The 57671-nt window shown below is 34.2% G+C and carries 52 protein-coding genes (2 of these 52 cut by a window edge); 16 read left to right on the top strand and 36 right to left on the bottom strand.

The features are described 5' to 3' along the window. From proB to rpsO, 6 genes are all read right to left on the bottom strand, one after another. Positions 1–616 carry the 5' portion of a glutamate 5-kinase gene (proB, locus tag QMA06_RS09570; RefSeq protein WP_290206618.1) on the bottom strand. 164 nt of this gene lie to the left of the window's left edge, so the window shows 616 of its 780 coding nt (coding positions 1–616); its start codon is at positions 614–616; its stop codon lies off the left edge, out of view. Between the two features lie 141 nt (positions 617–757). After that, positions 758–1564 carry a pyrroline-5-carboxylate reductase gene (gene proC / locus QMA06_RS09565; protein WP_290206617.1) on the bottom strand — a complete coding sequence of 269 codons (807 nt, stop codon included), beginning with the start codon at positions 1562–1564 and terminating at the stop codon, positions 758–760. 443 nt (positions 1565–2007) lie between these two features. Further along, positions 2008–3429 (bottom strand): glycosyltransferase, encoded by a 1422-nt coding sequence (locus tag QMA06_RS09560; protein ID WP_290206616.1) that lies wholly within the window; start codon positions 3427–3429, stop codon positions 2008–2010. A 254-nt stretch (positions 3430–3683) separates the two neighbouring features. Further along, positions 3684–4379, bottom strand: a complete 696-nt coding sequence (locus QMA06_RS09555) for a hypothetical protein (protein WP_290206615.1) — start codon at positions 4377–4379, stop codon at positions 3684–3686. Positions 4380–4549: 170 nt separating this feature from the next. Further along, positions 4550–6811 (bottom strand): polyribonucleotide nucleotidyltransferase, encoded by a 2262-nt coding sequence (locus QMA06_RS09550; protein ID WP_290206614.1) that lies wholly within the window; start codon positions 6809–6811, stop codon positions 4550–4552. A 212-nt stretch (positions 6812–7023) separates the two neighbouring features. Continuing rightward, positions 7024–7293, bottom strand: coding sequence for a 30S ribosomal protein S15 (gene rpsO / locus QMA06_RS09545; RefSeq protein ID WP_290206613.1), 270 nt, complete (start codon positions 7291–7293; stop codon positions 7024–7026). A 194-nt stretch (positions 7294–7487) separates the two neighbouring features. Between rpsO and QMA06_RS09540 the strand changes: the two genes are divergently transcribed. Together QMA06_RS09540 and QMA06_RS09535 are read left to right on the top strand one after the other, a co-directional pair. Then, complete coding sequence (locus tag QMA06_RS09540; RefSeq protein ID WP_290206612.1) at positions 7488–8600, top strand: sensor histidine kinase; 1113 nt, start codon at positions 7488–7490, stop codon at positions 8598–8600. A gap of 108 nt (positions 8601–8708) precedes the next feature. Beyond that, positions 8709–9851 carry a sensor histidine kinase gene (locus QMA06_RS09535; RefSeq protein ID WP_290206611.1) on the top strand — a complete coding sequence of 381 codons (1143 nt, stop codon included), beginning with the start codon at positions 8709–8711 and terminating at the stop codon, positions 9849–9851. Positions 9852–9867: 16 nt separating this feature from the next. On the opposite strand, the gene accD is transcribed toward QMA06_RS09535, so the two are convergent. From accD to tamL, 3 genes are all read right to left on the bottom strand, one after another. Then, positions 9868–10725, bottom strand: coding sequence for an acetyl-CoA carboxylase, carboxyltransferase subunit beta (gene accD / locus QMA06_RS09530; RefSeq protein ID WP_290206610.1), 858 nt, complete (start codon positions 10723–10725; stop codon positions 9868–9870). A 251-nt stretch (positions 10726–10976) separates the two neighbouring features. Beyond that, entirely contained in the window at positions 10977–12044 is a 1068-nt protein-coding gene (fbaA, locus tag QMA06_RS09525) for a class II fructose-bisphosphate aldolase (RefSeq protein WP_290206609.1), read from the bottom strand. Positions 12045–12339: 295 nt separating this feature from the next. Beyond that, complete coding sequence (tamL, locus tag QMA06_RS09520; RefSeq protein ID WP_456119804.1) at positions 12340–14865, bottom strand: translocation and assembly module lipoprotein TamL; 2526 nt, start codon at positions 14863–14865, stop codon at positions 12340–12342. 226 nt (positions 14866–15091) lie between these two features. Here tamL and QMA06_RS09515 point away from each other — a divergent pair, with 226 nt between their 5' ends. Next, entirely contained in the window at positions 15092–15826 is a 735-nt protein-coding gene (locus tag QMA06_RS09515; RefSeq protein ID WP_290206633.1) for a TrmH family RNA methyltransferase, read from the top strand. Here QMA06_RS09515 and porT read toward each other — a convergent pair. Both porT and ubiE read right to left on the bottom strand, forming a co-directional pair. Then, on the bottom strand, positions 15813–16529 hold the full coding sequence (gene porT, locus QMA06_RS09510) for a type IX secretion/gliding motility protein PorT/SprT (protein WP_290206607.1): 717 nt from the start codon (positions 16527–16529) through the stop codon (positions 15813–15815). The two genes, QMA06_RS09515 and porT, sit on opposite strands and share 14 nt — an antisense overlap. Before the next feature lies 1 nt (position 16530). Next, positions 16531–17262 (bottom strand): bifunctional demethylmenaquinone methyltransferase/2-methoxy-6-polyprenyl-1,4-benzoquinol methylase UbiE, encoded by a 732-nt coding sequence (gene ubiE / locus QMA06_RS09505; RefSeq protein WP_290206606.1) that lies wholly within the window; start codon positions 17260–17262, stop codon positions 16531–16533. Positions 17263–17535: 273 nt separating this feature from the next. On the opposite strand from ubiE, the gene trkA reads away from it, so the two are divergent. Next, positions 17536–18885 (top strand): Trk system potassium transporter TrkA, encoded by a 1350-nt coding sequence (trkA, locus tag QMA06_RS09500; RefSeq protein WP_290206605.1) that lies wholly within the window; start codon positions 17536–17538, stop codon positions 18883–18885. Positions 18886–18900: 15 nt separating this feature from the next. Further along, positions 18901–20403: a TrkH family potassium uptake protein gene (locus tag QMA06_RS09495; protein WP_290206604.1), complete on the top strand. Its 1503-nt coding sequence runs from the start codon at positions 18901–18903 to the stop codon at positions 20401–20403. A gap of 4 nt (positions 20404–20407) precedes the next feature. Here QMA06_RS09495 and QMA06_RS09490 read toward each other — a convergent pair whose 3' ends face one another. Further along, positions 20408–20515, bottom strand: coding sequence for a type II toxin-antitoxin system YoeB family toxin (locus QMA06_RS09490; protein ID WP_290206603.1), 108 nt, complete (start codon positions 20513–20515; stop codon positions 20408–20410). A gap of 278 nt (positions 20516–20793) precedes the next feature. Between QMA06_RS09490 and QMA06_RS09485 the strand changes: the two genes are divergently transcribed. Both QMA06_RS09485 and QMA06_RS09480 read left to right on the top strand, forming a co-directional pair. Beyond that, positions 20794–21399 (top strand): hypothetical protein, encoded by a 606-nt coding sequence (locus QMA06_RS09485; protein ID WP_290206602.1) that lies wholly within the window; start codon positions 20794–20796, stop codon positions 21397–21399. 553 nt (positions 21400–21952) lie between these two features. After that, a complete protein-coding gene (locus QMA06_RS09480; RefSeq protein WP_290206600.1) occupies positions 21953–22237 on the top strand; it encodes a hypothetical protein in 285 nt (94 codons plus the stop codon). A gap of 70 nt (positions 22238–22307) precedes the next feature. Here QMA06_RS09480 and QMA06_RS09475 read toward each other — a convergent pair whose 3' ends face one another. After that, positions 22308–23492 (bottom strand): pyridoxal phosphate-dependent aminotransferase, encoded by a 1185-nt coding sequence (locus QMA06_RS09475; protein WP_290206599.1) that lies wholly within the window; start codon positions 23490–23492, stop codon positions 22308–22310. Positions 23493–23524: 32 nt separating this feature from the next. After that, positions 23525–24622: a fatty acid desaturase family protein gene (locus QMA06_RS09470; protein ID WP_290206598.1), complete on the bottom strand. Its 1098-nt coding sequence runs from the start codon at positions 24620–24622 to the stop codon at positions 23525–23527. A gap of 147 nt (positions 24623–24769) precedes the next feature. Here QMA06_RS09470 and rsmG point away from each other — a divergent pair, with 147 nt between their 5' ends. Then, entirely contained in the window at positions 24770–25396 is a 627-nt protein-coding gene (gene rsmG / locus QMA06_RS09465; protein WP_290206597.1) for a 16S rRNA (guanine(527)-N(7))-methyltransferase RsmG, read from the top strand. A gap of 356 nt (positions 25397–25752) precedes the next feature. Here rsmG and QMA06_RS09460 read toward each other — a convergent pair whose 3' ends face one another. The 4 genes from QMA06_RS09460 to QMA06_RS09445 form a co-directional block, all read right to left on the bottom strand. Beyond that, complete coding sequence (locus tag QMA06_RS09460) at positions 25753–27690, bottom strand: T9SS-dependent choice-of-anchor J family protein (protein ID WP_290206596.1); 1938 nt, start codon at positions 27688–27690, stop codon at positions 25753–25755. A 287-nt stretch (positions 27691–27977) separates the two neighbouring features. Beyond that, positions 27978–28709 (bottom strand): T9SS type A sorting domain-containing protein, encoded by a 732-nt coding sequence (locus QMA06_RS09455; RefSeq protein WP_290206595.1) that lies wholly within the window; start codon positions 28707–28709, stop codon positions 27978–27980. An 82-nt stretch (positions 28710–28791) separates the two neighbouring features. Next, positions 28792–30441, bottom strand: coding sequence for a DUF6029 family protein (locus QMA06_RS09450; RefSeq protein WP_290206594.1), 1650 nt, complete (start codon positions 30439–30441; stop codon positions 28792–28794). Positions 30442–30481: 40 nt separating this feature from the next. Further along, positions 30482–30967 carry a TlpA family protein disulfide reductase gene (locus QMA06_RS09445; protein WP_290206593.1) on the bottom strand — a complete coding sequence of 162 codons (486 nt, stop codon included), beginning with the start codon at positions 30965–30967 and terminating at the stop codon, positions 30482–30484. A 204-nt stretch (positions 30968–31171) separates the two neighbouring features. Here QMA06_RS09445 and QMA06_RS09440 point away from each other — a divergent pair, with 204 nt between their 5' ends. After that, on the top strand, positions 31172–32227 hold the full coding sequence (locus tag QMA06_RS09440) for an Omp28-related outer membrane protein (protein WP_290206592.1): 1056 nt from the start codon (positions 31172–31174) through the stop codon (positions 32225–32227). Between the two features lie 79 nt (positions 32228–32306). Here the strand turns inward: QMA06_RS09440 and QMA06_RS09435 are convergent, their stop codons facing one another. Next, positions 32307–33977 (bottom strand): T9SS type A sorting domain-containing protein, encoded by a 1671-nt coding sequence (locus QMA06_RS09435; protein WP_290206591.1) that lies wholly within the window; start codon positions 33975–33977, stop codon positions 32307–32309. Between the two features lie 148 nt (positions 33978–34125). Beyond that, positions 34126–35751, bottom strand: coding sequence for an L-glutamate gamma-semialdehyde dehydrogenase (pruA, locus tag QMA06_RS09430; RefSeq protein WP_290206590.1), 1626 nt, complete (start codon positions 35749–35751; stop codon positions 34126–34128). 143 nt (positions 35752–35894) lie between these two features. On the opposite strand from pruA, the gene QMA06_RS09425 reads away from it, so the two are divergent. Further along, positions 35895–36902 (top strand): DUF6695 family protein, encoded by a 1008-nt coding sequence (locus QMA06_RS09425; protein ID WP_290206589.1) that lies wholly within the window; start codon positions 35895–35897, stop codon positions 36900–36902. Here QMA06_RS09425 and apaG read toward each other — a convergent pair. The 3 genes from apaG to QMA06_RS09410 form a co-directional block, all read right to left on the bottom strand. Then, positions 36899–37285, bottom strand: coding sequence for a Co2+/Mg2+ efflux protein ApaG (gene apaG, locus QMA06_RS09420; protein ID WP_290206588.1), 387 nt, complete (start codon positions 37283–37285; stop codon positions 36899–36901). The genes QMA06_RS09425 and apaG overlap by 4 nt on opposite strands. Positions 37286–37345: 60 nt before the next feature. After that, entirely contained in the window at positions 37346–38722 is a 1377-nt protein-coding gene (locus tag QMA06_RS09415; RefSeq protein WP_290206587.1) for a pyridoxal phosphate-dependent decarboxylase family protein, read from the bottom strand. Between the two features lie 69 nt (positions 38723–38791). After that, positions 38792–40048 carry a type IX secretion system plug protein gene (locus tag QMA06_RS09410; protein WP_290206586.1) on the bottom strand — a complete coding sequence of 419 codons (1257 nt, stop codon included), beginning with the start codon at positions 40046–40048 and terminating at the stop codon, positions 38792–38794. Positions 40049–40208: 160 nt separating this feature from the next. Here QMA06_RS09410 and QMA06_RS09405 point away from each other — a divergent pair, with 160 nt between their 5' ends. From QMA06_RS09405 to nqrF, 6 genes are all read left to right on the top strand, one after another. Continuing rightward, positions 40209–41561, top strand: coding sequence for a Na(+)-translocating NADH-quinone reductase subunit A (locus QMA06_RS09405; RefSeq protein ID WP_290206585.1), 1353 nt, complete (start codon positions 40209–40211; stop codon positions 41559–41561). Then, positions 41561–42766: an NADH:ubiquinone reductase (Na(+)-transporting) subunit B gene (locus QMA06_RS09400; protein ID WP_290206584.1), complete on the top strand. Its 1206-nt coding sequence runs from the start codon at positions 41561–41563 to the stop codon at positions 42764–42766. Before QMA06_RS09405 ends, QMA06_RS09400 begins: the two co-directional genes overlap by 1 nt. 2 nt (positions 42767–42768) lie before the next feature. Then, positions 42769–43515 (top strand): Na(+)-translocating NADH-quinone reductase subunit C, encoded by a 747-nt coding sequence (locus QMA06_RS09395; protein ID WP_290206583.1) that lies wholly within the window; start codon positions 42769–42771, stop codon positions 43513–43515. 8 nt (positions 43516–43523) lie between these two features. Continuing rightward, the gene (locus QMA06_RS09390; RefSeq protein ID WP_290206582.1) at positions 43524–44168 is read left to right on the top strand and encodes an NADH:ubiquinone reductase (Na(+)-transporting) subunit D; all 645 of its coding nucleotides are present in this window, start codon (positions 43524–43526) and stop codon (positions 44166–44168) included. Between the two features lie 84 nt (positions 44169–44252). After that, positions 44253–44993, top strand: a complete 741-nt coding sequence (nqrE, locus tag QMA06_RS09385) for an NADH:ubiquinone reductase (Na(+)-transporting) subunit E (protein WP_290206581.1) — start codon at positions 44253–44255, stop codon at positions 44991–44993. A gap of 12 nt (positions 44994–45005) precedes the next feature. Further along, a complete protein-coding gene (nqrF, locus tag QMA06_RS09380; protein ID WP_290206580.1) occupies positions 45006–46319 on the top strand; it encodes an NADH:ubiquinone reductase (Na(+)-transporting) subunit F in 1314 nt (437 codons plus the stop codon). Between the two features lie 112 nt (positions 46320–46431). Here nqrF and QMA06_RS09375 read toward each other — a convergent pair whose 3' ends face one another. From QMA06_RS09375 to QMA06_RS09315, 13 genes are all read right to left on the bottom strand, one after another. Continuing rightward, positions 46432–46875 (bottom strand): Na(+)-translocating NADH-quinone reductase subunit F, encoded by a 444-nt coding sequence (locus QMA06_RS09375; RefSeq protein ID WP_290206579.1) that lies wholly within the window; start codon positions 46873–46875, stop codon positions 46432–46434. 313 nt (positions 46876–47188) lie between these two features. Beyond that, positions 47189–47332 carry a hypothetical protein gene (locus QMA06_RS16480; protein ID WP_318036597.1) on the bottom strand — a complete coding sequence of 48 codons (144 nt, stop codon included), beginning with the start codon at positions 47330–47332 and terminating at the stop codon, positions 47189–47191. Then, positions 47325–48815, bottom strand: coding sequence for a PAS domain-containing sensor histidine kinase (locus QMA06_RS09365; RefSeq protein ID WP_290206578.1), 1491 nt, complete (start codon positions 48813–48815; stop codon positions 47325–47327). The genes QMA06_RS16480 and QMA06_RS09365 overlap by 8 nt, the downstream gene beginning before the upstream one ends. A gap of 114 nt (positions 48816–48929) precedes the next feature. Further along, positions 48930–49313 carry a cupin domain-containing protein gene (locus QMA06_RS09360; RefSeq protein ID WP_290206577.1) on the bottom strand — a complete coding sequence of 128 codons (384 nt, stop codon included), beginning with the start codon at positions 49311–49313 and terminating at the stop codon, positions 48930–48932. Positions 49314–49454: 141 nt separating this feature from the next. Further along, a complete protein-coding gene (locus QMA06_RS09355) occupies positions 49455–49898 on the bottom strand; it encodes a nuclear transport factor 2 family protein (RefSeq protein ID WP_290206576.1) in 444 nt (147 codons plus the stop codon). 65 nt (positions 49899–49963) lie between these two features. Continuing rightward, positions 49964–50470: a RidA family protein gene (locus tag QMA06_RS09350; RefSeq protein WP_290206575.1), complete on the bottom strand. Its 507-nt coding sequence runs from the start codon at positions 50468–50470 to the stop codon at positions 49964–49966. A 10-nt stretch (positions 50471–50480) separates the two neighbouring features. Beyond that, a complete protein-coding gene (locus QMA06_RS09345; protein ID WP_290206574.1) occupies positions 50481–51488 on the bottom strand; it encodes a nuclear transport factor 2 family protein in 1008 nt (335 codons plus the stop codon). A gap of 114 nt (positions 51489–51602) precedes the next feature. After that, on the bottom strand, positions 51603–52541 hold the full coding sequence (locus QMA06_RS09340) for a nuclear transport factor 2 family protein (RefSeq protein WP_290206573.1): 939 nt from the start codon (positions 52539–52541) through the stop codon (positions 51603–51605). 91 nt (positions 52542–52632) lie between these two features. After that, positions 52633–53571 (bottom strand): NAD-dependent epimerase/dehydratase family protein, encoded by a 939-nt coding sequence (locus QMA06_RS09335; protein ID WP_290206572.1) that lies wholly within the window; start codon positions 53569–53571, stop codon positions 52633–52635. A 90-nt stretch (positions 53572–53661) separates the two neighbouring features. After that, a complete protein-coding gene (locus QMA06_RS09330) occupies positions 53662–54177 on the bottom strand; it encodes a nuclear transport factor 2 family protein (protein ID WP_290206571.1) in 516 nt (171 codons plus the stop codon). Positions 54178–54241: 64 nt separating this feature from the next. Beyond that, positions 54242–55039 (bottom strand): hypothetical protein, encoded by a 798-nt coding sequence (locus QMA06_RS09325; protein WP_290206570.1) that lies wholly within the window; start codon positions 55037–55039, stop codon positions 54242–54244. Between the two features lie 208 nt (positions 55040–55247). Then, positions 55248–55994: a LytR/AlgR family response regulator transcription factor gene (locus QMA06_RS09320; RefSeq protein WP_290206569.1), complete on the bottom strand. Its 747-nt coding sequence runs from the start codon at positions 55992–55994 to the stop codon at positions 55248–55250. After that, a protein-coding gene (locus tag QMA06_RS09315) for a tetratricopeptide repeat-containing sensor histidine kinase (protein ID WP_290206568.1) crosses the window boundary here: on the bottom strand, positions 55994–57671 show its 3' portion. Its footprint extends 266 nt past the window's final position; 1678 of the gene's 1944 nt are visible here — the last part of the coding sequence; its start codon lies off the right edge, out of view; it ends in the stop codon at positions 55994–55996. The genes QMA06_RS09320 and QMA06_RS09315 overlap by 1 nt, the downstream gene beginning before the upstream one ends.

The raw sequence follows: 57671 nt of genomic DNA, 5'->3' as shown, positions 1-57671 counted from the left end.
TATTTGAAGCTTGTACATATTGTTCTACATTTTGATTGGTTTTAACTTCAAAAAGCATTTTAGAATCAACATCATCAGGGTGACCTGTGTAGAGGCCGTCCGTATCAGAAAGTATGATCAATCGGTCTGCATCCACGAGTTCGGCAACCAAACTTGCTAACTCATCATTATCTGAAAACATAGACATCGATAATGATACCGCATCGTCTTCATTGGCAATAGGGATGACTCCTTCCGATAATAAACCTTCATAACAATTAATCATGTTCTGTCGATGTTTCCCAGTATCGAAATCGCGTTTTGTAGCTAAAATTTGAGCACATCGCATCCCATAATCATGGAAAATACTATAATAGTGGCGCATCATCCGTGGCTGTCCCACTGCGGAATACACCTGCCTTCTTATAGATTTATCTGCTATGTCTGTATCTCCAAGAACTTCCATGCCGGCAATTGCGGAACCTGATGATACTAATACCACCATTATTTCTTCCTCATACAGTACAGAAATTTGACGTACTAATTCCCTGAGGACCGGTCCTAAAATTCTATTGTCTTTATTTGTTAATACGTTGGTGCCTACTTTTACGACCACACGTTTAATATTTTTATTCATTTAGTTGTTTTTCAATCTTCAATAATATATGATATTGAAGATTTTAATTAAATAATTGTAAAGGGTGCTTTTCCTTAATAATGGTGTCAATACAGCAGTATGTTTACATAAGGCATTGACAAAATAGTATGGCCTTATAGCTTAGTCTTCTTTGCCTAATTCTACCGCACGATCGAATGCCGCATACGCCGCATCTTGAATCAATTGTTTTACATTATTATCTTCCATAGAATCTATAGCGGCTTGGGTTGTACCTCCTTTTGAAGCCACTTTATCTATCCACGATTTTGGGGAGATATTATTTTGGTTAAACAGTTCTATGGCTCCCTCAAATGTGCTGCTGACTAAAACTTTAGAATCATAATCAGAAAAGCCCATTTTTAGAGCTGCCTCTAACATGGATTGCATGAAGTAAAATACATAAGCTGGCCCACTACCAGAAATGCCAGTAGAGGCATCTATAAATTTTTCGGTATTGACGTGAATAGAGGTTCCTGTAGTGTCTAATAAATTTCGGACCATAATTAATTCTACTTTTGATACGGCATCAGACTCAGTATAAGAAGTCACACCTTTACCCACTTGAGCTGGTAAATTTGGCATCGTTCTAATCACTTTTTTTACGTTTAATTTTTCTTGTATGGTATCAATAGTAACGCCAGCCATTAAGGAAACAAAAATCTGACTATCATTTATTAGCGGTTGCATCTTTTCAAATAAATTCTCAATATGATAAGGTTTCACGGCAATAAAAACGATATCAGCCTTAGGTAAGCAGTCATCTAAATTTTCGAAGACATTAAATCTTCCATCCTTATTAAGACTTTCAATTTTTTTTGGATCGGTATCATAAATTCTTAGTTTATGCTTACTGAGCAATGGTGATTCTGCCATGCCTTCAGAATAGGTTAAGCCCATATTACCGGCTCCAATTACTAATACTCTCATGTGATTTATATTATTTTTTAATTGTCGTATGTCGACTGTTCTTAAACTTTTATTATGTGATTTATATTAATTTGACAAAACATGTAAAGCATCATTGACGAGCTTCACAAGTATAAAACATCATCGTCATTACATTACTAGAAACATTGTGATGATGTCGCATTATGTCACCTCAATTACCACAAGGACTATACGGAAGTGCCAAAATAAACAGTGGATTTTGAGAATTATGGTATTGTGAAATTATTATGCTAATCGTTATGAAACTGAAAGAATAAGCGTAGGTAATGTAAGAAAATGAAAATATGTAAAAATGAGAAAAGTGGATAAACTGACAGCCTGTCGGTGACATATTGAGTATTTAAACAAAAAAAACCTATCAAATTTACATCTGATAGGTTTATGATTCAATTAATAAGTGTAACTTCTCCTAATGGATTTTTCTAGCCTCGTGTTAACCAGCCTCTTCTGCTAGCCGTTGCAATGGCATATGGTGTAATCCAAAATAAGGCAAAAGTATATAAGATACTATAAGAGTAGGCCCAGATACCTTCTGTAGTTTTATATTGGCTTGCAAAAAATAACACAGAAAAGGTAGATATAATTAATATACTAACTAGTGTAGAACCTAGAAATAATAGGGGATGTATTAAAACGAAAAACAACATAGAAATTAATAAAGGATAACTCATTACTATTTTTAAGAATTGACTAATGAATAATAATCGCGTACCTGTTTTTCCTTTACTTCTAAAGTTAGTAAATACATATTTACCCATTTCAAGATTCTCTCTAACATTACTTCGTCCCCAACGAATAAACATTTTATATAAACCTAAATATTGTTCTGGTACATTAGTATACGCTACGGCGTTTTTCTGAAACAATACGTGTTTACCTTGTTTTAATATCATATTAGTCATAGCTCTATCTTCACCAATATCTGATGCTTTTCCCATAAAAGTTTGGTTAATCCATTCTGGTAAACACGCATGGACAGCCGTACTTCTGTAAGCAGCTAATGCCCCAGGGGTACATAACACAGAATTTAGGTTACTTTCTGCAGAACGTACAAATTCAAAACTTAATACGAAGCTTACATCTAACATTTTAGGAAGTATTTCCTTTTTGTTATTTAAAACCCTGATATTTCCGGCCACCGCGCCACAGTTTTCATCTTTAATAAAAGGACTTACTAAATTTCTGAGTGTATCTTCGGTAACAATAGAATCACTATCGACAGTGATATAAATATCTCCAGTTCCTAAATTAAAACCACGATACAGGGCATGTCGCTTTCCTTGATTTTTTGGTTGTTGGTAAATTTCTAAACGATCACCTAATTTGTCTTTGGCATCTAGCATCCAATCCCACGTATCATCTTTACTTCCATCATCAATAGAAATCACCTGAATTTTATGGTCTGGATAATTACTGTTATCCAAACTCATCAGTGTATCCCATACTTGTTTACCTTCGTTATAAGCAGGAACGATGACCGTAACGGTCGGTAACTCTGCATCTGAAACTGAGGCGACAGGCTTATATCTATAATAATTATACGCTTTATATATAAAAAATGCGGCTTTAAACGCCAGTAAACTTGACGCCACACCAACAAATAGATAGCCTAAAGTGCTACTTTTTTTGAAAGCACTAAATTGTTCTAAATCATTGAAAAAGACTGAGAAAAAATAGATACCCATTAATAATAGCAAAAATGAACTAAGTAATACAACTTTATTGTAAGGACTTTCAGTTATAGATTTACCCTTTAGAAATAGACTAAAATGGGTTGATAATTTTTTTGTATGCTTCTTAGAGTTTGACAAGAAGTTTTTTGAGGAAGTTGTTTTTGATGCCATATATCTTATTTAATAGATTGATTAACTAAAACAGATGTACGTTGATCATTAGATTTTAGATTTTTTTTAATTTTTATTTAACATTGTAAGAATTAGCTTAAATCTATTCACGTTCTAATTTTTAATGTAGTATATAATTTGATTATGAAAGCTTTAGCTTTAAATTTTGGGATACAAAATACTCTAAACTAAAAATATTGATTTAGGGTGTTATAATTGAAATGGAATTAAAAAGTGATTTTATATCTAATTGCTCAATCATAATCAGTATTAAAAATAATAGTCCTATTAGTTTGCTTGAAATCTATTAACTTTTCGTGGGAATAAAGTTGCCCATTAGCATCCATATCATATTTTTCAAGAAATATACCATTAGGTAAATTCCTCTCTTTTTTCCAATAGTGATAAGCGGTTACATTGCTGAAAATAGGTTGGTGAAATGAAGTTCCATTTTTAATGATGACATATTGGGCGCCCAGTTTTTTTCTTTTGATTTTTCGTGATTTAAAAAGTTCTAACTCATACTTGCAATGAACGTCTCCATTGATTATAGTATCTGATACTTTATTAAAGCCATGACTTTTTATTTGATTTCTGGAACGAATTGAGGCATAAATTTTATGTTTACTTTGAATGTTGAGAATTTTGGCAGTATGCAAATCAGATTTTAAGAAGGTGGCATTAGAATAGATGCCGTTTCGATCTGTAAAAACCAATCTGTAATGCAAACTGTCTTCTTCCGTTATTACAGCTTGATAATTGTTTTGCTTTGAGTTGGTTAAATAATATTTTGATATGGTCGTATCTATTTGTCTGTATTGGCGATCTTTTATTTTTATTAAATCCTTATAAAATATATGTTCGGTCTCTATAAAATAATCAAATTCATAGTGTTCTTGGGAAAAACAGTAGGTTGAAAGTAATAGAAATGTTACCAGTTTTAGGGTCATCGATTGTATAATTGAGTTATCATCAACGTAAGTTAATTAAATTTAAACTTTCTATAAAGAGCGGATCTTACTAATCTTTTCTCGCTAAGGCAGAAATACTGAATTCCAAAACACAAAAAAAGCCCAACATCACTGTCGGGCTTTTCCATATATTTAGATTCAAAAAGAAATTAATCCTCCTTCTTTTCTTCTCTAGGTTTTCTGTCGTCTCTGCGATTATTACGTCCACGATTATCACGCCCACGATTATCTCTTCCTTTGTTGTCTCTAACGCGATTATTATCTCGAGGTGGTCTTTCTTTAAAACCTTCTGGTTTTGGTAACAACGCTTTTCGGGAAACTTTCTCTTTACGTGTTCTAGAATCAATGCCAAAGTACTTCACATCAAAAACATCTCCCATGTTTACCACATCAGATACATTTTCTGTACGTTCCCAAGCTAATTCACTGACATGTAATAACACTTCATTACCTGGAGCGTCCATATATTCTACCACAGCACCAAAATCTAGCATCTTAATGACTTTTACTTCGTAAGCGCTACCAACTTCTGGTTTAAACATTAACGCGTCGATTTTAGCCTCAACAGCATTAATACCGGTTTTTCCAACACCTAAAATTTCAACAATACCTTCTTCTGTAACAGGGTCTTCATTGATAACGATAGTGGTATCAGTTTCTTTTTGTAATTCTTGAATCACTTTACCACCTGGGCCAATTAAAGCACCAATGAATTCGTTTGGAATACGTCTGGTGATCATAGTTGGTGCATGCTCTTTAACTTCGGCATTAGGTTGTGCAATGGTATCAGTCAATTTCTCTAAAATGTGTAAACGACCTTCACGAGCTTGATTTAAAGCATTCACTAGAATTTCGTAAGATAAACCTTTGACTTTAATATCCATTTGGCAGGCGGTAATACCATCTGCAGTTCCGGTTACTTTAAAATCCATATCTCCTAAATGATCTTCATCTCCTAAAATATCAGATAGTACAGCATATTTTCCAGAGTCTCCATCAGAAATTAATCCCATAGCAATCCCAGAAACTGGTTTTTTCATTTGTACACCAGCATCCATCATGGCCATAGTTCCTGCACAAACAGTAGCCATTGACGAGGATCCGTTACTTTCTAAAACTTCAGAAACCACACGTACAGTGTAAGGGCAATCGTCTGGTACCATACCTTTTAATGCACGCTGTGCTAAGTTACCATGACCAACTTCTCTACGAGAGGTTCCACGGATTGGTCTTGCTTCACCAGTACAAAACGGTGGGAAGTTATAGTGTAAATAGAAACGCTCTTCTCCTTCTTGAGATGGCATATCTATTTGGTTAGCATCTCTAGAGGTACCTAAAGTCACCGTTGCTAGTGCTTGCGTTTCTCCACGTGTAAATACAGAAGATCCGTGTGTTGATGGTAAGTAATCTACCTCACACCAAATTGGTCTAATTTCAGTAGTTTTTCTACCATCTAAACGTAAACCTTCATTTAAGGTTAAATCTCTAATGGCTGCTTTTTCAGCTTTACGGTAATAGTCAGAAACTAAGCCACCATAATCTGCTAATTCGTCTTCAGAAAAAGTAGCTTTAATATCTTCTTTTATTTGTTGAAAAGCGGCGCTTCTCTCGTGCTTTGCAGAACCTGCTTTAGCAATAGCATACACTTTATCGTAAGCCATATCATGCACTTTTTTCTCTAAATCTGCGTCAGCACGTTCAGGTTCGTATTCACGTACAGCTTTTTTTCCAAAAGCTTCTGCTAATTTTACCTGAGCAGCACATTGCACTTTAATATGCTCGTGTGCAAACTTAATAGCGTCTGCCATTTCTTCTTCAGAAATTTCGTCCATTTCACCTTCAACCATCATTACAGAATCTGCAGATGCTCCAATCATCATATCGATGTCAGACGCTTCTAACTGTGCAAAAGTTGGGTTAATGATAAATTCTCCATTAATACGTCCAACTCTGGCTTCAGAGATTGCACATTCAAACGGGAAATCTGATAACTGGATAGCTGCCGAAGCTGCTAAACCTGCCATGGCATCTGGCATAACTTCTGGGTCGTGAGACATTAATTGTATCATAACCTGAGTTTCCGCATGGTAATCTTTTGGGAATAATGGACGTAATACGCGATCCACTAAACGCATTGTTAAAACTTCTCCATCACTTGGTCTTGCTTCTCGTTTAAAGAAACCTCCAGGATAACGACCTGCAGCTGCAAATTTTTCTCTGTAATCTACCGTTAATGGTAAGAAGTTGACATCTTTTTGTTCGTAATTGGAAACAACTGTACATAATAACATACATTTTCCAGATTGTACAACAACGCTTCCGTGCGCTTGTTTTGCTAATTTTCCGGTCTCGATAGAAATTTCTCTACCATCACCAAGGTCAATGACCTCTCTAAAAACTTTTGGAATCATATTTTTTTAATTCTTATACCAACATGCCGTGCACATCAGTACTGTTAAACAATGGTCGTTGTGTTGTTGTGTGTAGTTGTTGTATGACTTATTGAGTCGTGACCAATGAAAAACTATATTTAGCTTCTTCAATTTTGGGTGTTATACTCGTCCAAAAAACCGAGTTGTATATATCAAAAAACCACGCTGTTAGGCGTGGTCTTATGTTGAGATTATTTTCTTAATCCTAATTCTTTCACTATTGCACGATATCTTAAGACATCTTTCTTAGTTAAATAGTCTAATAAAGAACGACGCTTACCAACTAACTTTACTAACGAGCGCTCTGTGTTATAATCTTTACGATTATTTTTTAAGTGCTCAGTAAGGTGATTAATTCTTGCTGTAAATAAGGCAATTTGTCCTTCAGCAGAACCGGTATCTTTTGCGTTTTTACCGTGTTTTTTAAAAAGTTTCTCTTTTTCTTTTTGATCTAAATACATGCTAATATTATTGTAAATGATTTTTATGTACACGAAAGCCTTTCTTTCGAGCGGCAAATATACTATTTTTTTGTGATTTGATTTTTTTTTTGTAACTTTTTGAAGTTAAATATAACTGTAACCAGTATTTACCACGTTTTTCACCCTGACTAAATAATAGCTTTCAATAGATATATCCTTATAACTCTAACGAAATGAAAGTGTCAAACCATCTGCGAAATTTCTCTAACGCTTACGACGTTTTAGAACGTACTTTTAACAATACGTACAATGGCATAGCTATTGTAAATTTAGATGGAAATTGGTTGAAGGTCAACGAAAGTGTTTGTGATGTTTTTGGCTATACAAGATGGGAACTTTTTAATATGGATATTGACAATATTGTCTATGTTGAAGATTTGGGAGTGCATGAGCAAAAATTTGAAAAACTCATTAACGGTGAAATTGATAAGTACCGTGTAAAGCAACGGTATTTCCATAAAGATGGGTCAATTATTTGGATGGTAATCTCTGTGTCTTTGGTTTATTTTAAAGAAGGCAGACCACACATGATTTGGCAATTTAATGATATTACTAAGAGACAAAAAAGCCAAGATAAATTAAACCTTATGCATAGAGTGGCTAAGGAGCAAAATGAAAGGTTAACGTCGTTTGCCAATATAGTGACCCATAATCTTAGAACGCATTCAGGTAATCTTGTAGCCATCACTGAATTTTTGGAAGACGATTTTTCTGAGTTACACGACAATGATTACTTTATACTACTAAAAAAAGCACTCCAAAATTTACAAGTTACAGTATCTCATCTAACAGAAGTAGCTAAAATTAAAGAAATTGATGACGCTAAGATGCAAGCACTTAATCTTTTTGATTATACGGAAAAAGCAACTTATAACATCATTGCCATAGCACAAAATGCACAAGCCGTAATATACAATCAAATTGATGAAGATATTTGCGTTAAAGGTGTGCCAGCATATCTAGATAGCATTATTTTGAATTTTCTTACCAATGCTATAAAATATAAATCAGATAAACGAACACCCATTATTGAGTTAAGTTCTCAAATTAAAGGGGATTTCGTGGTTCTAAAAATAAAAGATAATGGCTTGGGAATAGATTTGGACAAGTTTGGAGATACCATATTTCATATGTATAAAACATTTCATAATAATAAAGACGCCATTGGGATTGGATTATTTATTACTAAAAATCAAATAGAATCCTTAGGCGGCAAGATTGAAGTGGAAAGTGAAGTTGATGTCGGCACCGAATTCTCGGTCTATTTTAAGAAGGTTGAATGTTAGTTTTTACGCTTATTATTGAAGTGACCTATTATGCTAACATAATATGTGATAGAGTTAAAATTTATAATTAGGTATAATTATTTTTGTATACAAAACAGACATTGCCATATGCCAAAACATATTGAACGTTTTAAAACAAAACTTTTTCAGAATATATTTAACCATGCTAATGGAGGCATTGCCATTGTAAGTACAGAAGGAAAATGGATAAAAATTAATAAAAGTATCGTTAATTTTTTGGGCTATGAGGAGGATGAACTGTATGAAATGAATTTTCAGGACATAACGCATCGTGATGATTTGGAGATAGATTTAAAATATATGCACCAATTAATGCGTGGTGAAATAAATAATTACCAAATTGAAAAACGGTATTTTCACAAAAAAGGCTTTGTGGTATGGGCACTATTATCGGTGTCGCTTTTTAAAGATGAACAGGGTAAACCAAAGTATTTTATAGCCCAAATTACCGATATATCTGATCAAAAATCAGCGTCATATCAAATGGAAGGCTTAATGAGCGTTGTTAAAGAACAGAATGAAAAATTAAAAGATTTCGCGCATATCGCTACGCACGATATACGTACACACGTTGGCAATCTCAGTTCAATTATAGAATTTCTAGAAGAGGATTTGGAAGAAACGTTAACGGCAAATGAAAACTTTACAATGTTAAAGGATTCTTTAAGAAATCTTACAGAAACGATTGAGCATCTTAATTTAATTAGAATAAATAAATCGCGAAATGTGAATAGATTAAGAACATTATCGCTTTATCAATATGTTGAAAATTCTATATATAATGTTAGTGCTCTACTAAAAAAAGAGAACGGACAGATAATAAATAAAATAGATAAGAATCTTCAAATTAAAGGTATTGAAGCTTATCTGGATAGTATTATCCTCAATTTTCTCACGAATGCATTAAAATATAAATCCGAAAAACGATTACCTGTCATAGAACTCACCAATGTTATTGACGATGATAGTGTTGTGCTAAAAATTAAAGATAACGGTTTGGGTATAGATCTCAATTCTAATTCTGAAAAATTATTTACATTAAACGGAACGTTTCATGAACATCAAGATTCGAGAGGAATAGGCCTTTATATTACCAAAAATCATATAGAAAGTATGGGTGGTAAAATAGAAGTTGAAAGCAAAGTAGGCGAAGGGACTTGTTTTTCTATTTACTTTTTAAAGGCGCAAGATGTTAGTTTGAAAGAAGACAATAAAAAAGTGGTCGTTTAGACCACTTTTTTTTATGTTAAGCCCTAATGGGCTGATTTTTTATTAAGTCGATATATAAATTGACTTTATTTTTTAAATCTTTACGATGGGTTATAAAATCCAAAAAGCCATGTTCTAATAAGAATTCAGAAGTTTGAAATCCTTCTGGTAATTCCTTACCTGTAGTATCGCGAACAATTCTTGGTCCAGCAAATCCGATAAGCGCACCAGGCTCTGCGATATTAATATCTCCTAACATAGCAAAGGAAGCTGTTGTACCACCTGTAGTTGGGTCTGTACATAATGAAATATATGGAATACCAGCATCTGCTAATTGCGCTAATTTTACCGATGTTTTGGCTAATTGCATTAACGATAGTGCAGCCTCCATCATACGCGCACCACCCGATTTACTAATAATCATTAAAGGGGTCTTCTTTTTTAAAGCGTAATCTGCGGCTCTTGCAATTTTTTCACCAACAACAGAACCCATGGAGCCGCCAATAAAACTAAAATCCATACAAGCAATAACTAAATCTTCTCCATTAGATTTGCCTACAGCGGTTCTTACCGCATCTTTTAAGTTTGTTTTCGCTTGGGCCGCCTTTAAACGGTCAGGGTATTTTTTAGTGTCTTCAAATTTAAGTGGATCTTTAGACGTTAAATTAGGGTCTAATTCTTTGTATTTATTATCATCAAATAGAATCTGAAAATATTCATTACTACCAATTCTTACGTGATAGCCATCTTCAGGACTTACATAAAAATTCTGCTCTAATTCTTTAGTGTCAATTATTTTTCCTGTAGGCGATTTGTACCATAGCCCTTTGGGAGTATCTTTCTTTTCTTCTGTTGAGGTATGGATACCTTTTTCTTTTCGTTTAAACCAAGCCATATATATTTACGAATTTAACCCGTTGACCGTGTCTCTGGGCAGGTTTATAATTATAGATTTTTAAATCTAAAATCAGATGTTTTTAGTTAATTATAATTTGCAATTGCAAAGGGTACAAACTTACTGTTTTATTAAATATAACTCAAAAAATGCGAAAAATATCTTAAAACACTAATTTAATAAACAAAAGAAAGCCCATTAAAACTTTGATTATAAGCTCTAATGGGTTTCTAAAAGTTGTGCTGAAATTCCTATAACGTATCTACGTTATTTAAATCTTCGAAAGCTTTTTTCAATCGCTCTACAAACGATTCTTCTCCTTTGCGTAACCAAACACGTGGGTCATAATACTTTTTGTTAGGAACATCCTCACCATCTGGATTTCCAATTTGCGATTGTAGGTAGTCCTTTTTATCTTGTACATAATCTCTAACACCACTTAAAAAAGCGTATTGTAAATCGGTATCGATATTCATTTTAATAACCCCGTAGCTTATTCCTTCTCTTATTTCTTCAACTGTAGAACCAGATCCGCCGTGAAAAACAAAATCGATATGGTTGTGCTCAACACCATATTTTTTTGAAATATGGTCTTGCGAATTTTTAAGAATTTTAGGAGTTAATTTTACATTACCAGGCTTATATACACCGTGTACATTTCCAAAAGCTGCAGCAATGGTAAACTGATCGCTAACTTTGCTTAATTCTTCATAAGCATAAGCAACTTCTTCTGGTTGCGTATATAATTTAGAGTCGTCAACATCGGTGTTATCAACACCATCTTCTTCTCCACCTGTAATACCAAGTTCTATCTCTAGTGTCATACCCATTTTGCTCATGCGCTCAAGGTATTTTTTACAGATTTCAATGTTTTCTTCAATTGGTTCTTCAGATAAATCAATCATATGAGAACTATAGAGCGATTTTCCTGTTTCTTTAAAATGCTGTTCACTAGCATCCAATAAACCGTCTATCCAAGGTAATAATTTCTTAGCACAATGATCGGTATGCAAAATAACAGGTACACCATAAGCCTCTGCCATTTGATGCACATGTTTAGCACCTGCAATGGCACCTTGTATAGCAGCTTTTTGCCCATCATTGCTTAGACCTTTTCCGGCATTAAATTGTGCACCACCATTTGAAAATTGAATTATAACAGGTGCGTGTAAATCTCTTGCGGTTTCTAAAACACCATTTATAGTATTTGAACCGATAACATTTACGGCTGGTAAGGCAAAGCCTTTTTCTTTAGCATAATTGAAAATATTCTGAACTTCTTTTCCTGTAGCAACCCCAGGTTTAATATTATGACTCATAACTTGTAAGTTTAAAAATTTAAGTATCAAAAATACGCAATTTTTCAGTATTTATAACCTCTAATCTATGATAAAATACCGAAAACGTTATCGGTAATATTACAATTTTAAGCGGGGTTTGCGTGACAAATTCTAGCGGGTGTTTTAGGGGTAGTAAAACTATTTCTAATGGCTTCCGGCACGGGAATATTTATGTAATATGAAAAATAAAGGTCCTAAGAAACGATTCAAATTATAGAAGATACCTGTGCTTCTCTAAAACACAAGACAAAATAAAACGTAATGAATTCTGAATTTAAAATGGATAGTTGATACCAATATTATATACGGCATTTCTAAAATTATAATCTCTAAACCAACGATTGTCTATGTTTTGTGACGGATCGTATGTTTTAAAACCTACATCAAATCGTAATACAAAGAAATCAAAATCGTAGCGTAAACCAAAGCCAGAGCCTATAGCTATATCTTTAAGCGCGTTAAAATTAGACAAGGTCGCTGCATCGTCTTCAACATTATCTAAAACATTCCAAATGTTGCCAGCATCAGCAAATATGGCTCCATGAAACGCTCCAAATAAACTAAAACGCTGTTCGGCACTTAAATGAAGTTTAAAATTAGCCTCATTAAACTCATTCGTTGTCTTAGAACTGCCTGGCCCTAAATTATAGGCTCTCCAGGCTCTATTATCGTTTGGTCCACCAGCAAAGAAGCTCTCGGCAAATGGAATGCTATTAGAATTTCCGTACGGAATAGCGACACCTGCATAACTACGAAAGGCAAATACATTTTTTCTTCCCAAGTCAATATATTTCACATAGTCGACTTCTGCTTTAATATATTGCGAAAAGGCGACTCCAAATATTTCGTAATCTCCAGAGTCATTTTTAGTTAACCCGATAACGTTAGACAAGTTCGATAATAAATTACCGGCTAGTTCTATTCTCCATTTAAAAACAGAGAAATCATTATCAAAAATACTGTTGCGTTTATCTATTTTATAATCGAAACTTGTGGAAAAAATAAGGTTATTTTCGGTAAGTCGTTCTTTGCGTTCGTCTATATTATTTACGATTAAATAATCATCATCATTAGAGGATAAACTGGTATTGCCAGATAAGACATCGCCAATAAATGAATCGGCTGGCGCATAGCGATTTGTGCCTAATGCATTATCGAATAAAATAGCATCGCTATCTATGTAATTTATATCGCGAGCAATAGCATTTAACCGTGAGAAAGAGTTTTGGTACACCCCAAAATAATTGCTGGTATTTAGATTTTTAACAAAATTAACGTTGAATAATTCTAAAGTATTGGTCACTGTTTTTGAAGGAAACCAATTATAACTAAAAACACCTGAAAGCGATTGTTTATCTAACCCAATATTTTGCTGACTCGTAGCAGAGAGATTAATTGCTGTACTCGGTGACATATATTTCGGAATTATTTTATCCGTATTAAACGGACTGAATAATCTAGGGATGGTTAATCGAATATTGCCTCCAAATTCATTGATATCAAAAAAGGCTGCATCCGGATCGCTTGGACTTTCTGATGCTCCAATTGCTGCAATGCCTGATAATTCTAAGGTTTCCGCACCTCTAAAAATATTTCTAATTTTTAATCCAGTACTAAAAGAAAAACCAATGGTTTGAATATTGCTCGTGTAAACCTCGGGATCAAAACTTAAACCGTATTTCTTTTTAGGTTCCAAAAAAATATTTGCGGTAAGCGTGGTATCTTCAGGATTTTCAACAAAATCGATATTTGGATATCTAAACATTTTTAAATCATTTAGATATCTCGAAGTTCTGCTCTGTGCTAATGCACTAAAGGTGTCGTTTTTGTTTATAAAAATAGCATCCGTCAACGCTTTTGGTCTAAACCTTAATTTTCCCTTACTGTATAAATTAAAATTTCTATAAGTGGTCGTATCTGTAATTGGTTTATTACGGTTGTCAAAATTATCGTCTGTAAAAATATTGACCTCTCTTATTTTAAAAATTTTAAATGGTGTTGTCGTAGTAGAATCGTCACCTCTTATAGTTCTGTTGGCTATAATTACATCCGTATGTACTTTATGGTTGGTGTTAATCGTATCCATTTCAAACCGAATGTAATCTTGTCCAAAATAATAAAAGCCGGCATTACGTAAGTAATTATTTATACGTTCGCGTTCGGTTTCATAATTCTGTTCGTCGTATTGTTCTCCTGTTTTTAATAATGAGTTTTGACTAAATTTAGCATACAGTGAATCTATAGCCGGACTACTTATAATGGGATTAATTGAATCTAAAATATAAGGCGCGTGTTTTTTAACTTTATAATATACTTGGGCCAATTTGTTTGAATCGGTCTCTACATCATAAACTATTTCATTATTAAACCATCCTTTACTATAATAGTATTTTCGGAGATTATTAGCGGTTTTAATGGTTTTATCTTCATCATATATAACTGGCGGTTCACCGGTGCGTTTTAACCAAGCATTGAAATTACGACGCGATTCCATCAACTTATCAAATTGTTTTTTAGATAATAAAGCCGTTTTACGTTTTACTTTAGCAGAATCACTTAACACATTGGCATATAATATAGAATCTATGTTTGGTCTGGCCAGATTATATATATGAAGTTTTAATGGAAAGCCTAGAAACTTACGCATGCCCGAATTGGTCCGTTGCGCAATAATATTGTTGATGCGTTCATCGGTTACTTTCTGGCCATCTTCTAAAATGGTGTTGCTTGTAATGAGATGTTCGTCGGCCTTAACACGTTTTACCACATTACAGGAGCTTAACAGAAAGAAACATACCAAAAACAAGACATAACGGCGCGTCGATTTGCAATTGGCATTGAGAAATAAAGTGACGTGTGACGAATTCAAAAAAAGCGCTCTTATTTAATTATTAATAAGACAAAAATAATACCATTTCCGCTATCGAAATAGAATAGTCTATTTAATTTTAAATTGAGGTATAAAACTGGATTAAGCGAAAATAGGTTTACTTTGTGTTTTTATATGACGTGTAAAGATGAATTCAATAATATCAAAGAATCGAATAAAGTTAATTAAAAGTTTAGGTCAAAAAAAAGGCAGACAACAAAACGGTTTGTTTATAGTTGAAGGCATAAAGGGAATTTCAGAATTTTTAAAATCCGACTATAAATTAAAAAGTCTGTACACAACTGAATTGATTTTTGACGCACCAACAGCTTTAATTCAAGAGATTTCAGAAATTGAATTAAAAAAAATATCAAGTCTCAAAAATCCAAATACAGCTTTAGCCATTTTCTACATCCCAAAACCTAAACCTTATCAATCCAATGGTTTAATAGTGGCTTTAGATGATGTAAGAGATCCAGGAAATTTAGGAACTATAATAAGACTTTGCGACTGGTATGGCATTAAAAGTTTAATTTGTAGTCACAATACTGTAGATTGTTATAATGCAAAAGTGGTACAAGCCACCATGGGCTCGTTAACGCGAGTTAATGTTCAATATTTAGATCTAGAAAGTTATTTAGATAGTTGTGAAAACGATGTTTTCGGCACATTTTTAATGGGAGAGAATGTTTATACATCCGATTTACCTGCACAGGGAATAATCGTATTAGGAAATGAGGCTAACGGTATTTCTGAAGCTATTGAGACAAGGGTGACCAGGAAAGTGACTATTCCTCAATTCGGCGAAATTAAAGAAACAGAAAGTTTGAATGTTGCCAATGCGACAGCAATTTTACTAAGTGAATTTAAGCGTAGAACTATTGAAAGGTAAAATTAATAAATACACCTCTAGTCTGCATTTTTGATATATTGCCTGTCCAAGGACTATTTGGGTTTGCATCTTTAATGATTTCATCATTCATAGCAAATACACCACGAATAGACGGTGTAAATTTAAAATAGAGTAGGTACAAATCGATACCAAAACCAAGTTCGTAGAAGTATGTGTTTTTAGACATCCTAAATTCCCCAGAACTATTATCGTTAGGATTATCTTGATTACTAGAAAGATTTAACGCCGCCGATACACCTCCAACAATAAAAGGCTTAAAATTATTTATGCGCTTTGTGGATACTTTTAATAGTAAAGGGATATGGACATACGTTGATTTAACTTCTCTTAGCAAATCAGAATCGTTATATTCAAAACCTTCAAAATAACTTTCATCATACTGTAAGTTTCTAGTGGTAAAGAACACTCCAGGCTCTAGTCTTAAATTTAGATAATCATTAATACGCATGTCTCCCACAAGACCTAAATGAAACCCAAACGACTTTTCAACTTGGATATCTTTTAAGTCTTCGTTATAATCAAAGTTAAAGTCGTATTGATTAAAGCCAATAAAATATCCCCATGTTAACAACTTTTTGTCAATATTATCAATGGAGTTAGTGACTTTCTCTTTGGTAAAAAGCTGAGCAGAAACGTTTTGAAACGTAAATAAAAATGCTAAAACATATAGTGTTTTCCTCATACTATGATTTGGATGCTGTGTAAATAGTAGCCACCCCTAAAGTTTGTGGCATGTCTCTGACATTAATAAACCCAATTTTTCTCAAAATATTGTTCAAAGCGTCGCCATAAGGAAAAACGGAAGCCGATTCGCTCAAATAATCGTACGCTACTTTATCTTTAGAAAAGAGTTTTCCTATTGTGGGCATAATTAATTTACAATGGATATTGTAGCCGGCTTTATATATTGGGTTTGTCGGTACAGAGGTTTCTAAGATAACAAAAATACCGTTGGGCTTTAGCACTCTTAATATTTCTGCAAGGCCTTTTTCTAGATTTTCAAAATTACGAACACCAAAAGCCACGGTTATGGCATCAAAAGTATGGTCTTCAAATGGCAAATCTTCAGAATCTCCAATAATCATAGAAATAACGCCATCTAATTTTTTGCCTTTAATTTTTTGGCGTCCCACTTCTAGCATACCATCACTAATGTCTAATCCGATAATTTCTTTCGCATTAGTTGAAGTTAAACTTATGGCAAGATCACCCGTGCCAGTGGCAATATCTAAGATGTTTTCTGGATTTTTTTCAGCTACTAATTTTACAACCTTATTTCTCCATTTTACATCAATACCAAAAGAAATCACGCGGTTTAGACCATCGTATTCTTTAGAAATAGTATCGAACATTTTAGTCACCTGAACCTTTTTAGATTGGTTGCTATCTTTATATGGATTTACTTTTTCGGCCATAGAAATTTTTTGGCAAAAATACATGAATTTTTTCATTTGAAAATTTCACGAAGAAATGAAAATAAGACAACCACCCCTATTATGAATTATAAAGTAGAGCTAAATCTATTGAAAATAAAATCTTAAGTTTGCAGAATTAGTAATTGACTAAGTTACTATTCATTAATACTGGAGGGACTTTAAATGCCTTAGGTGTTTAAAGTTAAAACTACTTAAGGCACTCATTAACTAGTAACTTATCCATATATTTGCAGTCTTATTCTAAAGCAAATAATGAAAATAATTATCGCAGGTGCAGGTGAAGTAGGATTTCATTTGGCGAAACTCTTATCATACGAATCTCAAGAAATAACTTTAATAGATACCAAAAAGGATAGTTTAGGATATGCTGGTGAACACTTAGATATTAGAACTATAAAAGGTGATGCAACATCAATAGCGATTCTTAGAGACGCTCGTATAGATACTGCCGCACTTTTTATAGCAGTAACCTCCTCAGAAACTACAAATATTACAGCTTGCGTATTAGCAAAACAGCTCGGGGCGAAACGAACAATTGCGCGAATTTCTAATACTGAGTTTATAGATAATAAGGAAACGGTTGGATTTTCAAAATTTGGTATTGACGAATTAATTTCGCCTGAATCCTTAGCGGCTTCAGAAATTGAATTATTATTAAATCAATATGGATTTAATGACACCTATCAATTTGAAGGTGGAGCTTTAACTATGCTGGGTTTACGTTTATCTAGAACAGCCACATTTGTAGATAAAACTGTAAAGGAGGCTGCAGAAATATATCCTGAGTTACATTTTATCCCGATAGCAATTCAACGTTTAGGTACACAATACACTATAATACCTAGAGGGGATACTATTTTTAAAGAAGGGGATAAAGTGGTTTTTATGACTTCTAAAGGTGGTGATGATGAATTGTTTGAGTTATCCGGAAAAGTTAAAGTACATATCAAGGATATAATGATCCTTGGAGGCAGTAAAATTGGCTATAAAACCGCCAAAGATCTTTGTGCCAGTAAATTTAATGTGAAACTTGTAGAAAGTAAACGTAATACGGCCGAAGATTTAGCCGAAGATTTACCAAATGCATTGGTGATTTGTGGAGATGGTAGAAATGTAGAAATATTAGACGAAGAAAATATTTCGGATATGGATGCTTTTATAGCTGTAACTGGTAATTCTGAAACCAATATTATGTCTTGTCTTTTAGCCAAATCAAAAGGAGTAAAGAAAACAATTGCGCTGGTAGAGAATATGGACTATTACCAATTATCGCAATCCATAGGCATAGATACGTTAATTAATAAAAAATTATTAGCGGCTAATAATATCTTTAGATATATACGAAAAGGAGAGGTTGTCGCCATGACAAAGTTAACCAACATGAATGCCGAACTTTTAGAGTTTGTAGTAAAACCTAATTCTAAAATCACCAATAAAGAAATTAAAGATTTAAAATTTCCGCGTTCAGCTATTTTCGGAGGAGTGATTAGAGATGGTGAGGGATTAATTCCGTTAGGTGACTTTAAAATTGATGCAGGAGATAGGGTTGTGGTTTGTTGTTTACCACGTTCGATCTCGGAAGTTGAAGCATTTTTCTCTTAATAGTTAACAGATCGTATGTCTCGTATAAAACTCAATTATAGAATTATCTTTCATTTTTTTGGACTGCTATTACTGTTCAACGGAGGTTTTATGCTCATTGCGACTTTAATAAGCCTAATCTATAAAGACGGAGTCACATTTCGATTATTCTTAGCCGGATTGGCAACCCTATTAATAGGTGGGATAGCCATGTATAAAACGAAGGACCACCGGAAAGAAATGAACAAACGCGAAGGCTATATTGTGGTCGCTTTTGGTTGGGTGGTAATGTCACTTACTGGAACATTGCCATATATTGCTTCAGGAGCTATTCCGTCGTTTACGGATGCCTTCTTTGAAACCATGTCTGGGTATACTACAACTGGCGCAAGTATTTTGAATGACATCGAAATTATTCCAAAAGGCGTGTTGTTCTGGCGAAGTACAACCCATTGGATTGGTGGAATGGGGATTATTGTATTGGCCATCGCGATTTTACCTTTATTAGGTGTAGGAGGCATGCAATTATTTGCAGCCGAAGCACCTGGTCCTGGAGGCGATAAATTGCATCCAAGAATTACGGATACAGCAAAACGTTTGTGGTTGATTTATGTAGGTTATACCGCTGCAGAGACGATTCTCTTGCAAATTGCAGGCATGTCTTTCTTCGATGCTATTAACCATGCATTGAGTACATTGTCCACTGGAGGGTTTTCTACTAAAAATGCGAGTGTGGCCCATTGGAATGACAATCCCGCCATACAATACATTATCATGTTCTTCATGTTTCTAGCGGGTACTAACTTTGTATTAAGTTATTATTTGTTTAAAGGCAAAGTATCTAAAATATTGATGGACGAAGAGTTTAAATTGTATTTCAAGTTTATTGCTGTGTTTACCATTATTGCTGTCGTTCTAATTTACTTTAGGTCAGACCCGTCGTTGTCTTCAATTGACCATCCTATGGTTTTAGGGGAAGGAGAAAGTGCTCTAAGACATGGATTATTCCAAGTGTTAAGTGTTATTACAACTACTGGTTTTGTAACTGCAGATTATACATTGTGGACCCCATTTTTAACGGTTTTCTTTTTTGGATTGATGTTTTTAGGGGGCTCTGCAGGTAGTACTTCTGGTGGTGTAAAAGTGATGCGACAACTTATTTTAATAAAAAACAGTTTCTTGGAGTTTAAACGTGCCTTGCATCCCAATGCTATTATTCCTGTTCGTTACAACGGAAAATCGGTATCAAAAGATATTGTATTTAATGTTTTAGGATTTTTTATTCTATACATGTTGTCATTTATTGTAGGTGCTTTGGTATTTTCTATGTTTCAAATGGATTTTACATCCGCTATTGGGCTTTCTGCATCAAGTTTAGGAAACGTTGGACCGGCCTTGGGTGATTTTGGACCTGTAAATAATTATGCAGCATTACCTCCATTAGGAAAATGGTGGGCGTCTTTTTTAATGCTTATTGGTCGATTGGAATTGTTTACGGTTCTGATTTTGTTAACACCTTTCTTTTGGAGAAATCGGTAGATTTTTACTTTCCATAATGATAGCGGCAAGCTGCAATAAAAACCTGTTCTAGTTCGTATTTATAAACTAATCTATGTTCTGTTGTAATGCGCCTAGACCAATAACCTTGCAAACCCCCTTTAAGAGCTTAGCCTATTTAATTGAGTATCAGGATCTTTAGTGATGTTGAGTAATTTATTGCTAGGATTAATTATTGAAGTTAGTGTTAATCTCGTTATAATAAAAGCGATGTTATTAATCATAGAAAGAGTTTGCGCGTAACGTTTTTTGAGCATAAGTCTTCACAGATTATAAAATGATAATTTCATTATTTGAATAAATATGGCGCCGTAATGAATTATTGTTTCGCAAAAATGAGTTATGTTCAACGACTCAATAAATTAAAAAACAATGAATAAAAAATTAATTACTTCAACGCTATTTATTCTTTATGCCATATGTGCAATTGCTCAACAAGATTCTCAAATTGATGTCGACGAATTCCGAAATAATGGATATTTCAATATTACTAAGTTAGGATATATATCGGTGAATGATGCCAGTAGTGAAACTTTCGCTGTTGGAGAAGGTGTCATTTTAACTAAACTTCCTTCTGACAGAGCTAATGCAATTAGTTTCCATACTATCAATGGTTATTTTTTTAATCCTTACTTATCAGCGGGCATAGGTGTCGGTTTAGATGGTTATCATAACCCAAATTATAATACGCTGCCAATTTATCTAGATGTTAGAGGGTATTTGACCGATGGTCTTGGTAGTCCGTATGTTTATTTGAATTATGGAACTTTAATAAAAATCCAAAATGGTCCTCGAAATGGGAATATATTCAATATTGGATTAGGGTATAAAATTCCATTAAATGATAATAGATTTGTTATTGTTAGCGATATAGGATATAGCTATAAGGCAGTTAGTAATGATGGAAAATCAATTAATGATTCTGAAAGTTATGCTATGCTAAAGGGAATGGTATTGAGTCTCGGAGTAATTTTTTAGCTGATTAAAATTAATTTCATCATTTTTTTAGAATTTTTTAAATTTATCTAGCCTATATTATTACTGAGGTTTTGAGTGTAAATGGCTTGAAGTTAAGACTATAGTTGAAACACAGCTTGTAACATTTTTAATTGTTTTGCGTCTTACTTGTATAACCAATTAAATATATCAATCAGGGAATTAGCATTAAACTCATCTTTATAATCCGTACCAGAACCCATTGCGGTTTCTCATTTTACAACTAACGGCTTATTAAATTCTAATTACAAATCAATTGTAAAACGGAATTTTAAACCATCATCTTCAACATCTGTATTTGACATTAGACAAAGATTAAAAGCGTCTCAATTGCATATCGTCAATCCTACAGCGGTCATTTTAAAATTAGCCGTATTTGTCATGGTTTTTGTGGTTTTGTTCTAAAATAGACTGGGATTATATTCTGAACGTTCAACTGGCACAATTATTTGTGCCTTTTAGTACTACAATAACATTATCAATTTATGTTGATGCGATTTCATTATACGCTTTAATCTCTTAAAACTTAGAAACTATGTCTGCAAGTGCAATGATTACCAGTGTTAGAAATAATTTAAACTTACTTTCTAAGCGTAGAAAACTCAAGAACAGATTAAGTAGTAATAGTTTTGGAAACAGAACGGAATACAATTTTCCTAAAGCTACTACTAAGCAGATTAAAGCAATTGGGAAACGATTACAAGAAGAGCGGAAAATTAGAATGCTGAAAGTCATATTGTTGACGGCTATTCTGTTTTTAGTAATTCTAGGTGTTTTTGCTTATTCGGCAGATGGAATTGTTGAATTGATATCGTACTAAAAATCAAAAGACCTCACAAGTTTTTAAAACCTGTGAGGTCTGTGTTTATAGAAACATAATTAGTTTTATACTAACCCAACACCGTCTTAATACGTCTAATAGCTTCCTTTATCTCATCCTGAGAAGCCGCATAAGAAATTCTAATACAATCTGGATTTCCAAAGGCTTCACCTGTAACCGTAGCAACCAAAGCTTCTTCTAACAAGAATAAAGAAAAATCGGATGCGTTATTAATAGTTTTTCCTTTGATGGTTTTTCCAAAATAAGCCGAGACATTTGGGAATACATAAAACGCCCCTTCCGGTTCATTGGTTTTAAAACCTTCAATCTCACTTAATAAATTCAAGATTAGTTGACGTCTTTCCTTAAATTCGTCAACCATATATTTAATCTTTGATGGCTCTGCTTCTAAAGCCGTTATCACAGCACGTTGTGCAATACAATTTGCACCACTAGTTATTTGTCCTTGCATTTTATTACAAGCTCTAGCAATCCAATCTGGTGCTCCGATATAGCCAATTCTCCAACCCGTCATGGCGAACGCTTTAGAAACGCCATTTACAGTAACCGTTCTGTCGTACATATCATCAAATTCAGCCATACTAAAATGCCCACCTCTAAAATTGATATGTTCGTAAATTTCATCGGAAACCACATAGATATTAGGATGTTTTTGTAAAACATCTGCCAATGCTCTTAACTCGTCTTTACTATAAACAGAACCACTTGGATTACAGGGTGAGCTGTACCAAATCATTTTTGTTTTTGGAGTAATGGCGGCTTCTAATTGCTCGGCCGTCATTTTAAAATCGGTATCAATAGACGTTTGTACTTCCACCGGAACACCCTCACTCAATTTTACAATATCGCTATAGCTCACCCAATACGGACAAGGTAAAATAACTTCGTCTCCAGGATTGAGCATGACAGCAGCAACATTGGCTAACGCTTGTTTAGCACCTGTTGACACAACAATTTGTGGTAAGGTGTAGTTGAGGTTATTGTCGCGCTTAAATTTAGTGATAATAGCTTCTTTTAACTCAACATACCCATCAACAGGTGTATAACCATTATAATTTTGATTAATAGCTTCTATAGCAGCTTCTTTAATAAAATCTGGTGTATTAAAGTCGGGTTCTCCTAAACTTAATCCAATAATATCTTTACCTTCTGCTCTTAATTCTCTGGCTTTTGCTGCCATGGCGAGCGTGGCTGATGTGGCTAGGTTGTTAATTCTATCCGATAGTTGATTCATGTGGTAGTGGTGTTATTTTTTTCGAAATAGCATTATGCCATGTTTGGCTTCATACCCAATTGCTTTAATTGTTGATAGTGTTCAGCTATAGCTGTCCAAATTGAATTATATTCATTATATGGTAAACTAAATTCATGCGCAGTTTCTCTTACTATTTGTGCAATATGTTTATAATGAACGTGACTTATATTAGAAAACAAGTGATGTTCAACTTGCCTGTTTAAGCCACCAGTATAAAATTCTACTATCCAACTTTTTGGTGAAAAATTAGACGTGGTAAAGAGTTGGTGAATGGCCCAAGTGTTTTTCATGGTGCCATTTTGGTCAGGTAATGGCATTTCTGTATTAGGCATTACATGTGCCAGTTGAAAGATAACGCTCAGAATAATTCCGGCTGTGTAATGCATAATTAAAAATCCGATTAAAACTTGCCACCAAGCATAACCTAAAACTAAGGGTAAAACAACCCAAATAGAATAGTAAATGATTTTACCAATAATTAATTTTGTCCACTGTGTTGCAGGATTAGGGAAATCTCCATAAGATAATTTCCTTTTAAGATACTGATAGGTTTGCTTAAAATCTGTGGTTACAGCCCAATTAACTGTTAGTAATCCGTATAATAAAAACGCATAAAATCTTTGGTACTTATGGATTTTTAACCATTGCGAATGTTTTGAGAAACGGATAATTCTTCCAGCGTCAATATCTTCATCATGGCCTTGGATATTCGTATAAGTATGATGTAAAACATTGTGTTGTACTTTCCAGTTATAATCATTACCAGCTAAAATATGAATGCTACTGCCCATAAGCTTATTTACCCATTTTTTACTTGAAAAAGAACCATGATTGGCGTCGTGCATAACATTCATACCAACGCCAGCCATGCCGATACCTATAACCATCATAGATATAATCAGTAACCAGCCAGGTAAATTATCTACGGTCAATAACAACACTAAAGGTCCGAGTAATAATGTAAACATTATTATAGCCTTTACATAGAGTTTCCAGTTTCCTGTTTTTTTAATATTATTTTCTTTAAAGTAATTATTAACGCGTTTATTTAAGGTTCTGAAGAACTTTGCAGAATCATTTCTTGAGAATTTTACGGTTTGTTGTGCCATAGTCTAAGGTATTATTAAATGTTATAACGTAAGGGATTGAAATTCATTATAACATTGGCAAAGATAGTTAATAATTAAAATGAGCATATGAGAATATGGTAAAAATAGTCATATTAAAATTAAGTATTTTTGTCCAAAAGACTAATTATGGAACTTATCCTAAAATATTTCCCCAACCTAACTGAAAATCAAATTAAACAGTTTGAAAGCTTAGAGGGCTTATACAAAGATTGGAATAGTAAAATTAACGTTATCTCGCGTAAAGATATTGATGAATTGTATTTAAGACATGTGTTACATTCTTTAGGAATTGCGAAAGTTATTGACTTTGAGGATACGACTTCAATACTAGATGTTGGTACGGGAGGTGGGTTTCCAGGCGTACCATTAGCCATCTTATTTCCCCAATGTCAATTTCATTTGGTAGATAGCATTAATAAAAAACTAAAAGTTATTAATGCGGTCTGCGAAAGTATTGAATTAACTAATGTGAAAACTACACATAGTCGGGTTGAAGCAATCGATGACACTTTCGATTTTATTGTGAGCAGAGCCGTAACAACCATGCCCGAATTTACCACTTGGGTAAAAGGAAAAATTGCCAAAACCCAGAAAAACGACCTAAAGAATGGTATTCTCTATTTAAAAGGAGGCGATTTAACCGAAGAATTAAAAAATTACAAAACGGTTAAAGCCTACTTATTATCCGATTATTTTGAAGAATCATTTTTCGACACCAAAAAGGTGATTCATTTACCTCTAAAATATAAATAGAAGACCCTATTTATTATAAGATTTACCGAAACGAAACCATAAAGATGGTATAGCTTTTTTCGTATACCAATGAATCAAATAGAACGTTTGTTTCGTATAAATAGAGCAAATGATAAATTGACTCTTACTCTTAAAGGTCATGAAGGTGCAGTGATATTCTTTTTCTAAGAAAATATAGAACAAGGTTACACAACTAATCATATTAATAAGTTAAACTTTTTATATGGATTAGGTAACACCCGAATCATTGTATTAGAAATTTATTCGAAACATTTTTAAAATAAAAAAACCGTGTTGATAAGTTTCAACACGGTTTTTACGTAAAATAAGAATTACAATTAATGATGTATCATCATTTAAATTTTTGTAAACTTAATTGTTTGGCCATTATTAAAGGTCAAAAAGTACATGCCGTTAGTTAAATGTCTCACATTAATCATGTCATCATTAGATACTGTTCCTTGACTTAATTTGGCTCCCAACATATTATATAATGAATAATTTTCGGAAGATGTTAATCCAGATATTTGAATAAAATCTGAAGTAGGATTAGGATATAATTTTACCGCCATCAATGGAGAATAATCCTCGACAGAAAGTGTAGAATTCAAGTTAATATCATCTAGCCATAAATTATTGCCATAAGCAGAAGTGCCTTTAAATCGGATAATTACGTCCTCTGATTCGTCAAAAGCAGATAAATCAATAGTATTATTAGACCAACCGGCTGCGGATCCCCCAGTAGGAATGAATTGATCGGTTGAAGCTGCTAAAGTAGCTAATGTCGATCCGCCTTGGTCAAATACTGTAGACCATGTAGCACCACAATCTGTAGACACTTGTACTGCCAGTCTATCATTTTCATTTTGATATTGTCGATAAGCGTGGTTAAAGGTTAGTGTAGAACTCGTACCTAAATTCAATTTATGGAAAATAAGATTCATTTCTCCGCTTGCAACAGCGTAAAATCTAAATAAAAGGCTACGGTTAGAGGTTCCGAAACCACCAATTTGTCCGACGTTAAAAGTAGGACCGTCTACTATACCAAATAAATCTTGTGTAATGGACGCATCTGCATCAAACAAAGCGCTCGCTAAATTACGGGTATAACCAGAATTAGCAGGCAATGTAGCATTCTCCATGCCTTCTAACAATGGAGCAGGAACTGCAGTCATATTTAATTTTTGATAAACATTATTAGACATGTCCATAAGCGCTTGGCTAACCCAATTATCGGTTCCGTTTACTGAGATAATTTCACTATTTATGGTATTAGTCCCACCATTAAGAGTTATAATTGGAAATGCGATTAATGTAGATTGACCATTATCTAAGCTGCCATTAAATGTTTGTTGAATTGGAGTGCCGCCGTTAATACTGTACTGTGCAACAACTTCTGTTACAATTGTACTGTCGTCATTGTTTGTAAATTCAATACCAGGTGTCAATGAATAATCGCAAAAGCCAGGATCTGCGGCAGAAGCGGATGATGCAGTAACTAAAAATGCTCCCGGTATAGTTGTAATATCAGATTTTTCCGTTTTTGCTGCTTGGTGTATGACTTTTGTAGCATTATTTTGGATGTAAATCGCAAAACTTACTTCTCTCTTATCTCTTAAATAAGAAGGTAAGCTTGTAATGGTAAAGTTAAAATTTGTTGAAGAATTTGCAGCAATAGTTCCAAGCGGTGCACCTGTAGTTGCATTCGCATTACCTGTAGAAGCATTGTACATTTGTCTCATAACATATTCAAATGAAGTTTCACCATTTGAACCTGGTGCAGAGGGATAAGTCACTTCATTTTCTACCATACTAACATAAATTTTATCCGCACTAGAGATTGCAGAATCGGTAACATTAGCGACGTCAATATTAACCGTTATTTCGTTCGGACTGATCCAGGTTTGTGTTGCCGTTATGCTATAAGGTGTCATTTGCGATGCGGCATTAGTAAGCGTTGCACTAGTTACAATGGTGTTAGGGAAATCAGTTGGGCCACCATTTAAACTGGTCGCTGGAACGCCATTAAAATTGTAATAACTTACACGAGCGCCTGGACCTGTTGGGAATTGAGCATTCATAGGGTCTACTCCAGGCCAAGAAGTCTGATGTGAAATACGAACATAATTATCTTCACCAAAAATATCGAGCGTATTTTTAAGTATGGGGTTTTGTCCAGCACATGGTGCACAAGAGGCTTGAGTAAAATGCTCAATCATTGGGGTTTTTTGAACTTGAGCATGTAAAGCAATAAAGCCAATAAATGCTAAAATTGAGAGTAAAGTTTTTTTCATACTGTTAGTGTTAGTTACAAAGACATTGCGTGCTTCGTTGGATTAAAATTATCCTTAAATATAAAAAAAATAATCAAAGGAGTAAATTTTAAAACTAAAAGAGATTTTGAACTAGTTATTTAGAAAAAATATAAGGTGTTATGGATAAAAATAGCGTGTTTCTATCTCAAGATTACTGTAAACGAGTTAGTTGAAAAATTTAAAAAAAGGAGTAATAAAATTTGTGGTACAAAAAAAGTGGTATTTCTACCACTTAATTCTTTTGCTATTGAGTACATTATTCAGGTTTATTTTTTCAATATTTTTAGTGTCGTTTTTATATTATTTTCATTTCTAATTTTAACAAAATACAATTGAGCTGATAAATCCGAAATATTAATTTTTTGATCGCCAGACTTCAGTTTAACCTCCTTAACTTTTTTTCCTAAAAGGTCATAAAATTCGACTGAAACGTTCTCTTCGACTGAAACGTTAAGTTCATTTTTTACCACCGTAGGGTAAACTTTTAAGTTAGAAATCTCAACATCATCAATACCTAAAACAGGTTGATAATTATAAATCATGCTAATAGGTGTACCAATTTCATTGTCCTCAGCATCATAAGCTTGAAAACGCAGCGTATAACTCATCGGAGTCGATGTGTCAGCAGGGTTTAAATTCCAAAGATTATTTCCAGTACTATTGGTTGCTCCAGGTGTAATTAATGCTGCAGTGCTAGGGTAAGCGCCATCTAAGCTAATATTATTTAAACAAACAAGAGCAAAACAAAGTTGAAAATTTGTGCCATCTGTATTAACAAGGTTATCAACAACTATTCTCATGTAAATATCTTCGGAAGATGTATTAGTCACTTCAAATTTCCAATTACAAGGATCATTGTAACCACAACTAGAATCCGTAAAATTGAAACTTTGTCCGTCAGTGACTATAGAGTTATTTCTTTTGTATATAACGTCGAACTGAGCGTGACATAAAAAAGAAGTTAGTAATAAACTTATAATAAGTAATTTTTTGTGCATGATAAATTGATTTTAAGAGTGTTGTGAATATGAAATAATTGTTTAAGTAAAATTACGGTTTTATTTTTTAAAAATTTAATAATTAAAAAGCTACAGTCAAGTTGGCACTAAAGCCTGTATTCTCTGGTACGAACCTACAAACACCTCCTATGCAAATTAAACCTCCACGTTGTCTACCGTAGTTAATGCCTAATCTTGTATTTCCTTTACTATAGCTGCCTCCAACACTGTAGTAGTGTGTTTCATTAGCACCTCCATAATTCCAATTATCGGCAGCATAAATAGCGAGTCGTGTAGAAAAATTATATTCTATTACTCCTGCAGCCCAATTTTTACGGTCGTCCTCACTCCATAAATGTTGTGCTACTAATCGCACCGCTTTTCCATTGTCGAAACGTCTTGTGGCTTCAAGAACCCCAATATTGGCAAGGATAGAATTGTTACCTAATGGGCCACCTTCAACGATACCTTTATCTACAATAACATTTTGATAAGTTAAAACAGAACTCCATTTTTTAGACCATTTCTTTTTTATTTCGAGATTAAAATCTCTAAATAATTGATGGCCTTTTCCTATAAATTTAGCTTTATACCATTTGTTTTCAATATTATATTCAGCATCTAAACCTCCCCAGTAAGAGAAATTCATCGCTAACTTTGTGCCGTACTTTCCTCCTAAAGACGTTCCTTTTTTAAAAGAATAAAACAAATCGAATTGGGTGCCAACTTCTCCAGAGCGCTGATCAAAAGACTCAATAATTAATCGTGGTTGCGGATTGTAAACGTAAATATTCGTTAATAAATAATCTTGTTGTTTAGTGAGTCCTGGTACATAGTTTATAACTTGTTGGTTAAAGATGTTACCTTCTGCTAATCGGTCTGAGTAAAAACTAAAATTTTCTAATCGTCTAAAGGTAGCATTGATGCCTAATCCTTTTTTGGCATATCCGGCATTGACTTGTAAGGCGGTACCGTCGTATAACTTATTAGATGAAATTTGTCCTTCATTTGCAATGACATCTGGATCTTTTACGATCGCTTCAACACCTGCATAAAAATTATCGATTATAAAATCTAATCGACCTCCATAAGCACCAACTGTAGTTGGAATTGCTTCAACACCATTAGTGTCTTGATTTCTGCCAACATAACTTGCTCCTAGTTGAATATCTATAGACTCAATATCTAATGCTCCGCTTAAATTTAAATCGGCATCGAGTCCTTGAATGGTTCCTGCAGATTCCTCAAAGCCCACCCTTTGTTTTCCGAAAACAGCTTTAAGGCTCAAGTTCTCTGTGGCATTGAATTTTATATTGAGACCCTTTAAAGCGTTGTTTAATCCCAATTGTCTATCCTCCCAAGATCGTAGAATTAAACCGCTCCCAAATTGCTCATAGAAATAGCCACCAGTAATATCTAAACTTTCATCTTTATAATTGAAATAATAGGTAGCGACATCGTTTTGAATATCATAAACAGGGCTATAACCAAGTAATGCTGACGGTAAATAAGATTCGTATTGAACACCGGCTGTAAACTTTCCTAGGTTATAATTCAAAAGAATGTAATTATTAGCTCTAAATTGATCCTCTGGGGCTAAGAAATTAATACCTTCATCGGTTTGAAGCCATTGGGAATTAGATTCTAATCCTCCGTAAAAGTAGCCGGTTTCTTGAGCGTTAATAGTAGAAATTTGAAATAATAAAGCGGTTAGAAAAAGTAATTTTTTCATATAAATTGGTAGTTAGCGGAAATCGTTAAGGGTAGATATTTTATTTAGACAGTTCCTTTATTTTTTCGAATAATTCTAATTCTGCTCCAGGACTGTAACCAGAATGTTCATATACAATCTTATTATCTTTAACTAAAATTGTAAGCGGAATACTTGAAGCATTTAGCGCACGTTTAAGATCATTATTAGTATCTAATAGAACCGTATATTCCCATCCTTTGCCATTGACCATAGACTTTACACGTCTCACTGTTCTGCTGTCATCAACTGAAATAGCAAGAAGCTCTACATTGGTTTCGTCTTGCCATTCATCATAGATGTCATTGATAGCGTCCAACTCTTTAATACAAGGCACACACCAAGTTGCCCAAAGTGAAATAATGGTAATTCCATCTTTATTCGTAGCGTCTTGTAGTGCCACGGTTTTTCCATCTATAGTAGTGACATCGAGATTAGGAAGTTCGTTTTGAGCTACAGATGTGAAACTAAATAGACCTAAGCAAAAAATAAAAATTAGTTTATTCATATGTTCGTATTTATTGATTTGAAATTTTCAATTAAAATCGTAGGTATTTGTAATTTAATTGTTACTCCATTTACAATGAACGAATGTTCAATATGCAGGATTAAAAACAAAATTTTGAATTTGGTTCACAATATTAGTTAAATTATTCCCAAATGTACAGTTGTATTAAAAATTAATTATTTTAGCAAAAAACAAGACATTGCTATGATTTTAAAAAAAATACCAAAATTATTTTTATTACTTCTATTATTGATAAGTGTTTCTTGTAGTAAAACGGAAGAAAATGTTCCTCTAACGACACCTACGGCTCAAATTAATGTGGATAAGATAGTAAGAAAAGCATCGCTTGTAAATCAAGATATTCCATTTAAAATTATTACAGAGACAAACGAAGATGTTACTAATTTAGCAACATTTTATGTTAACGGAGAAGCAGTTGAAGGAGCGTCATTTTCATCAAATACTATTGGTGATTTCGAGGTCTACGGAGTTTATATGGCAGATGGTGTGGAAGTGACGACCAATACGGAATCATTCAGTGTTATAATTCCAAAACGAAAAATTGTAATTGAAGATTATACTGGCACATGGTGTGGTTTTTGTCCGAGAGTCGCTGGAGCGGTAAACACGTTAAAAGATGAGACGGATTTTATTACGGTGGTGGCTATCCATGAAACAGCAAACAGCTTCCCAGATCCAATGCATTTTGATCAGGTACAATTGCTGAAAGATGCTTTTGATATTGAAGGATTTCCTGCTGCTAAAATTAATAGATCTGTAAATTGGGCATTACCTCATGCTACTAGTGATGTTACGAGCATAGCTGGTGTTGACACAAATTTGGCATTGGCTATAAATTCAGAATTGATTGATGATGAATTAACGGTGCAGGTGAACGTGGTATTTGAAGAGGGTTCAGTACAAGGTGATAAGTTAGTGGTTTACCTCTTAGAGGATGGTATTATATACGATCAAATTAATTATTATAATGAAGATAATACAAGTCCGTATTTTAATGCAGGTGATCCAATAGTGGGTTTTGAGCACAACGAAACATTAAGGAATTCTTTATCTAGCGTTTTAGGCGACGCTATACCGCCGACATCTGCGTTAACAGAATACATCACATCCTTTACTATGACTGTACCGTCAAATTATAATTTCGATAATTTAAGTATTGCAGCCATGGTAGTTGATTCTGATAATAAGGCTAAAAATTCGCAACACGCTCATGTTGGTGAAGATAAACCTTATGAATAACATGAAAAACCAGCTTTAAATATAAAACCTGAACAAAATGAATCGTTCAGGTTTTTTTTATACGTAAAATGTGGAACTCTTATTGGTTCACTATAAATTTGGTGGTGTACGATAAATTGTTGTCCCCTGAAACATTTAAAATATAAAAACCGGAAGTTAAATTTAGGGGAATTGAAGTTCTGTTATTCAATACCACATGCGATTTATATACTAATTTCCCGGTTAAGTCTGTAATTTTAATATTAGCATTATTGGTAACATTAGAGCGCAATATCAATTCATCCTTAACAGGGTTTCTTTCTAAGGTCGTAAATAATTGATTGTTTGATAGTCTTAAAGGAGTATTTAAAATTTCGTCTAAAGCAAAATTTACATTCCCTTGGGTAAGTTGTACGTGAGGTTCGCTTTCAGACGGTAAATAAGTATTAGCAAATGGTGTAGTCTCTAAATCTATAGTACTGTGCCAATCGATTTCGTCATTAGGAAATTGCAAAGCTAAAGCACTTACAGAAGGGATAAAATTAAATTTATCTACATTTAGAGCATTCACAAAATCGCTTGCAATTCCGCCATCGGCTCCTAAATCTCCCGTTAAACTTGATAAGTCATATAGGCCTCCTGGTGCAGCATCGATACCGTCAGAATATGGAAAAGCTTCACTTTCTGCTACCGAACCTTCAATTTCACTACCAAATAATTGAATAGAAATATTGCTTACTGTATTTGTATCGCCTGCAGCGGGTGTAAAATTTACATCGATGATAACATTAGCAGTGAAAATAAATATAGGAACACTAAACGACGTACTAATTACGGAATAATCATTTGTAACGGTCGGACTAGAATTTCCGAGTGCGAAATATGGTGTGTTATTACCGCTACCATTAATAATAGAAACATTACGAACATTTTCGGGGAAACCAGATGGAGTTAAAGCATTAATAGAGGTTTCAAATATGCCTCTGTACGGATGCGCCATAGGTAACTTTAAGGCGGGGTCAAAGGTTACTAAGTCTTCTCCAGATAAATGCGATTCTAAATGATCTGTTAATAATTGTCTAGCCGCCGGTGATTTTAATAAACCATTAATTAGAGGTTGTACTTCTTCAACGGGGAAAGTGTCATTAAAACCTAAAAAATTTAATTGATGTTGAAGTCCAATGGGTACATTAGCACCATGATGAGGCGAATCAAAAGAAATGTATAGCCGCGTGTCTGCATCCAATGAATTCGATTCCATGTAATTCAAAGCATAGCGGGCAATTATTCCGCCCATACTTGGGCCGATAATAACGTTTTGCTCTGGGCTATTCCCGGCTTTGTCTAAATTAATAGTGTTTAATAATTCCACTAAAAGCATAGCGTTGCGTTCCATAAAATCAGCTCCGCCATCAATGGTTTCGCCATCTTCTGCTCTTACGTAGGTTGGGAAATTTAGAATTACAACATCAAAACCTTGGGCTCTAACTAAGTCGGCTAAATTTTGGTCTCCATCTGTTCCTGCAAAATTTAATAAATTATATATGCCAGAAATATTTCTAGTATCTCCGGGGTCAAATCCGTCTACAACAATAATAGGTTTATCTAAAATATTATCATCACTTAGGTAGATCTCATATTCTCCTTCTCCGGGGTAATTGTTGGCCTCACCATAAGCAGATAGATCTGGAGTAATGGCCGATGTAAAAGTCGTTTGAGCAATTAATAGAGTTGGGAAAAGTAATAAAAAAACAAAGTACTTTTTTTTCATAATGGTAGAATTAATATTAATAGAATGAAAAGATACAAAGTTTAGTTAATTGAAGGTTGATTTTTTATGGCATTTCTATAAAGCACAAAAAAAAATCCTTAATAGCAAAATGCATTAAGGATTTAGATTTTAGTATGTTATAAAAGGCTTAACCTAAAAAAGGATATCTGTAATCTGTTGGGGTTACAAATGTTTCTTTGATTAACCTAGGCGATACCCAGCGCAATAAGTTTTGAGCACTACCAGCTTTATCATTGGTTCCAGATGCCCTTGCTCCGCCAAATGGTTGTTGGCCAACGACAGCTCCAGTAGGTTTGTCATTTATGTAGAAATTTCCTGCTGAATTCTGTAACGCTTTAGTCGCTTCTTCAACAGCATAACGACAAGTTGATAGAATTGCACCAGTTAAAGCATATTCACTCGTTTCATCCACTAATTTTAAAGTTTCTGAATAGGTATCATCTTCATAAACATATATCGTAATTACCGGACCGAATAACTCAGTACACATGGTAGTATATTTAGGATTGGTTGTTACGATAACCGTTGGTTCAATAAAATAGCCTTTCGATTTATCATAGTTTCCACCTGCAATGATTTCAGCATCACTATCGGCTTTAGCTTCATCGATATATTTAGCTAATTTATCAAAAGATCCCTCATGAATTACAGCTGTTATAAAGTTGCTCATATCCTCTGGAGATCCCATTTTAAAAGATTTAATATCTTCTACAACGTACTTTTTAACATCGGCCCATATACTTTTTGGGATATAAGCTCTGGATGCAGCGCTACATTTTTGCCCTTGAAATTCAAAAGCTCCACGAGAAATTGCCGTGGCTACTTGTTTAGCGTCAGCCGATTTATGAGCGACGATAAAATCTTTCCCACCGGTTTCACCAACAATTCTTGGGTAGGTTTTGTAATTATGAATATTATTTCCGATTTGCTTCCATAATTCTTTAAAAACATGTGTAGAACCTGTGAAGTGTAAACCAGAAAAATCCGGACTCGCTAATACCGTATTGGTAATCATTTCAGGATCGCCAAAAACAACATTAATTACACCGTCTGGTACTCCAGCTTCTTTAAAAATATCCATGATTACTTTTGCAGAATAGACTTGACTGTCACTTGGTTTCCACACGACAACATTGCCCATTAATGCCATACACGCTGGTAAGTTTCCTGCAATAGCAGTAAAATTAAATGGAGTTACAGCGTAAGTAAAACCTTCAAGAGGTCGGTATTCAACACGGTTCCAAGCATCACTTGTACTTTCTGGTTGTTCCATGTAAATATCTGACATAAACTGAACATTGAATCGTAAGAAATCAATCAACTCACATGCCGCATCAATTTCAGCCTGATAGATGTTTTTTGATTGAGCAATCATTGTTGCTGCATTAATTTTTGCTCTATAAGGTCCAGCAATTAATTCTGCTGCTTTCAAGAAAACTCCGGCACGTTGCTCCCATGGCATTTGAGACCAAGATTTGCGTGCCTCTAAAGCTGTAGAAATTGCGTCTTCAACGTGTTTTTGTTCTGCTAAATGGTATTCACCTACAATATGTTTGTGATCGTGAGGAGGAGACATCGTTCTGGTATTTCCAGTTTTTACATCTTCACCATTGATATACATTGGGACTTCAACTTTAGAGTTGAACATTGATTTGTAAGTATCTAGAACCTCTTTACGTTCTGGTGAACCAGGTGCGTAAGACATTACAGGCTCATTGACTGCAACAGGTACATTAAAGAATCCTTTTCCCATAAATATTTGTTTTTTTAGTTTGAAATTTTGAAAGAGCAAAGGTACAATTTTTATAAGAGAAAAGTTTCTTCAAACGTTATAGTTGTGTGAAGAATGATAATATATTTTTGTAAGTTGCTTATTGGTATTTCGACTTTTTTTTCATGTTCAATAACGACGCTTTTATTATTACGCTCGCTTATCCAGATACAATAGTGAGACTATCTGATGAGCGGTTTGTGCCCTATTTAAAATATCTCCATATAGGTTGTGAAAATTATGTGCGTGCTGGCCATGCTGCTTTGGTGTTAATAGAGTTAAAATCAGGGCGTTTAGAATATTATGATTTTGGTAGATATACCTGTCCACAAGGTTACGGTCGTGTCCGTGGAAAAATAACGGATCATGAATTGGACTTTCCGCTGGAAGCAGTAATTCACAACGGCCAAATAACTAATCTAAATGAGATTTTAAAATTTCTCGCTACAAACCCACAGTTCACCCATGGTGAAGGTAAGTTGGTAGCTTCCGTTTGTAATGTTATAAATTATAGAAGGGCTAAAGCGTTCATTATGGAATTTCAACAAAGAACTTCTATTAGATATGGTGCGTTTTTGAGACATGGCAGTAATTGTTCGCGGTTTGTAACAGAGGTTTTAATTACATCTATTAATGATACGTTGAAAAAGAAACGCTTAATTAATTCTCAACGATTTACTCCGAGCACAGTAAGTAATGTAGTCGTTGCGAATACTGAGCTCATGGTGTATGAAGTATCTGTATCTGGTGTAATTACTGAATTCACATCAACATCAAAAACTGAAAATAGACGTTGTTTTTTGGATAAGTTAAAGACATTTGAACCAAATTTTATTGGGAATTTAAAACCGAAATTGATTAAAGGAATTGCAGAACATGCACAATGGTTAGAAGGTATTGGAGCAGGAGCGTGGTTTGAAATTTACGATATAAATAGTAAAACCGAATACCGATTTAGGCGCATTTCACCTTATGGGAATATAGATTGCGATGGTATTTATAAAATTAATTCAACAGGGTTTGAAGTTAGTTCTACCTATCAGTTTGTGCATCATTCAAATTGCTCGTTTTTTCATATAGAACAAAAAGCCATTATCTATAGGTTTGATTTCAATAAAAAGTATACCTATTAATTCAGTGCAAAAGGAGCACTCAATTTAAACGAAGGAATATAAACTTTAAATTTATTGGCTTTTGTAAAGTTAACCATATTGTAGTGCCCTTGCATGGCTCCGAAAGGAGAGGTGAGAAGACATCCTGAGTTATAGGTGTGTTTTTCTCCTGGTTTTAAAACCGGTTTTTTACCTATGACACCTTCGCCTTCAATAATTTCTTCATTATTAAGGGCATCTAGTATTTTCCAGTGTCTAGAATTAAGCTGAACAGAATCTTTACTTTGATTTTCAATTGTTACTTTATAACCAAAGGCGAAGTGCACTTTATAATTTTTATAAAATGTACCTTCAAAATTAGTTTCTACAGAAATTTTAATTCCGCTTGTAACTTGTTGAACCATAATCTGATTAATTATTCTATGCTAAAGTAACATAATTTTTGAATGAAATCCTAAAATTCGCTAAGTGGTTGTAATTTTTAACAAATAATCGGCAACAAAAGCTTCTAAAGTTTTAAAAAAATGGATAACATCGCCCTTCTCTAAAAGACTGTTTATGGTGACCATTCTAACAAATTCGTGATCTTTAAAGGTTCCAAAACTAACCATGAGTTCTGCGTTTTGATATAACGCCGTACATAATTCACTCGCAGAAATACCTTTATAATTAAAGCAAACGGAAATTGAATTATCAAAACTATAAAGTTCGTAATCCTTGTGCTTGTTTATATAATCTCTGGCAATGTCTGCCATTTCAAACTGATTATCTACAATCTTCTCTAATCCAGATGTACCAACGGATTTCCATAGAGTCCAAATTTTTAAGGCATCGTTCCGCCTTCCACATTGTAATGAGGTTTTGCCTAAATTATAATCATCACCATCCGTTTGATATAAATAATCTGCTTCATTAGAAAATGAGTGATGCAGTTGATCTGTATGTTGAGTGACTATTATTGAGCAACTTAATGGCGTGCCTAACATTTTGTGAGCATTAATACTGAAAGAATCCGATTGTTCTAAACCAGCGATTAAATGCTTGTATGTATTGCTAAAAATTACTCCGCCACAATAGGCTCCATCTACATGTAGCCATAATTTATGGTCTTTGCAGACCTCACTAATCGCTTTAATATCGTCAAAAGCTCCGAACACAGTTGTACCTGCTGTGGCATTTACAAAGAAAGGTTCTAAGCCATTGCTAACATCGTGTGTAATAAGTTCCTTTAAATGTTCAATAAGCATTTCACCTTTAGAATTAGTATCAACCAATCGTACTTGGTTTCTTCCTATTCCTGTTAATACTGCATTTTTTAATATTGAGTAATGTGAAGTGTTAGAGGTGTAAACTGTCATTGGTTTAGATAGCCCTTCAACACGTATAGAGCCATTTTTGTGATCTCGAGCCATTATCAATGCCATCATATTACTCATAGATCCTCCTGGAGCGAAAGTGCCATCACTGGCTTTTGAGTAGCCAGCTAAAGCACAAATATTCTTGAGAACTTGTTTTTCAATACCAACTTGTGGCCCGGCGATTTTGTAGGTGTACATGCTAGTATTTAGCATTACAGCCAATAAATCTCCTAAGGTTGCTTTATTTTTTCTGCCACCATATAGTTGATTAAAAAAAGAAGTTGACGCTGTTTTTGGGGTATGTTTTATAAGCTCCTTCAAAACCACTTTTAATTGTTGGTCTATGATACCGTCTTTTTGAAGCGATAAATCAATTTGGTTATATAATTCTGAAGTAGGAATAGGTGTAGCAACAGGCCTTTTGATTTCTTCTTTAAGGAGTTCGTCACATAATTCTGAAAACAGGGCAAGGTCGTTTTGCATTTTTAAAATGATTTAATTGAGTAGTTGTCTTAAGAAAATTAGTCTGAATTAACTGTAATCCTTACGGGTTTAATTAGAGATGTTAACGGATGTAGCTTCCCCAAATCCAATAAGGCGATCATAACGTGCACCCAAATCTTTGTAGTAAACCAATACTTTGTAATTGTTCTCTGTTTCCCAGAAATTTCCGCTAATAGCTCCTTCATCTATAACACCAGTCACCTTATCAACAGCGACATATTTATAGTTGTAAAACCCTTGTTTCAATTTCATTATCGTTTCGTATCTCTTGGCTTCTGGATTGTATTCCATTTTGGTAATGGGTTCAATCATAAAAGCATTAAAATTTCCATACACATAAATATCTTTGTCTTTTAATTCATTGTGTAATAATGAAAAATGAACCATAACATAGTCGGCTTCAACATCAGGGTTGTCTCTGTCTAATACAGTTATTAAGAAATTTCCATTAATATCAGGATTATAGGTGTAAGGTCTATTTTTTCGAGATATGTTGGTGTATAAATAATTATTGTAAAGCTCTTTTAATTCAATAAATTGAATGCCAATATTGGCAGCTCGAACATCTTTATTTTCGAAAAAAGTATATTCATTTCCTGCCCAAAATGCAGATTCGGTATCGTAACGATATATGAGTTCATTACCCAAAGTATACTGTGGTTTTAAATCTGAAATTGCCGTGTTGAGGTTGTTGTTTTGAATAATAACCGTTTTAATAGTTTCTAAGGGATTATTCAGATTCATATTATTATCGGTAGTTATAACCAAATCAACAGATTGTTTTTCGGCAATAAATTTTACATCTCTTGAACGTTTGACCTTGACTCCTACATTGGTTAAATCTTCATAGATCATAAATTTTCTGCTAAACATCATTTCATCGTAATCATCATAAATAGAAATCATGTAATTTCCACTTTTCAATAAGGCTCGAGTTTGTGTGTTCGGAATGTTTAAAGTGTAGTGCGAATATATCTGATAGGTATTAAATGAGTTTTCATAAGTCAAAATCCTTTGGTTGTCTAAACCTTTAAGGTATTCAGATTTCACTAAAGTTGAAGGTGTCCAATCGAAGTTAAAATGCTCAATGATGTAGTAAAAGTCTTCTTCATTTCCAGTTAAAGCATCAAATTCCAATTTTAAGGATTCGCCCAATTTTAAAATAGGTAATTGCCCTTGTGTAGTATTACTTTTAAAGGTAATGGTTTTTATAAAATTTGGTGGATTAAGTTCTTCCGCAACTTGCGACAATACGATTGTAGGATAGGTTAAAAGAAAAATAAGGCTTAAAATTCGCTGTTTCATTATTATAATTTTGTAGAGCATAAAGATAATCAAAATCTAGGCCTTAGAACAATTGGGTTATTTATAATCATTACAAATAAAAAAGTTGATTTAAATTGGGGTATAATTAAGCATTAATTCGTAAATTTGCACGGATTTTTAGATAACTAATCTTTAGTATATGTCAAAAGACATCAAAATTAAAAAGGGTTTAGATATAAAGCTAGTCGGTGAAGCCGAGAAAGCAACAGAGAATGCTATTGTAAGTAATTTCTATTCTGTAAGACCCGAAGATTTTCATAGTATTATTCCGAAATTAATTGCAAAAGAAGGTACACATGTGAAAGCAGGTGAAACTTTGTTTTACAACAAAGACAATGAAGCAATGAAGTTTGTTTCTCCAGTCTCTGGTGAGGTTACGGAAGTACAACGTGGACCGAGACGTCGCATAGACGCTATAAAAATTACAGCAGATAAGACGCAAACTTTCGCAGATCACGGAAAGTTTGATTTAGCGTCTAATGCTGAAAAAACCAAAGCACATTTGTTAGCTACAGGTTGTTGGGCTTTTATAAAACAACGTCCTTACGATGTGGTTGCAAAGGCAGACAGTACGCCAAAAGCTATTTTTATTTCTGGTTATGCAAGTGCACCTTTGGCCGCAGATTTAGATTATACTTTAGCTGGTAAGGAAGCTGAATTACAGGCAGCAGTCACCGCTTTGTCTAAGTTAACCGACGGTGGTGTTCATATTTCAGTAGGTAAAAATTCTAATTCGCCGTTAGCTAGTTTACAAAACGCCATTATCTATAAAGTTTCGGGGCCACATCCTTCTGGAAATGTTGGAACTTTGATTAATAAAGTGAGTCCGGTTAATAAAGGAGAAACCGTTTGGACTGTTAATGCGCAAGACTTAGTAATTATAGGTGAGTTGTTGTTAACAGGGAAATTTAATGCAGAGCGAGTGATTGCTTTAGCAGGTTCTTCTGTTAAAAAGCCTAGATATTTCAAAACTAAAATTGGTTCTGAAATTTCAACTATGGTTTATGATAATGGGATTGAAAGAGATGGAAACGATCGTTTTATTTCAGGAAATGTTTTAACAGGAAAACAAGTTGCACCAGATGGTTATCTAGATTATTACAGTAACGTAATTTCTGTGATTCCTGAAGGTGACGATTATGAGTTCTTCGGATGGAATAAACCCGTTTTTGATAAAGTGTCTACTTCAAGAGCATTGACATTTTCATGGTTAAATCCAAATAAAAAATACGAGCTAGATACCAATACCAATGGTGAGCATCGTGCGTTTGTATTAACAGGGAATTATGAAGAAGTATTTCCGTTGGATATTTACCCTTTACAAATCTTAAAGGCTTGTATGTATCAAGATTTAGATGAAATGGAAGCTTTAGGGATGTACGAAGTTGCACCTGAGGATTTTGCATTGACCGAATTTATATGTGTGTCTAAACAGCCACATCAAAAAATTATAAGAGAAGGATTAGACTTAATGCTAAAAGAGATAGGATAATGGGTTTAAAACAAAATTTACATAATTTTAAGGAAAAGAATAAAGACAAGAAGTGGCTTCCTGGCTTTAATGCGCTTTTCACGTTTTTATATATGCCAAATGAGACCACCCATAATGGAACTCATATCAAGGCCGCTGATGATTTAAAACGTACTATGAATACCGTGATCATGGCATTGGTGCCATGTTTAATTTTCGGGATGTTTAATGCCGGATATCAACATCATTTAGCCTTAGGTGATATTACAAGTGCAAGTGGTTTTATTGACCCGCTATTTTGGAGTTGGGATAACTTGGTTGTTGGACTTTGGAAGGTTTTACCTTTAGTCATTGTGTCTTATGGAGTTGGTTTAGCAGTAGAATTTGTATTCGCTATCATAAAAGGCCACGAAGTTGAAGAAGGTTATTTGGTAACGGGTATGTTGGTGCCATTGATTGTACCAATTGATATTCCGTTATGGATGTTAACAGTAGCCGTTATATTTGGTGTGGTAATCGGTAAAGAAGTCTTTGGTGGTACAGGAATGAATATTTTGAATCCTGCATTAACCATTCGTGCATTCTTATTCTTTGCTTATCCTACCTGGATGTCTGGAGATAAAGTTTGGGTTCATGGAGCTGCAGAGCGTGCTGGTACGCCAGATGCTATTTCAGGTGAAACTATATTGGGAAGTTTAGCACAAAACAATCCGGCTGGTTATGACGTTATGGATATGTTCTATGGCATAATTCCTGGTTCTGTTGGGGAAACGTCTACGCTTTTAATATTACTTGGAGCATTATTCTTAATTTTTACTAAAGTAGGAAGTTGGAGAATTATGGTTTCTGCTGTGTTAGGAGCTTTAGTAATGGGCTTAATATTTAATGGTGTGGCTAGTGCAGGTTGGATTACAGAATCTAGTAAATTCTTCGGATTAATGAGTACGGAATTCTGGCAACATCTACTAATTGGTGGTCTTGCATTTGGTATTGTGTATATGGCAACAGATCCGGTAACAGCTTCGCAAACGAATAAAGGAAAATGGGTCTACGGTTTCTTAATCGGATTTATTTCTATAATGATCCGTGTATTTAACCCAGCTTATCCAGAAGGTGTAATGCTAGCAATTTTATTAATGAATGTATTTGCACCAACTATTGATCACTATGTGATACAAGGAAACGTGAAACGTAGAATGAAACGTGTAAAAGTTAAAGCAGCATAATTATGGCAATAGATACAGAGAAAAATAGCTACACGATAATTTTTTCAATCATAATGGTTGTCGTGGTAGGATCAATCTTAGCAGGATTGGCCTCAGGTTTAAAACCTATGGTAAAAGCCAATGAGCGTTTTGAAAAACAACAGAACATCCTGTATGCAATGGGTGTTAATAATAATGAAGGTGCTAACGATGTTGCTTTTATTTCAACAGACAAGGTTGAAGAAGAATTCAAAAAGTATATCAAAAAGCAATATGTTTTTCAAGGTGGAGAATTAACGGAAGATGATGAGGCTTATTTAATCGATATTAAAAAGGAAGAAACAAAAGCAAAGAATGACGATTACGAAAGAAGGCTTCCAATTTTCATCGGTGAAAAAGAGGGTAAAGAAGTGTATATCGTTCCTGTAAGAGGAAAAGGACTTTGGGATGCTATTTGGGGATTTGTAGCTTTAGACAAAAGCATGACTATCCAAGGCGTTTATTTTGACCATAAAGGGGAAACACCAGGACTTGGTGCTGAAATTAAGCAACGTTATTTTATGGATGATTTTACAGGTGAAGAATTCTTGGACGGAACTGTCTTTAAGGGTCTTGCCGTTGCCAAAGGAAATAACGATCCTAAAAATTTAATAAAGGACGATCAGGAAATTGATGCACTTGCGGGAGCAACCATTACAGGCGATGGACTTGCGGTGATGTTAAGCAAAGACATTAAAATGTATATGCCTTATTTTAAGACCTTAAACTAATTATTTATATGGGACTTTTATCAAAAAAAGATAGTAAACTAATCATGGATCCCTTAGCGGACAATAACCCTATTACCATTCAGGTATTAGGTATATGTTCGGCTTTGGCCATTACAGCACAGTTAAAACCATCGATAGTGATGGCCATATCTGTAATGTTTGTTATGGGAGTTGGTAACGTGGTTATTTCATTGATGCGAAATATCATTCCTTCAAAAATCAGGATTATTGTGCAACTTGTAGTAGTCGCTACCTTGGTAATTATTGTAGACCAAGTGTTGAAAGCATTTGCCTACAGCTTAAGTAAGGAACTATCTGTATTTATCGGATTGATTATAACCAATTGTATTATTATGGGACGTTTTGAAGCATTTGCTTTGGCTAATGGTACTTGGAGATCGTTTTTAGATGGTATTGGTAATGCATTGGGTTATGGTGTTATTTTAATTATCGTTGGATTCTTTAGAGAACTTTTAGGTTCTGGCACCTTATTCGGATTTAAAGTATTAGGTGATCCTGTTGAAAAAACTGGACTTTACGCTATCGGTTACGAAAACAACGGTTTTATGGTATTGCCACCAATGGCATTAATTGTAGTTGGTATCATAATTTGGGTACAACGTAGTAGAAACAAAGATTTAATAGAAGACTAAACGAGTTGGCAGTAAACCAGTATTCAGTTGGCAATCTATGCACATACTGAAGACTGCAAACTGAGGACTGAAGACTTATAAAAAATGGAACATATAGAATTATTTTTTAAATCGGTATTTGTAGATAACATGGTGTTCGCTTACTTTTTGGGTATGTGTTCGTATTTAGCAGTATCTAAAAAAGTTTCAACAGCCGTTGGACTTGGAGCTGCGGTTATCTTTGTATTGGCAATTACAGTGCCTTTAAACTGGTTGTTAGATCAATATTTATTACAAGAAGGTGCTTTAACTTGGTTGGGGCCTGATTTTGCGGATTATGATTTAAGCTTTTTGTCATTCATCATGTTTATTGCAACTATTGCAACCATGGTACAATTAGTTGAAATTATTGTTGAGAAATTTTCACCTTCACTTTACAATTCATTAGGTATATTTTTACCGTTGATTGCTGTAAACTGTGCCATTTTAGGTGGTTCTTTATTTATGCAGTCTAGAGAAATTGAAACTTTGGGCTTAGCCTTAAATTACGGCATTGCTTCTGGAATCGGTTGGTTCTTGGCGATATTAGCCATTGCTGCCATTAGAGAAAAAATAAGATATAGTAATGTGCCAGCACCTTTAAGAGGTTTGGGAATTACATTTATCATCACTGGTTTAATGGCCATTGGCTTTATGAGTTTTGGTGGAATGCTTACTGGGGGCGAAGATGAAGCTACAGAAGAAAGTAAAGAAGATACGGTTGGGATGGTTTCAACAATTGAGACAACCAACGAACTCACAGATACAGATCTTAGTTTAGAATTAAAAGAAGATATCAATAAATAACCATTGCAGAATATGATATTAGCGGCAAGCACAGTAGGAACAGTTATAGCAACAGTAGCAGCGTTTTTGGTAGTGACATTATTGTTAGTCACATTACTTTTGGTAGTGAAACAAAAATTATCGCCATCTGGTCCTGTAAAGATTAAAATTAATGGTGAACGTGAAATTGAAGTCGCTTCTGGAGGGACATTATTATCGACTTTAGGAAGTAACAAGATTTTTTTACCATCAGCATGTGGTGGTGGCGGAACTTGTATTCAATGTGAATGTCACGTACTAGAAGGTGGAGGAGAAGCTTTACCAACAGAAACACCGCATTTCTCAAGAAAAGAATTAGCAGAAGGCGCACGTTTATCTTGTCAAGTAAAAGTGAAACAGGATATGGAAATCACCATTCCTGAAGAAGTATTTGGAATTAAGAAATGGGAAGCTACCGTAGTTTCAAATTATAACGTTGCAACGTTCATTAAGGAATTTGTAGTTGAAATTCCTGAAGATATGAATTACAAGGCTGGAGGTTATATTCAGATTGAAATTCCTGAGTGTGAAGTTAAGTATGCAGATATGGATATTACGGCGCATCCAGAAGATCATCCTGGAGAACCTGATAAATTTAAAGCGGATTGGGAAAAATTTGGTTTATGGCCGTTGGTAATGAAAAACGACGAGCTTGTAGAGCGTGCTTATTCAATGGCTTCTTATCCTGCAGAAGGACGTAAGATTATGTTGAATGTACGTGTGGCAACACCACCTTTTGATCGCGCTAAAGGCGGTTGGATGGATGTCAATCCTGGTATTGCATCTTCGTATATATTTAACCAAAAAGAAGGCGACAAAGTAACGATTTCTGGACCTTACGGTGAATTTTTTATCAATGAGTCCGATTCTGAAATGTTATACGTTGGTGGTGGTGCAGGAATGGCACCAATGCGATCGCATTTGTACCAATTATTTAGAACTTTAAAAACAGGACGTAAAGTAACTTACTGGTATGGAGGACGTTCTAAAGCGGAATTATTTTATATCCACTATTTTAGAGCGTTAGAAAAGGATTTTCCTAACTTCAAATTTTATTTAGCATTGTCCGAACCATTGGAAAGTGATAACTGGAAAGTAAAAGAGGATATTCACGATGAAGAAGGTGACGGTTTCGTAGGGTTTATTCATAATTGTGTTATCGATAACTATTTGAAACATCACGAAGCACCAGAAGATATTGAATTATATTTCTGTGGCCCACCATTAATGAACCAAGCGGTTCAAAAAATGGGTGAGGATTTCGGAATTCCGGATGAACACATACGATTTGATGACTTTGGTGGCTAATCGCTCAACGACATTTGACACAAATTGTTTTTCTACCCTTGGAGTAGAATTCAAATAAAACTTAAAACCAACTCAATTGAGTTGGTTTTTTTATGATTTAATATATGAAGTATTAATATTGAGGTTCGAGAGTTCGTTTTTCAAATCCAAACAAAACTGAACAATCCATAATATCCCTAATACCGTCCAAACCACATAGTAGGGCAACAACTTCACATAACCCATTGAATAGATCAGAATCATCCAAAGTTTCAGGTTTAAACAATGGTTTATGAGTTGTTAAATCATAACCACAACCAATTAAAAAAGCACGTTCAATTTGTAATAACTCAACAGGCGTATACCCATTAAACCGTCGGCCAAGATTCTGATGCACCAAGCCAACATAATTCAATTGGGTTGAGCCATGAAAATCGGTTAAATGTTTCCAGTTGTCTTTGTTGTCAAGAATATTTCCAACGGCACATTGCTTACAATCATCCGGATTTAAGGTCTTATTATGAAAAGCAGTGTAGAGTTTGTTAATGGCACTTTCAAATCGGAATGACGTTTTCATAGCTGTAGGATTATATTTTTCAAGATAAAAAGATACGAATAATTCACATAATCTTTAAATTCGAGTTATATCGATACGATAAATGGAAGCCTTTTTTATTGTGCTTAATGAACAAATTTAGACTACAAGAGAATTTTAAATTGGCGAAAGGAGTAGGCAACAGTAGGATATTTTATAATGTAATTAGTTATATTGTCATAGCGTTTGGCACGATTTAAGTCCACAGGGTCGATTGATGAAGTAACAATATATATGGTAACGGTTTTATGGGCTTCAATCTTTATAAACTCACCCAAAATCTGCCATCTATCCATTATTGGCATATTGTAATGGCTTCTTGTCCATTTTTAAATATCATAAACGAATTACAGAAATCCGAAAGTTCCATCAATCGCTTTGCGCCAAAAACAAAAATGGGGTCATCGTCGATAATACAGGCTACATCAATATTATTCATGTAATTTTAAATGGATAAAGAAGGTAGTACCTTCGTTAACTTTACTTGCAACTTCAACCTTGCCACCAATGGCTTCAATTTGATTCTTGGTTATAAATAGTCCTAATCCACGAGAATCTTCGTGTGTGTGGAAGGTTTTATACATACCGAATAACTTTTCGCCGTGTTTTTTTAAATCTATACCTTGACCGTAATCTTTTATTTCTAATACTACAAAATCATTTTTAATAGATGCGTGCAATTCAATTTTTGCTGCTTCATTTGGTTTCTTATATTTTATAGCATTAGTTAAAAAGTTGAGTAAAATACTATCTAAATAAGCCGGAATACCTTGAACCATAATATCGGGATTAATATCTACACTAACCGTTGACTTTGATTCTATAATTATTGCTGAAATATTTGAAAGTGCTTTATTTAAATTATCTAATAAGTTTAAAGGTTCGGTGGTTATATCGTTTTGAATATTTATTGCAGCAACTTGATTTAAGTTTTCTACAGTTTCTCCAAGCTGTCCTACCGCTTGTTCTATCAATGGAAAAATGTCATTCTCTGTAGTTTCTGGGAGATCCATTTTTACTATATCTAATAACATATCGAGATTGCCATAGTGCGATCTTAGATTATGTGATACAATATGCGCAAAATTTAATAAACGTTTATTTTGATCCTCTGTAGTGGTTAATAATTGTGAAATTTTTATACTGCTCTTTTTTATTCTTGTAAGGTCATTAATTTGAGCGACAAAATGTTGTGGTTGTCCTCGATCATCTCTAACAACTGAAGTAGATAATTGCGCCCATATGGTTTCACCACTTTTACTTATATAGCGTTTTTCGGTCTCGTAAAAGTCTAATTTACCACTCAACATACTCATCATGGCCTTATAACCTTTATTTAAATCATCGGGATGGGTAACATCCATAAATGTCAATTCTTTTATTTCGTCCTTGGTATAACCGAAAGTTTTACAAAGACTTTTATTAACATCGATCCAATGGCCTTCTAAATCTACTATAGCCATTCCGATTAATGCCGTTTCAAAAGTTCTACTTAATTGTTCTCTTTTGAATGCTAATGCCTTGGAGATTTTTGTTTTTTCATCAATATCTTGAAATAAGCCTTCTATTTTAACACATTTCTCCTCTTTAATTATGGGCTTACCAATTGCTCTTACCCATTTGGTTTTTCCGGTAGCGGTGACGATTTGTATTTCAATATCATAATCTTGATGCTTTTCAATACAATCCGTAAATACTTTAGTAATCATCTTGAAATTATCTCCCTTGTAAAAGGAGAGTCCAGACTCAAGCGTAGGCTCGTAATCTAAAGGCACTTCGTAGATTTTTTTTGTTTGGTCACTCCAATATCCTACTTCTAGCACAGGATAGTATTCCCATGTGCCAATGGCAGCATGTTTCTGAATAAAATTTAATAAGGAGAGCTCTTTACTTATTGGTAGTTTTGCTTCAGTAGTGTTCAAAATATGTAGGTTATTAAAATTAAGGGTATACAAATATAATTTTAAATTTCATAGATCAAAGCATTAAATGCAAAATTAACCGATAAACAAATCTTAATTGTAGGGATATTCCTATTATTTGTATTCCATGATTAAATAGACAGAAGTGGTTTCTCCTATATTTAGAACTTCGTGTGAGGTAATAGTATCTTTACTAAAGGTATACCCTGCTGGGACGTCAACGTCTCGTGTTCCTGTATCATCGGTAATTCTAAATTTTCCTCCAACTAAGGTATAGCCAACATGTGGGTTATGGTAGTGTTTTTCATGGCCTACACCTGGCTCAAAGGTGCATTTAAGGACTCTTAGTTCTTTGTTGTCTTCTAAGATTTCGCAAACTGCTTCGCCTTTCCAACCTGCTTCTAATGGGTCTGGTAATGGGTCTTTGTTTTTACAGTTTGACAGTAGAATAGCGAGAATTAAAATCGATTTTAAAATTTTTGGTGTAGTAATTTTCATTTATTGAATTTGTGTGCAAGATAATTCATTCAATTTTAAATTTTTGCTCTCATTGAGAATCGTTTATAACGTACAACTCGTGTCTTGTAGGAATTGGAGCAAGAAACTATTTTAATAAGTTTCCGTCCAGCCTCTATCTAATTAATTCTCTGCTTCTGCTAACTTTTTAGTATCTGCATACTGCTGAAATTGAATTATTTTACCATCCTTGAGTGTCCAAGGATGTACAACTTGCACTGTATAGCTTTTGCCGTCCTTAGAAATGATTTCGTAATTCAGGGTTGCCAACACTTGGTTGTTACTCATCTCATGTAGCTTTATATTTCTTAACCCAAAGAATTTGTACAGTTCTCCAAGTTTTATAAAAACTCCATGTAATATGGCTTCTGGTCCAATGTATGGATTATCAATCGCTAAGGAATTGCTTTCAGCTTCGTTCCATATAATTTTTACATCCATTAAATCTAAAACTTTAGGAATGTTCCCTTTTGTAAAAGCTTGATAAAGCCCATCTATTTCATTCAGATTAGTGTTTTCGGTTTTCGCGGTTTGTGCAAGACCATTTATATTAATTACACAAAGCAAAATGATTGATAATAATAGTTTTATAGTTTTATAGTTTTCATGTGTAATGGGTTTATTGATTCATATTAATTAGATTTATGCACTTCCAATTCAATCTCTATCATAAACTCTGGAATTGCCAATTCTTTGACACCTAGCCAAGAACCTGTTGGAAATTGTTTTTTGTAAATTTCTGTTCTGTAACCAGCGGCAGCTAAAAATTTGGGCATATTTGTAGTAAACACATCTTCTTTTACTACATCATCGAACGTGCAACCGTAATGTTTTAAAATTTTATCTAAATCGGCATAACAGTTTTTCATTTGTTGTGCCAAATCGCCGATGGCTGTCGGATTACCTTCATCATCCATACTCACGGCTCCAGATATTTTGATAGAATTTCCGATTTTTACCGCGTGCGAATAGCCATAAGCTTTTTCGACCTCTGGTCTTAATAGGAAGTATTCTGGTGTTTCCTTTTCAATAATCTTTGATTCTTCTTTTGTCTTTTGCTCACAACTTTGAATTGTGATTAACATTATGAGCATCATGATTAGCGTTAAATGATTGGTTTGTTTTTTTAGTGTTTTCATGATTTTGAGTTTAGTAAATGGGATTGAGTTTTTCATTTTTATAAATACACCTTTTAAATAAAACATTATAGGTTGTGTATGTTGATTTATAATGGTTTGATCCATTTGCAAGCTGACGTTTATATGCTTTAGCATCAAAAAAGCCTTTCGATGTTTGAATTAGTCCATTTTTATTTAAAGTCCATTCTTCAAATCCGCTAATGTTCACTTTATTACCAGTGCCATTAGGACCATTATTCATTCCAATTAAAGTCCAATAAAATCGGGTTTTATCTAAATTGGTAGTTAGGCTATCCATAGAAATCATCATATCGGGAAAGGTTTCCATAAACGCTTTAGCAACATTTGTTATTGCTGTTTTTCCTGTTGCTGTTGGTCCATTATTTATAGTTAATTCTCCGTCTTTAGCAAAAAATGAAGCCACAAAGTTTGGTCTTTGACTACCCCAAGATTGAGCATAACCACGAGCGAAAATTTCTAAATCATAGGTCTTTTCATTTTCCGGAATGTCTACTACTGTCCAAGAAATATTGAGTATTTTCCATTGCTCATCTACTTTAATAAATGTAAAATGGTTGACTTCTTTTAATTGTGGAATTCCCCATCTATAAAGAATACAATCAGCTCTAGCCAAAGCGACCTGGCCTTCAGTAATTAAAATATCATAATGGTTAGGTAGCTCTATGTAAGGGCTTCGTGCTCTCTTTTTAACACTTTCATAAAAATCATTTATAGCTATTTCAGAATTAGACCAAGTTCCATCTTTTAATCGGCTTATGCTAAGCATAGCATTATCAGAAACCATAACATCCAATGCATCAATATTATAATTTCCAGCATGAAATAAGAGACGCTCAACTGTTGCTTTTATATGTTCTTCATCTTCATTCACTTCTGTTGGTTTAGTTTCTGCAACTGGCATTTGAGATGATTCGGAACTGTCATCCTTTGATTTACAACCTGTAAGTGCAGAAAATATTATAACCGATAGTATTAGTTTTCTCGATGTGCTATTCATGGTTTTCTAATCATATTGTTACGGCGTAAACGATAAGTTTCTAAATAAAGCCAACTCCCATTAGTGAAAGTTAGCTTTATGATAGTTTTTCAACTCGTTGTTTTATACGTTTATTTATTTCGCAGTTAACAACGTTTGACTATAATATTCCATTTCAGAAATAATTTTTCCTTCTGCATCAAAACCATTACTTAAATGAAAAGGTACTTCAAGTTTCTTTTGGTCTGATTTTCGGATTAAATGGAAATTCCACCATGCCAGTACCTCGCGACCTTCACCCATTTCATATTCTAAATAATCTGGATAACCGATCATGTCGATACTTACAATTTCATAAGCGTTTAGAAATTGTTGCCAATTGGTTTTGGTTTCTGCTTTGGTAGATGATTCTCCAAACGTTTCATTGATATCGTAAAAAGTTGCATCGTCGCTATAATAACTTAAGCATTTATCAATATCGCCATTCTCAAAAGCATACATGGCTTTTCTTATAGTATTAATATTATCATGATGATTATATATTTTTCCATTGGTACGGTCGGTAAAACTTAACCCGATTTCGTTTAAAACATTATCATTGCCATAACTAATAATGGTTTTTATTTCATGATTTTTGGTCAATGTGTATAATCGATGAGCAGCCGCATTAATTTTTACACCTGTGTCTTTCTGCATCCCTTTTAATACATCCCAAGTCTGCACCCAAACTTCTCCATCCTTATTGTCTTTTTTATATTCAATGGCGTCGGCATATGACCCAGGGTATGTTTCTCTGGCATAATAATCGAGCTGATTGAAATACACCATTTGGTTGTTAAGAAAGGCTTCTTTATCCATGCCTTGGTCATTCGTTTTATTCGAAGTTCCATTATAGGCCTTAAAATCTTCCGTTAAATAACTCGCCATTTTAGTTTTGTCTCCAGCAATGGAGGCTTTAACAAATTCTTCAACAACATCTATTGTTGGGTGTTCAATATAGACGGTTCCATTTTCCTTTTGAGCGTAACTAATAAACGTACATAGCATTAGTGTTACAATGATCATTTTTTTCATAATATTTGGTTTTATGTCCACTTTTGGCGAACGAGTTAATGTTAAATTTTAAGAAAGCGATTCGGGACAAAAAGAACTTATGATCTAGACGTTAAGAATTATATTGTTGTAAAGTGTTTTCTACAGGCTGAAACGAAATTCCTAAATCTTGTATGGCCAATAGGTTTTTATAAATGATTTTAGGCTTGTTTCTTGGCGGTTGATTGTTCAGCATTAATGACACATCTGAAACCGAATAGGTCTCGCTAGACAACAAATAATTTTTACCATGTAAACCAGAAAGCGTTGCCGCTTTAAAAACACTTTTAGCGACATCTAGCACATTTACCATAGCTATTTCAATATCTTCATCATATAACATTTGAATAAAAGGATTGGGGACGATTTTATTTTTGAATACAAATTGAATGCCTGTAGAGGTAGAATCTCCACGATTAGATAAGGACTTACCCATAACCATTACTGGTGACACACTTACAATTTCTGTGTCTAAACTCGGATGATTTTTAATAAAATCATTAACCGTTTGGTTAGCGATGAATTTTGCTTGTAGATACGGGTGACTCTCTTCACTAGTAAATGACACGTCATTTTCACCAAAACTCTCCGAAACTGATTTTCCTCCTGCGGGTAACGGAAAGTTGGTATTATAAGCTGCAACAGACGCAAGGATAACCACCTTCTTAACGGAGGGTATGTCATTAATGCTGTCGAGAAAATTTTCAGTGCCTTTTATAGTTGGTTGAAATAGTTCGGTTTTTGCATCTTCAAAATCTAGTTGAAACGGTGTGCCACTATGGATTACAATATCGCAATCGGAAACGAACTGTTTTAATTGCTTCTTGTCCAAGACATTCAACTCACAAATGTGTAAGTTTTCAGCGTTTTCCATTGCCATAAGATGCTGATATTTATGTTTGTTAGAAATCGCCATTGTTGAGGATTTTACCTCAAAATTGTGTTCTAAGAATATTTTGGTGATATGGCTTCCTATAAATCCTGAACCACCTATAATGCCTACTTTTTTCATTTTACTTGCCCGCAAAAGCGGGTATCTTTTTAGTTGTACAGATATTTACTTTTATAAAATTCCAATGGGAATCGGAAGTGTGTTCTTTTTTTATTCAGGTATAGAATCTGATAGCTTTTTGGCCGACTCAATTGCTTGAAGTTCTAATACCACCTCCGATGAATCCCAATAACCTACTTGTCTCACTATCTTTCCATCTACAAATTTGTAAGTGAGATGTATAGGTATTGTAATTGTCTTGCCGTTGGCAGCCATTGTAGCTTTCCATTCTAACCAACAGTTTACCCAAGTGTTTCCATCGTCGGTCACAACCATTTCATATTCTGGATCGTTATCTGTAAAACCACGTCTAGAATAATTTTTATCATTGGCTTTATGATAGGCGACGGTTTCCTTATAAGACATAAATTTGTCTTTAGAATTAGAGTTGAAAAATGTTTTAGCACTATCTGCATAAATGCTAGTGTCATATGTCTTGTCATTATAATTTTTGATGGCTTTCTTTACGGTTTCAATCTCTGATGATTGTTGCGTATAGCGTTCATCTTGGTTTTCGCAAGCCGTGAAGAGGATTATTGCAAACCCTAATAAAAGTATGTTTTTCATTGTAATTGTTTTTAAATTGTTTTGTAAACCATGATGGTCGTTACATTGATAATTTATTTTTAAATTATTGATGGGGCATGCTTAATTCAGTTTCAAGTGTATAGAGGTAACTCCAGATGTCATCTATAGTTGCCCTGAATTTTTCGCGAATATCTTTTGTTTTGGATTTGCCATGAACGCTTTCATAAATGTCCCAAACATTATCGGTATCGGTATCTAAGTCTGCAAAATTTTTGTAAGGTGATGACACAAAATAATCGGCGCCTTCACCACCCATAATACTATACCAGTAACCGCGTTTATCACCTTCTTTCTGATTGATGGCCGTGCTTACCGCCTTAATGACTTCATTAAAAACCATACTATTATTAACTTTGAAGCTGGTGACCCATACAATGGTATTATCTTCTAATGCTGCCGTTCGGCTTAATTCAGGTAACGATCTTGCCATATTGAACTCTGTACTTTCAATGTGAGGAGTAATGAAATCTAATGCTACCGTGCGACATGCTTTTCCAGCAGGATCTGCCTTGTCCATTGCTGCCCAATTTTCCATTATGCCAGAAAGAACATAAACATTGCCTTTGCCTTGTAAACGGTGCCAAACATTCCAAGTCTCGGTGCCGTTGTTCTCCTTATAACATTTGTTCCATTTTTTTACGCCTTCCGTGAATTTGGAATTTTCACCAAACTTTATGGTGTACTCAGTAAGATTCATAAGAACGCTTTCCTTCTCGTCTTGAGCAATGGAAACCGTTGGGGTAAACCATAGCATAATAGATAATACCACAATTGTTTTGATAGTTTTACTCACGCCACTTTTAAGGATTACGTGTTCGTGTAATTTTTTTGAAATTTTCATGATTAATAGTTTTTAGATGTGTGGTTGAAATAGAATAACAATCGATTGTACGTCTAAATAACTGATAATCAACAGAAATAAAAAGTGAATAAGGACGAATGCAAGCAATCTCTGTCCGAAAGGTGAGTTTTAATTATCGGAGGAGTTACTTAAAACCTGTTTTGTCGGAAAGGAATTATTTTGGTTCTATTGTGTTTTTAACCGAAACCTAAATAGTCTGCAATCTATTAAGCAGTTCTTCTTTTAAAGACTTACTCACCGGAATAGCTTTTTTAGCAATTACGATGTGGCTGGTTGCTATTTCGTCTATTTGGGAAAGATTGACGATAAACGAACGATGAACGCGTAGAAAATGTCGATTTGGTAATTTTTCATCCATATCCTTTAAGGTCATGACCAATAAGTATTCCTTGTCTTTTGAATATATTCTACAATAGTTCCGCTCTGCTTCTATATAATGAATGTCCTTTATATCTACCTTAACCATTTTTTCATGATGTCTTACAAAAATGCAATTGCTTAAAATAAAAGGGGTTAGTTTTTCTGAGTCGTTATTAAATTTGGGATCGTTTTCGTTTTGTTGTATCCGATCTGCGGTTAATTCAATGGCACGTTGCAGATCTAATTTTTTGAAAGGTTTAGAGATAAAAGCGTAAGGATGTGTTGCTTTTGCTCTATTGAAATGAGCGTCGTCTGCATTGGCAGTAAGGTATATAACTGGAATGTCATAAGATTTCTGCATGAGTTTTACCGTCTCAATACCATCGAGTTCACCTTTTAAATTAATATCCATTAGAACGATATCTGGTTGCTCTGTCTTAATGCAAGACAACGCTTCTTGCGCTCTTGGAATGATACCGATAACATCATAGCCTAAAGTAGATAGCTGAAGCGAAATATTAGCAGCAATAATCATTTCGTCTTCAACAATCAATATTTTTATAGGCTGATCCATTACGCAGCTTTTTGGTGTTTGAATTCAAATGAAATGATTGTCCCCTTGAGATTGTGCTCTTCCATAGTACCATTGAGTTGCTGGGTTAGCAATTGCACAAGTTGTGTTCCAAAACCCGTCCCCTTTGGTGTAATTCCAAAGACTTTTCCAACACCATTATCGGCGACTTCTAAATGCAGAATGTCATTTGTTTTTTGTGCTAATTGAATCGATATTTTACCAGAATCGTTTTTTGGAAAAGCATATTTCAGTGCATTGGTTAATAGTTCGTTCACGATTAAGCCGATAGGCACGGCTGTATCTAGATCTAATTCCAGTTCGTCCATGGCACATTCTATTTTAATTTTATCTTCCGCATTAAACGCATCCAAAATTCCATCACTTAAATTCAAGAAGTAATCCTTCATCTCTATAGCGCCTAGATTGGTACCTTGATAGAGTTTCTGATGAATGATCCCCATGGATTGCACGCGGTTTTGGCTAGCAATCATAGCATCTTTTGTAGCGGAATCTTCTAAATGTGCGGATTGCAAGGCTATTAAACTTTTTACCATTTCAAGATTGTTTTTTACCCGATGATGAATTTCTTTGAGCAACAATTCATTCTGCTTGTTCTTGGTATCTAGTTTGGTATTTAAAACCTGTAGTGCCTGACGCTTTTTTCGGATATTTTTGGCACTAAAAAACATGTCGATTAAACTAAAGGCTAAAATAGCAGCAATGGCAATATATAAGAGTTGCGTTTTCCGTTGTTGGGCAATTTGCGTGTGTTGGGCTTCAATGGTTTTGTCTTTTTTTTCGGTTTCAAACTGTGTCATTAATTGTGACATAGTTTTGTCACTTTCAATTTTGGCGACACTATCTCGCATCTCTAATGTTTTTTTCTGATATTCTAAGGCCTTGGGATAATTGTTTAATTTCTCATATATGGTACTCAAATGGTGGTAATTTTCAGTAAGATTGGAAACATCACCATGATTTTCTTGCGTAGCTACCGTTTGCAGTTGGTATGTTAAAGCTTCAGTATAATTATCTAATAGTAAATTTATCTCACCCAAATTAGCGGTAATGACATATATAGCGTTGTCATAATCAACTGCTTTTGCTTTCGTCATAGCTTCTTCATAAGCTACTTTCGCTTCCTTGTAATCCCCTTTGCGTTTCAATGCATTGGCACGATTATTAGAGAAATTTATTATATCGAAAATGGAAAAATTAAGGGATTTGGCTAAGTCTAGTGCAGCATCATAATATTCAAAAGAGGCTTCGTTATTACCCATAGCTATTTGGGTGTCGCCAGCAGCTGTGTAGGCATAGGCCAATTCTGTTTCAAGGTTATTTTGTTTACACAATTCAATCGTTTTTAGGGCATATGCATAAGCTTCTTTATATTTGCCTTGATTAGATAAATCTTCTGAAATCCGATTGTAAGCGCCAGCAATTCCCAATTTATCATCAATAGATTCCATAAGTTTAAGCGCTTTCAAATCCACAGTTAAGGCGTCTTCAATTTGACCCTTTCGCTTATGCACCCATCCGATTTTAAAATAGGTTGTCGCTTGGCCTTTTTTATCATTAATAGCCGTATAGCCCTTAAGCGCTTTATCAAAATTTAGAGAAGCCGAATCTAGATCCAATAAATTGGCGTGCATGCGCCCTTGCATTTCGTAAAATTTA

It is taken from the genome of Winogradskyella bathintestinalis (genome assembly GCF_030407435.1).
In the GTDB taxonomy this organism is placed as follows: Bacteria; Bacteroidota; Bacteroidia; order Flavobacteriales; family Flavobacteriaceae; genus Winogradskyella; species Winogradskyella bathintestinalis.
The sequence above is the reverse complement of the archived record's forward strand: the minus strand, read 5'-3'. Positions and strand labels throughout refer to the sequence as shown.

Bases quoted from the DNA above. Each gene is read 5' to 3' on its own strand.
- proC (WP_290206617.1), bottom strand. From the start codon at position 1,564: ATGAGAGTATTAGTAATTGGAGCCGGTAATATGGGCTTAACCTATTCT.
- QMA06_RS09560 (WP_290206616.1), bottom strand. From the start codon at position 3,429: ATGGCATCAAAAACAACTTCCTCAAAAAACTTCTTGTCAAACTCTAAG.
- QMA06_RS09555 (WP_290206615.1), bottom strand. From the start codon at position 4,379: ATGACCCTAAAACTGGTAACATTTCTATTACTTTCAACCTACTGTTTT.
- QMA06_RS09550 (WP_290206614.1), bottom strand. From the start codon at position 6,811: ATGATTCCAAAAGTTTTTAGAGAGGTCATTGACCTTGGTGATGGTAGA.
- rpsO (WP_290206613.1), bottom strand. From the start codon at position 7,293: ATGTATTTAGATCAAAAAGAAAAAGAGAAACTTTTTAAAAAACACGGT.
- QMA06_RS09540 (WP_290206612.1), top strand. From the start codon at position 7,488: ATGAAAGTGTCAAACCATCTGCGAAATTTCTCTAACGCTTACGACGTT.
- QMA06_RS09535 (WP_290206611.1), top strand. From the start codon at position 8,709: ATGCCAAAACATATTGAACGTTTTAAAACAAAACTTTTTCAGAATATA.
- accD (WP_290206610.1), bottom strand. From the start codon at position 10,725: ATGGCTTGGTTTAAACGAAAAGAAAAAGGTATCCATACCTCAACAGAA.
- fbaA (WP_290206609.1), bottom strand. From the start codon at position 12,044: ATGAGTCATAATATTAAACCTGGGGTTGCTACAGGAAAAGAAGTTCAG.
- porT (WP_290206607.1), bottom strand. From the start codon at position 16,529: ATGAGGAAAACACTATATGTTTTAGCATTTTTATTTACGTTTCAAAAC.
- ubiE (WP_290206606.1), bottom strand. From the start codon at position 17,262: ATGGCCGAAAAAGTAAATCCATATAAAGATAGCAACCAATCTAAAAAG.
- trkA (WP_290206605.1), top strand. From the start codon at position 17,536: ATGAAAATAATTATCGCAGGTGCAGGTGAAGTAGGATTTCATTTGGCG.
- QMA06_RS09495 (WP_290206604.1), top strand. From the start codon at position 18,901: ATGTCTCGTATAAAACTCAATTATAGAATTATCTTTCATTTTTTTGGA.
- QMA06_RS09485 (WP_290206602.1), top strand. From the start codon at position 20,794: ATGAATAAAAAATTAATTACTTCAACGCTATTTATTCTTTATGCCATA.
- QMA06_RS09480 (WP_290206600.1), top strand. From the start codon at position 21,953: ATGTCTGCAAGTGCAATGATTACCAGTGTTAGAAATAATTTAAACTTA.
- QMA06_RS09475 (WP_290206599.1), bottom strand. From the start codon at position 23,492: ATGAATCAACTATCGGATAGAATTAACAACCTAGCCACATCAGCCACG.
- QMA06_RS09470 (WP_290206598.1), bottom strand. From the start codon at position 24,622: ATGGCACAACAAACCGTAAAATTCTCAAGAAATGATTCTGCAAAGTTC.
- rsmG (WP_290206597.1), top strand. From the start codon at position 24,770: ATGGAACTTATCCTAAAATATTTCCCCAACCTAACTGAAAATCAAATT.
- QMA06_RS09460 (WP_290206596.1), bottom strand. From the start codon at position 27,690: ATGAAAAAAACTTTACTCTCAATTTTAGCATTTATTGGCTTTATTGCT.
- QMA06_RS09455 (WP_290206595.1), bottom strand. From the start codon at position 28,709: ATGCACAAAAAATTACTTATTATAAGTTTATTACTAACTTCTTTTTTA.
- QMA06_RS09450 (WP_290206594.1), bottom strand. From the start codon at position 30,441: ATGAAAAAATTACTTTTTCTAACCGCTTTATTATTTCAAATTTCTACT.
- QMA06_RS09445 (WP_290206593.1), bottom strand. From the start codon at position 30,967: ATGAATAAACTAATTTTTATTTTTTGCTTAGGTCTATTTAGTTTCACA.
- QMA06_RS09440 (WP_290206592.1), top strand. From the start codon at position 31,172: ATGATTTTAAAAAAAATACCAAAATTATTTTTATTACTTCTATTATTG.
- QMA06_RS09435 (WP_290206591.1), bottom strand. From the start codon at position 33,977: ATGAAAAAAAAGTACTTTGTTTTTTTATTACTTTTCCCAACTCTATTA.
- pruA (WP_290206590.1), bottom strand. From the start codon at position 35,751: ATGGGAAAAGGATTCTTTAATGTACCTGTTGCAGTCAATGAGCCTGTA.
- QMA06_RS09425 (WP_290206589.1), top strand. From the start codon at position 35,895: ATGTTCAATAACGACGCTTTTATTATTACGCTCGCTTATCCAGATACA.
- apaG (WP_290206588.1), bottom strand. From the start codon at position 37,285: ATGGTTCAACAAGTTACAAGCGGAATTAAAATTTCTGTAGAAACTAAT.
- QMA06_RS09415 (WP_290206587.1), bottom strand. From the start codon at position 38,722: ATGCAAAACGACCTTGCCCTGTTTTCAGAATTATGTGACGAACTCCTT.
- QMA06_RS09410 (WP_290206586.1), bottom strand. From the start codon at position 40,048: ATGAAACAGCGAATTTTAAGCCTTATTTTTCTTTTAACCTATCCTACA.
- QMA06_RS09405 (WP_290206585.1), top strand. From the start codon at position 40,209: ATGTCAAAAGACATCAAAATTAAAAAGGGTTTAGATATAAAGCTAGTC.
- QMA06_RS09400 (WP_290206584.1), top strand. From the start codon at position 41,561: ATGGGTTTAAAACAAAATTTACATAATTTTAAGGAAAAGAATAAAGAC.
- QMA06_RS09395 (WP_290206583.1), top strand. From the start codon at position 42,769: ATGGCAATAGATACAGAGAAAAATAGCTACACGATAATTTTTTCAATC.
- QMA06_RS09390 (WP_290206582.1), top strand. From the start codon at position 43,524: ATGGGACTTTTATCAAAAAAAGATAGTAAACTAATCATGGATCCCTTA.
- nqrE (WP_290206581.1), top strand. From the start codon at position 44,253: ATGGAACATATAGAATTATTTTTTAAATCGGTATTTGTAGATAACATG.
- nqrF (WP_290206580.1), top strand. From the start codon at position 45,006: ATGATATTAGCGGCAAGCACAGTAGGAACAGTTATAGCAACAGTAGCA.
- QMA06_RS09375 (WP_290206579.1), bottom strand. From the start codon at position 46,875: ATGAAAACGTCATTCCGATTTGAAAGTGCCATTAACAAACTCTACACT.
- QMA06_RS16480 (WP_318036597.1), bottom strand. From the start codon at position 47,332: ATGAATAATATTGATGTAGCCTGTATTATCGACGATGACCCCATTTTT.
- QMA06_RS09360 (WP_290206577.1), bottom strand. From the start codon at position 49,313: ATGAAAATTACTACACCAAAAATTTTAAAATCGATTTTAATTCTCGCT.
- QMA06_RS09350 (WP_290206575.1), bottom strand. From the start codon at position 50,470: ATGAAAACACTAAAAAAACAAACCAATCATTTAACGCTAATCATGATG.
- QMA06_RS09345 (WP_290206574.1), bottom strand. From the start codon at position 51,488: ATGAATAGCACATCGAGAAAACTAATACTATCGGTTATAATATTTTCT.
- QMA06_RS09340 (WP_290206573.1), bottom strand. From the start codon at position 52,541: ATGAAAAAAATGATCATTGTAACACTAATGCTATGTACGTTTATTAGT.
- QMA06_RS09335 (WP_290206572.1), bottom strand. From the start codon at position 53,571: ATGAAAAAAGTAGGCATTATAGGTGGTTCAGGATTTATAGGAAGCCAT.
- QMA06_RS09330 (WP_290206571.1), bottom strand. From the start codon at position 54,177: ATGAAAAACATACTTTTATTAGGGTTTGCAATAATCCTCTTCACGGCT.
- QMA06_RS09325 (WP_290206570.1), bottom strand. From the start codon at position 55,039: ATGAAAATTTCAAAAAAATTACACGAACACGTAATCCTTAAAAGTGGC.
- QMA06_RS09320 (WP_290206569.1), bottom strand. From the start codon at position 55,994: ATGGATCAGCCTATAAAAATATTGATTGTTGAAGACGAAATGATTATT.